General features: G+C 21.3%; 68 protein-coding genes and 1 tRNA gene. 32 read left to right on the top strand and 37 right to left on the bottom strand.

What is annotated here, in order from left to right; all coding sequences use genetic code 4:
• Positions 1–2603: 2603 nt before the first annotated feature.
• Positions 2604–2834: a recombinase RecT gene (locus ACE38S_RS06685; RefSeq protein WP_374697172.1), complete on the top strand. Its 231-nt coding sequence runs from the start codon at positions 2604–2606 to the stop codon at positions 2832–2834.
• Between the two features lie 331 nt (positions 2835–3165).
• A complete protein-coding gene (locus tag ACE38S_RS06680; RefSeq protein WP_374696928.1) occupies positions 3166–3321 on the top strand; it encodes a hypothetical protein in 156 nt (51 codons plus the stop codon).
• Between the two features lie 267 nt (positions 3322–3588).
• Here ACE38S_RS06680 and ACE38S_RS06675 read toward each other — a convergent pair whose 3' ends face one another.
• On the bottom strand, positions 3589–4539 hold the full coding sequence (locus tag ACE38S_RS06675; protein ID WP_374696566.1) for an IS30 family transposase: 951 nt from the start codon (positions 4537–4539) through the stop codon (positions 3589–3591).
• A 1361-nt stretch (positions 4540–5900) separates the two neighbouring features.
• Between ACE38S_RS06675 and ACE38S_RS06670 the strand changes: the two genes are divergently transcribed.
• The 18 genes from ACE38S_RS06670 (at position 5901) to ACE38S_RS06585 (ending at position 15994) form a co-directional block, all read left to right on the top strand.
• Positions 5901–6056: a hypothetical protein gene (locus ACE38S_RS06670; protein WP_374696909.1), complete on the top strand. Its 156-nt coding sequence runs from the start codon at positions 5901–5903 to the stop codon at positions 6054–6056.
• A 585-nt stretch (positions 6057–6641) separates the two neighbouring features.
• A complete protein-coding gene (locus ACE38S_RS06665) occupies positions 6642–6842 on the top strand; it encodes a hypothetical protein (protein WP_374696910.1) in 201 nt (66 codons plus the stop codon).
• A 15-nt stretch (positions 6843–6857) separates the two neighbouring features.
• A complete protein-coding gene (locus tag ACE38S_RS06660) occupies positions 6858–7055 on the top strand; it encodes a hypothetical protein (RefSeq protein ID WP_374696927.1) in 198 nt (65 codons plus the stop codon).
• A gap of 586 nt (positions 7056–7641) precedes the next feature.
• The gene (locus ACE38S_RS06655) at positions 7642–7872 is read left to right on the top strand and encodes a terminase large subunit domain-containing protein (protein WP_374697171.1); all 231 of its coding nucleotides are present in this window, start codon (positions 7642–7644) and stop codon (positions 7870–7872) included.
• A gap of 1054 nt (positions 7873–8926) precedes the next feature.
• On the top strand, positions 8927–9244 hold the full coding sequence (locus ACE38S_RS06650; RefSeq protein ID WP_374696926.1) for a phage portal protein: 318 nt from the start codon (positions 8927–8929) through the stop codon (positions 9242–9244).
• A gap of 612 nt (positions 9245–9856) precedes the next feature.
• Positions 9857–10003 (top strand): hypothetical protein, encoded by a 147-nt coding sequence (locus tag ACE38S_RS06645; RefSeq protein WP_374696913.1) that lies wholly within the window; start codon positions 9857–9859, stop codon positions 10001–10003.
• A gap of 187 nt (positions 10004–10190) precedes the next feature.
• Entirely contained in the window at positions 10191–10394 is a 204-nt protein-coding gene (locus ACE38S_RS06640) for a hypothetical protein (protein ID WP_374696925.1), read from the top strand.
• A 51-nt stretch (positions 10395–10445) separates the two neighbouring features.
• Positions 10446–10541 carry an HK97 family phage prohead protease gene (locus tag ACE38S_RS06635; RefSeq protein WP_374697170.1) on the top strand — a complete coding sequence of 32 codons (96 nt, stop codon included), beginning with the start codon at positions 10446–10448 and terminating at the stop codon, positions 10539–10541.
• Positions 10528–10671 carry a hypothetical protein gene (locus ACE38S_RS06630; protein WP_374696924.1) on the top strand — a complete coding sequence of 48 codons (144 nt, stop codon included), beginning with the start codon at positions 10528–10530 and terminating at the stop codon, positions 10669–10671. The genes ACE38S_RS06635 and ACE38S_RS06630 overlap by 14 nt, the downstream gene beginning before the upstream one ends.
• A gap of 600 nt (positions 10672–11271) precedes the next feature.
• Positions 11272–11397 (top strand): hypothetical protein, encoded by a 126-nt coding sequence (locus ACE38S_RS06625; protein ID WP_374696923.1) that lies wholly within the window; start codon positions 11272–11274, stop codon positions 11395–11397.
• Positions 11398–11726: 329 nt separating this feature from the next.
• Positions 11727–11882: a hypothetical protein gene (locus ACE38S_RS06620; protein ID WP_374696922.1), complete on the top strand. Its 156-nt coding sequence runs from the start codon at positions 11727–11729 to the stop codon at positions 11880–11882.
• Positions 11883–12893: 1011 nt separating this feature from the next.
• Positions 12894–13088, top strand: coding sequence for an IS3 family transposase (locus tag ACE38S_RS06615; RefSeq protein WP_374697169.1), 195 nt, complete (start codon positions 12894–12896; stop codon positions 13086–13088).
• Positions 13089–13723: 635 nt separating this feature from the next.
• Positions 13724–13870, top strand: a complete 147-nt coding sequence (locus tag ACE38S_RS06610; RefSeq protein WP_374695869.1) for a hypothetical protein — start codon at positions 13724–13726, stop codon at positions 13868–13870.
• The gene (locus ACE38S_RS06605) at positions 13852–14277 is read left to right on the top strand and encodes a hypothetical protein (protein WP_374696921.1); all 426 of its coding nucleotides are present in this window, start codon (positions 13852–13854) and stop codon (positions 14275–14277) included. The genes ACE38S_RS06610 and ACE38S_RS06605 overlap by 19 nt, the downstream gene beginning before the upstream one ends.
• Before the next feature lie 8 nt (positions 14278–14285).
• Positions 14286–14411 carry a hypothetical protein gene (locus ACE38S_RS06600; protein WP_374696920.1) on the top strand — a complete coding sequence of 42 codons (126 nt, stop codon included), beginning with the start codon at positions 14286–14288 and terminating at the stop codon, positions 14409–14411.
• Positions 14412–14462: 51 nt separating this feature from the next.
• Positions 14463–14720 (top strand): hypothetical protein, encoded by a 258-nt coding sequence (locus tag ACE38S_RS06595; RefSeq protein WP_374696919.1) that lies wholly within the window; start codon positions 14463–14465, stop codon positions 14718–14720.
• A gap of 120 nt (positions 14721–14840) precedes the next feature.
• On the top strand, positions 14841–14993 hold the full coding sequence (locus ACE38S_RS06590) for a hypothetical protein (RefSeq protein ID WP_374696918.1): 153 nt from the start codon (positions 14841–14843) through the stop codon (positions 14991–14993).
• 566 nt (positions 14994–15559) lie between these two features.
• Positions 15560–15994, top strand: coding sequence for a hypothetical protein (locus ACE38S_RS06585; RefSeq protein WP_374696917.1), 435 nt, complete (start codon positions 15560–15562; stop codon positions 15992–15994).
• Between the two features lie 109 nt (positions 15995–16103).
• Here the strand turns inward: ACE38S_RS06585 and ACE38S_RS06580 are convergent, their stop codons facing one another.
• From ACE38S_RS06580 to ACE38S_RS06535, 10 genes are all read right to left on the bottom strand, one after another.
• Positions 16104–16238, bottom strand: coding sequence for a hypothetical protein (locus ACE38S_RS06580; protein WP_374696916.1), 135 nt, complete (start codon positions 16236–16238; stop codon positions 16104–16106).
• Between the two features lie 140 nt (positions 16239–16378).
• Positions 16379–16534, bottom strand: coding sequence for a hypothetical protein (locus tag ACE38S_RS06575; protein ID WP_374696915.1), 156 nt, complete (start codon positions 16532–16534; stop codon positions 16379–16381).
• Positions 16491–16592: a hypothetical protein gene (locus ACE38S_RS06570; protein WP_374697168.1), complete on the bottom strand. Its 102-nt coding sequence runs from the start codon at positions 16590–16592 to the stop codon at positions 16491–16493. Before ACE38S_RS06570 ends, ACE38S_RS06575 begins: the two co-directional genes overlap by 44 nt.
• Before the next feature lie 75 nt (positions 16593–16667).
• Positions 16668–16871: a hypothetical protein gene (locus tag ACE38S_RS06565; RefSeq protein WP_374696914.1), complete on the bottom strand. Its 204-nt coding sequence runs from the start codon at positions 16869–16871 to the stop codon at positions 16668–16670.
• A gap of 187 nt (positions 16872–17058) precedes the next feature.
• Positions 17059–17205, bottom strand: a complete 147-nt coding sequence (locus ACE38S_RS06560; RefSeq protein ID WP_374696913.1) for a hypothetical protein — start codon at positions 17203–17205, stop codon at positions 17059–17061.
• Positions 17206–17817: 612 nt separating this feature from the next.
• Positions 17818–18135, bottom strand: a complete 318-nt coding sequence (locus tag ACE38S_RS06555; RefSeq protein WP_374696912.1) for a phage portal protein — start codon at positions 18133–18135, stop codon at positions 17818–17820.
• 1050 nt (positions 18136–19185) lie between these two features.
• Complete coding sequence (locus tag ACE38S_RS06550; RefSeq protein ID WP_374697153.1) at positions 19186–19407, bottom strand: terminase large subunit domain-containing protein; 222 nt, start codon at positions 19405–19407, stop codon at positions 19186–19188.
• Positions 19408–20002: 595 nt separating this feature from the next.
• Positions 20003–20152, bottom strand: a complete 150-nt coding sequence (locus tag ACE38S_RS06545; protein ID WP_374696911.1) for a hypothetical protein — start codon at positions 20150–20152, stop codon at positions 20003–20005.
• Positions 20153–20215: 63 nt separating this feature from the next.
• Positions 20216–20416, bottom strand: coding sequence for a hypothetical protein (locus ACE38S_RS06540; protein WP_374696910.1), 201 nt, complete (start codon positions 20414–20416; stop codon positions 20216–20218).
• A 585-nt stretch (positions 20417–21001) separates the two neighbouring features.
• Positions 21002–21157: a hypothetical protein gene (locus ACE38S_RS06535; RefSeq protein WP_374696909.1), complete on the bottom strand. Its 156-nt coding sequence runs from the start codon at positions 21155–21157 to the stop codon at positions 21002–21004.
• A gap of 1361 nt (positions 21158–22518) precedes the next feature.
• Here ACE38S_RS06535 and ACE38S_RS06530 point away from each other — a divergent pair.
• Complete coding sequence (locus ACE38S_RS06530; RefSeq protein WP_374695926.1) at positions 22519–23469, top strand: IS30 family transposase; 951 nt, start codon at positions 22519–22521, stop codon at positions 23467–23469.
• Between the two features lie 567 nt (positions 23470–24036).
• Here the strand turns inward: ACE38S_RS06530 and ACE38S_RS06525 are convergent.
• From ACE38S_RS06525 to ACE38S_RS06505, 5 genes are all read right to left on the bottom strand, one after another.
• Positions 24037–24192, bottom strand: a complete 156-nt coding sequence (locus tag ACE38S_RS06525) for a hypothetical protein (protein ID WP_374696908.1) — start codon at positions 24190–24192, stop codon at positions 24037–24039.
• A gap of 260 nt (positions 24193–24452) precedes the next feature.
• A complete protein-coding gene (yqeH, locus tag ACE38S_RS06520; RefSeq protein WP_374696907.1) occupies positions 24453–25553 on the bottom strand; it encodes a ribosome biogenesis GTPase YqeH in 1101 nt (366 codons plus the stop codon).
• Between the two features lie 158 nt (positions 25554–25711).
• A complete protein-coding gene (locus tag ACE38S_RS06515) occupies positions 25712–25885 on the bottom strand; it encodes a hypothetical protein (RefSeq protein WP_374696906.1) in 174 nt (57 codons plus the stop codon).
• Positions 25886–26221: 336 nt separating this feature from the next.
• Positions 26222–27010: an IS30 family transposase gene (locus ACE38S_RS06510; protein WP_374697167.1), complete on the bottom strand. Its 789-nt coding sequence runs from the start codon at positions 27008–27010 to the stop codon at positions 26222–26224.
• Positions 27010–27174: a helix-turn-helix domain-containing protein gene (locus ACE38S_RS06505; RefSeq protein ID WP_374696905.1), complete on the bottom strand. Its 165-nt coding sequence runs from the start codon at positions 27172–27174 to the stop codon at positions 27010–27012. Before ACE38S_RS06505 ends, ACE38S_RS06510 begins: the two co-directional genes overlap by 1 nt.
• A gap of 1357 nt (positions 27175–28531) precedes the next feature.
• On the opposite strand from ACE38S_RS06505, the gene ACE38S_RS06500 reads away from it, so the two are divergent.
• The 9 genes from ACE38S_RS06500 to ACE38S_RS06460 all read left to right on the top strand — a co-directional run bounded on the left by ACE38S_RS06500 (position 28532) and on the right by ACE38S_RS06460 (position 37833).
• Entirely contained in the window at positions 28532–28702 is a 171-nt protein-coding gene (locus tag ACE38S_RS06500) for a hypothetical protein (RefSeq protein ID WP_374696904.1), read from the top strand.
• A 78-nt stretch (positions 28703–28780) separates the two neighbouring features.
• Positions 28781–29017 (top strand): hypothetical protein, encoded by a 237-nt coding sequence (locus tag ACE38S_RS06495; RefSeq protein WP_374696903.1) that lies wholly within the window; start codon positions 28781–28783, stop codon positions 29015–29017.
• Positions 29018–29435: 418 nt separating this feature from the next.
• A complete protein-coding gene (locus ACE38S_RS06490) occupies positions 29436–29573 on the top strand; it encodes a hypothetical protein (RefSeq protein WP_374696902.1) in 138 nt (45 codons plus the stop codon).
• Positions 29574–30161: 588 nt separating this feature from the next.
• Positions 30162–30395 carry a hypothetical protein gene (locus ACE38S_RS06485; protein WP_374696901.1) on the top strand — a complete coding sequence of 78 codons (234 nt, stop codon included), beginning with the start codon at positions 30162–30164 and terminating at the stop codon, positions 30393–30395.
• 914 nt (positions 30396–31309) lie between these two features.
• Positions 31310–31621: a plasmid recombination protein gene (locus tag ACE38S_RS06480; protein WP_374696900.1), complete on the top strand. Its 312-nt coding sequence runs from the start codon at positions 31310–31312 to the stop codon at positions 31619–31621.
• Positions 31622–31815: 194 nt separating this feature from the next.
• The gene (locus ACE38S_RS06475; protein ID WP_374696899.1) at positions 31816–31977 is read left to right on the top strand and encodes a hypothetical protein; all 162 of its coding nucleotides are present in this window, start codon (positions 31816–31818) and stop codon (positions 31975–31977) included.
• A 1288-nt stretch (positions 31978–33265) separates the two neighbouring features.
• Positions 33266–33544 carry a type IV secretory system conjugative DNA transfer family protein gene (locus ACE38S_RS06470; RefSeq protein ID WP_374696898.1) on the top strand — a complete coding sequence of 93 codons (279 nt, stop codon included), beginning with the start codon at positions 33266–33268 and terminating at the stop codon, positions 33542–33544.
• Between the two features lie 105 nt (positions 33545–33649).
• Positions 33650–33784 carry a hypothetical protein gene (locus ACE38S_RS06465; protein ID WP_374696897.1) on the top strand — a complete coding sequence of 45 codons (135 nt, stop codon included), beginning with the start codon at positions 33650–33652 and terminating at the stop codon, positions 33782–33784.
• Positions 33785–37596: 3812 nt separating this feature from the next.
• Entirely contained in the window at positions 37597–37833 is a 237-nt protein-coding gene (locus ACE38S_RS06460) for a hypothetical protein (RefSeq protein ID WP_374696896.1), read from the top strand.
• 1096 nt (positions 37834–38929) lie between these two features.
• Here ACE38S_RS06460 and ACE38S_RS06455 read toward each other — a convergent pair.
• From ACE38S_RS06455 to ACE38S_RS06425, 7 genes are all read right to left on the bottom strand, one after another.
• Positions 38930–39283, bottom strand: a complete 354-nt coding sequence (locus ACE38S_RS06455; protein WP_374696895.1) for a hypothetical protein — start codon at positions 39281–39283, stop codon at positions 38930–38932.
• A 173-nt stretch (positions 39284–39456) separates the two neighbouring features.
• Positions 39457–39843: a hypothetical protein gene (locus ACE38S_RS06450; RefSeq protein ID WP_374696894.1), complete on the bottom strand. Its 387-nt coding sequence runs from the start codon at positions 39841–39843 to the stop codon at positions 39457–39459.
• Between the two features lie 676 nt (positions 39844–40519).
• Positions 40520–42838 (bottom strand): endopeptidase La, encoded by a 2319-nt coding sequence (lon, locus tag ACE38S_RS06445; protein WP_374696893.1) that lies wholly within the window; start codon positions 42836–42838, stop codon positions 40520–40522.
• 268 nt (positions 42839–43106) lie between these two features.
• Positions 43107–44426 (bottom strand): trigger factor, encoded by a 1320-nt coding sequence (gene tig / locus ACE38S_RS06440; protein ID WP_374696892.1) that lies wholly within the window; start codon positions 44424–44426, stop codon positions 43107–43109.
• A 118-nt stretch (positions 44427–44544) separates the two neighbouring features.
• Positions 44545–45303: a DUF3196 family protein gene (locus ACE38S_RS06435; protein WP_374696891.1), complete on the bottom strand. Its 759-nt coding sequence runs from the start codon at positions 45301–45303 to the stop codon at positions 44545–44547.
• Positions 45304–45431: 128 nt separating this feature from the next.
• Positions 45432–45508: transfer RNA gene (locus tag ACE38S_RS06430), tRNA-Arg, on the bottom strand.
• Between the two features lie 98 nt (positions 45509–45606).
• Positions 45607–46278, bottom strand: coding sequence for an ECF transporter S component (locus ACE38S_RS06425; protein ID WP_374696890.1), 672 nt, complete (start codon positions 46276–46278; stop codon positions 45607–45609).
• Positions 46279–46983: 705 nt separating this feature from the next.
• Here ACE38S_RS06425 and ACE38S_RS06420 point away from each other — a divergent pair.
• On the top strand, positions 46984–47151 hold the full coding sequence (locus tag ACE38S_RS06420; protein ID WP_374696889.1) for a hypothetical protein: 168 nt from the start codon (positions 46984–46986) through the stop codon (positions 47149–47151).
• A gap of 158 nt (positions 47152–47309) precedes the next feature.
• Positions 47310–47600, top strand: a complete 291-nt coding sequence (locus ACE38S_RS06415; RefSeq protein ID WP_374696888.1) for a hypothetical protein — start codon at positions 47310–47312, stop codon at positions 47598–47600.
• A 374-nt stretch (positions 47601–47974) separates the two neighbouring features.
• Here the strand turns inward: ACE38S_RS06415 and ACE38S_RS06410 are convergent, their stop codons facing one another.
• The 14 genes from ACE38S_RS06410 to ACE38S_RS06345 all read right to left on the bottom strand — a co-directional run bounded on the left by ACE38S_RS06410 (position 47975) and on the right by ACE38S_RS06345 (position 56719).
• Positions 47975–48856 (bottom strand): hypothetical protein, encoded by an 882-nt coding sequence (locus tag ACE38S_RS06410; RefSeq protein ID WP_374696887.1) that lies wholly within the window; start codon positions 48854–48856, stop codon positions 47975–47977.
• Positions 48857–49676: 820 nt separating this feature from the next.
• Positions 49677–49871: a hypothetical protein gene (locus ACE38S_RS06405; protein ID WP_374696886.1), complete on the bottom strand. Its 195-nt coding sequence runs from the start codon at positions 49869–49871 to the stop codon at positions 49677–49679.
• A gap of 90 nt (positions 49872–49961) precedes the next feature.
• Complete coding sequence (locus tag ACE38S_RS06400; RefSeq protein WP_374696703.1) at positions 49962–50156, bottom strand: hypothetical protein; 195 nt, start codon at positions 50154–50156, stop codon at positions 49962–49964.
• Between the two features lie 1231 nt (positions 50157–51387).
• Positions 51388–51612, bottom strand: coding sequence for a hypothetical protein (locus tag ACE38S_RS06395; RefSeq protein WP_374696885.1), 225 nt, complete (start codon positions 51610–51612; stop codon positions 51388–51390).
• Between the two features lie 42 nt (positions 51613–51654).
• A complete protein-coding gene (locus ACE38S_RS06390; protein ID WP_374696884.1) occupies positions 51655–51906 on the bottom strand; it encodes a hypothetical protein in 252 nt (83 codons plus the stop codon).
• Between the two features lie 844 nt (positions 51907–52750).
• The gene (locus tag ACE38S_RS06385; RefSeq protein ID WP_374696883.1) at positions 52751–53020 is read right to left on the bottom strand and encodes a hypothetical protein; all 270 of its coding nucleotides are present in this window, start codon (positions 53018–53020) and stop codon (positions 52751–52753) included.
• Between the two features lie 15 nt (positions 53021–53035).
• Positions 53036–53815: a hypothetical protein gene (locus ACE38S_RS06380; RefSeq protein WP_374696882.1), complete on the bottom strand. Its 780-nt coding sequence runs from the start codon at positions 53813–53815 to the stop codon at positions 53036–53038.
• Positions 53816–53826: 11 nt separating this feature from the next.
• Positions 53827–53970 (bottom strand): hypothetical protein, encoded by a 144-nt coding sequence (locus ACE38S_RS06375; RefSeq protein ID WP_374696881.1) that lies wholly within the window; start codon positions 53968–53970, stop codon positions 53827–53829.
• Positions 53971–54009: 39 nt separating this feature from the next.
• Positions 54010–54204 (bottom strand): hypothetical protein, encoded by a 195-nt coding sequence (locus tag ACE38S_RS06370; protein ID WP_374696880.1) that lies wholly within the window; start codon positions 54202–54204, stop codon positions 54010–54012.
• Positions 54205–55014: 810 nt separating this feature from the next.
• Complete coding sequence (locus tag ACE38S_RS06365) at positions 55015–55158, bottom strand: hypothetical protein (RefSeq protein WP_374696879.1); 144 nt, start codon at positions 55156–55158, stop codon at positions 55015–55017.
• 599 nt (positions 55159–55757) lie between these two features.
• Positions 55758–55967 (bottom strand): hypothetical protein, encoded by a 210-nt coding sequence (locus tag ACE38S_RS06360; protein WP_374696878.1) that lies wholly within the window; start codon positions 55965–55967, stop codon positions 55758–55760.
• Positions 55968–56004: 37 nt separating this feature from the next.
• Entirely contained in the window at positions 56005–56349 is a 345-nt protein-coding gene (locus tag ACE38S_RS06355; RefSeq protein WP_374696877.1) for a hypothetical protein, read from the bottom strand.
• Positions 56310–56468, bottom strand: coding sequence for a hypothetical protein (locus ACE38S_RS06350; RefSeq protein WP_374696876.1), 159 nt, complete (start codon positions 56466–56468; stop codon positions 56310–56312). Before ACE38S_RS06350 ends, ACE38S_RS06355 begins: the two co-directional genes overlap by 40 nt.
• A gap of 53 nt (positions 56469–56521) precedes the next feature.
• A complete protein-coding gene (locus tag ACE38S_RS06345) occupies positions 56522–56719 on the bottom strand; it encodes a hypothetical protein (RefSeq protein WP_374696875.1) in 198 nt (65 codons plus the stop codon).
• Positions 56720–57671 lie beyond the last annotated feature (952 nt).

Raw genomic sequence — 57671 nt, 5'->3', positions numbered from 1 at the left:
TTTATCACACTCTCTCATAAATAATTAGTTAATAACAAATTTAATATATTTGTTAATAAATAAATTAGAGTAAAAGTAAGTAAAAAAGTATTAATAATATATTTATTTCAATCTCTATCATAAACAAACAATATAAATATATTAAATTAAATATTTTTGATAAACATATCTTAAAATTATATAAAAAATAATGCTAAAAAATATTTAAAAATTTTTAATTAATAAAATAAAAAAAATAGGATGATAATTTAATTAAAGAATTTAAGATTAATTTAGGTAAGTTAATAAATACTGATGCTTTATATTTTGTCAAAACATTAGAAAATGATAGCGTTGATTTAATATTAATTGACCCACCTTATTTATATGATTTACCAATATATGATTTACCAACAATGAAAAAATAACAAATAAATTCCAGTGAAATATCAAAAAGTATAAATAAATATATTAATGCTATTTATGATAATAATTTACATAATTCATTTGATATAAATACGTATTTAGATGAAATTTATCGAATTTCAAAAAATAAATTTATGTTAATTTGAATGAATATAAGACAAATTAAAGGTTACTTGGATTAAGTTTATAAAAATAATATTAATTTTGATTTTTATTTTTGAGAAAAAACAAACTTAATGCCAACTAATAATTTTATTTTGTAAGATAAAGAATATTGTATGATTATTTATTATAAAAAAGATCCAACACCAAACTATATAAAAACCTATGAAAACAAAAAAACAATATTTAAAAACCCAATAGATTCATAATATAAAAACATAACATCAAACAGAAAAACCATTAAATATATTTGGCAATTTTATTAAAAACATAGCAAATAAAATGATTTAATTTTAGATCCTTTTATAGTAAGTGGTACAACCACATATGTTTGTGAATAATTAAACCGAAAACGACTAGGTTGTGAATAAATAATAATTACTTTGCAATTATAGAAAAAAGAGTAAATAAAATACAAATTAAATTAAATTTTTAAAAAATTAATAACTTTCAATTGATTAAAAAAAATAAATTATGTGGCAGTTTTAATTGTCATTATGGTTGTATTATCACAAGTGATGCGAATAAAAATTATTTAAATAACATCAATTTCGTTATTTTTAATTATTATTTTTATAAGTGGATTTATTTTAAATTGATATCGGTATTTGTTGATTGGATTTATGTTATATTATATATTTGATTTATTATTATGAGGTTTTACTGTGGGATTATTATGTTGAAATACTGGTACAAGTTTATTAGCTATTTTAATTAAACTAATTAATTGAATAAAAATAAATCATATTATTAAAATTATTCTAATTTTATTAACAAACATAATTATTTATCTTCTGATTGATTTTATTTTTTTTTGATTAAATCTTGCGATTTTAAATCTATAACAAATAATTATCAGAATATTAATTACAAATAAAATATGTTTACCAATTTTATATTTTATAAAATTAAAAATAATCAAACTATTTAATAGTAAATAACAAAAGGAATAAATAAAAAATATGTAATTAACAACTATAAAAGAATTAATAACTAAAAATGATATTAAAGATGAAAAAACAAAACCAAGGAATTAACTTAATGATTATTTAAATTATTTGAAATATTTTATATCAAAAATAACTGATAAAAATCAGATTGATTATTTTAATTCTTTACAGAATAAAATCATTAATTACACAATTAAAAATAAAAAAATGCAGATAGTGGTAGTGAATTAAAGTCTATTTTAAAAATGGAAGAAAAAAATAATCAACGTCTTTATGATATGTTTATCTATTTTCTTATTTTTATTTTGATAGAGATTTAATTTTTTAAATCAAGTAAGAAGGATTTTTATTATTTTTTAAAAAAGAAATTAGCAATAAATTTAAAGATTTAATAGATGAAATTTTACAAAAACAAGTTTATTGACATGAAAAACAGCAACAATTAATTTTATAAAATAAATAATTAACTAATAATGTTGAAGTTATTGATCAATTAATTAGTGAAAACTAATTAAAAATTAGAGGATTAAAGCAAAAAAACAAAAAATAAAAAAAGAATATGATATTAAAATAATTGACATTGATAAAGTTCCTAATTAGTTTATAAAAAAATAATTCGATACAGACTATGTTTTAAATTGAATAAAAAATCAGCAAATTGAAAATCCTAAAATAGATGGATTATAAATTAATTATAAAACAAAATTTCATTATTAAATTATTTATGAAATTTATTGATAAAAATATTAATTTAAAGTATGAAGCTGAATTTTTAAAAGATAAACATAGATATAAATTTAATAATAAATTTTTGCCAAGTGTTAAATCCATAGTTAGTAAATATTTTAATAAAAATTATTATGATATTAAATGTTTTGTATATTTTAATAAAGCAATAATTAGGGGTAATATTATTCATTAATTTTCATCAAGAATATTATACGATTGTGTTAAAAATTAACACTAAAAAACAATATTAATCAAATATTAAATTTATTAAATGTTGAATTTAATGAAATTAAATAATTATTTCCATTAATAAAAAAGTTTAATGATTTTATTTAAAAAAATGAAAAAGAAAAAGATATTTTTGTTAAAAATGTTCTTTCAATTTGAAATAAAAATAAATTATTTAGTAAATATGAATTAAATAGTATTTTATCAGCGTGTTATCAAAGTATGTTATTAAATTTACCAATAAATCAAAATTTAGATTTTATTTATGTTTTACCTTACTACAATGAAAAAGAAAATAAGTATTTGGCACAACTTCAAATAGGATATAAAGGGATATATATATCCAACTCGCTATTATAACTGGACAATATTTAACTATTAATGCTTATTGAAGATAAAAATGGTTAATTTAAAAATTTTAATTTTTTAAAGGAAGAATATAATTATAATTGAATAGAAGATAAAAACCAAATAATTAAAAAAGAAACTATTGGATATGTTGCATATTTTAAATCATTTAATGGTTTTGAAAACTTTATTTTTAACAAAAGAATAATGCGAAAGTCATTTTAGTAAATATTAACAAACTTATAAAAAATATGGAAAGTTTATGGTTAGTTGTTTTGGTGATATGACTATTAAAACTATTTAATCTACTTTATTAAAAAAATGAGGAATTATAAATATTGAAATGCAAGAAACATATAAATATGATCAAACAGTTATTAATGATGATAACAATATAAATTATATTGATAATCAACAACTTATTAACATTAAATCAAACAACAATATTAATAATGAAAATTATAATGAAAAAATAACAATTTTAATGAAAATATTTTAATTAATGATGATTAAATATTATAATAATAATTTATTAATGAATAATAAATATAAAATTCGTCCAATTAATAATAAATTTTATCATACTACTGAATAGAAAAAGTGAGAGATTATTACTTCACTTTAAAAATGAGTATGTGTTAAAGATGTAAAAAAATAATAATTCTAAAAAATATAAAAAAATTTAAATTAATTGATGGAGGTTATATTAAAAAGTTAAATAAAAAAAACAATTAATAAATATGCCTAATTGTAAAGTTAAGTGCAACTAAATTATTTTTCTAACCAAATATTCGATTGGTGAAAGATAATTTAGTATTTTTCTTGGTTTATGGTTTAAAGACAATATAAATTTATGAACTGCATTTTTCGTGGTATTTGAAAAATTAAATTTTTTAGGAAATTTTTCTCTAATTAACCCGTTAGTATTTTCATTAGTACCTCTTTGTCAGGGTGAATATGCATTAGCAAAATAAATTTTCACATTTAAATTTTTTTCAAGTTGTTGTCAATTAGCAAATTCTTTACCTCTATCAAATGTTATAGTTTTAACAAGATTATTTGGAATAATTGATAAATAATGGCTAATGTTTTCGTTAATAACTTTAGTAGTTCTATTTTCAACTAACATTGCTAAAGTAAATCTTGATGTTCTTTCAACTAAAGTTATTAAACATGATTTACTTTTACCTCGCGATGATACTATAGTATCACCCTCTCAATGGCCAACAGTTATGCGATTATTAACATTAACATTTCGTTCTTTAATTGATTTACCATTAAATTTACCGCGATTTTCTTGAGATTTTCGTTTCTTACCTTTTCTTCTTAAATTTTTATTAGTAACCTTTTCAAGTAATCCAGAATAAATTCAATTGTAAATTGTTTTAAAACTAATAATTAATTCTTTATGAAAATTTTTAATTCTTCCATAAATTTGTTCAGGCGATCAACCTAATAATAATTTTTGTTGTACATATTTTACTAATTCTCTATTTTTAAACTTATGAAAATAAACATGTGATTGTTTTCTATTTTCTGCTTTATTTTGTGCAATTAATGAAAAATAATGATTATTATCTTTATTTCTATTAACTTCTCGAATAATAGTACTAATACTTCGATTAAGATTTTTAGCTATTTCACTAATTTTTAATTTAAATTTCAATTGATTCTCAATATAAATTCTTTCATCTATGCCAAGATGTTTATATCCCATATAAAAAACTCCTTGCTTTAATTTTTCTAAAATAAACTTAGCATCATGAAATTTTTATATGAAATTTTTTGCAATTTTATTTACTTGCACTTACAAGTATAATTTAGCAATTAAATAAATTAATGCTTATAATTTATCCAGTGTAACTTGATGATATTACTTATTAAAATTGAGCAACTATAAAAATAATTATGAGGAAATATAATATGTTATACTGTATTAGTGATTATTAAATGAAAAATAAATTAATAATAAAGCATTAAAAATTAGTAATAAAGATATTATCTATACACAAATTGATAATGATTATGATATGAGTTGAGAATTTAAATTTATATCTTAAATTTGGTAATTAATAACAACGTGTGATAATATTTAATTGCCAACAAATTTTAACTTAAATTTAAAATGATATGAAATTGATGAGGTTAAATGTTTAATAATTAACTATTTAGAATATGAATAAACAGATTATAGGATGATAAATTATTAACAATATATGAAAAGACAAAAATGGTTATGTTTATACATAAGATGATTTATTTAATACAAGCACTTGAAGAATGTCATTTTAAAAAATTGCATATGAATATATTTATACTTTAATTAATGAAATTTAATTAGATGAGATTTAATTATGGCAGATTTAAAGTTAAATAATCAAATTAAAAGCAAATAAAAAAATATAAAAAAAGAGATTAATATGATGAAAATAATATTATTGAATATTTATTTATAAAATATGAAATAAAACATATTAATTTATTTTTTGATAATTGATTTTCAGAAAATTATAAAAATAAAAAAATAATTCCTACTATGTTTGATTTAATTTCAAATTAAAGTACATGTGAATATATTGCCACAATGTTAAAAATTAATATATTATATGAAGGTGATTCAAAATTATTTAAAACATATTATATTTCTCAAAAAATGTCATAATATGAAATTCAAATAAGTAATAGTGAAATTTATTTTGTTGTTGAGTGAAAAGAAAATAATGTAAATTATTCTAATGATAAAATTAATGAAAATAAAAGATTATTAAAAATAATATATAGACAATATAAAAAAGAAGTTGATTCATACAACAATAATTTAAAATCTTATATTAAAAATATTTTTAATAACAAAAAAGAAAAATTAAAAACAATAACAACTTATTTAAAAAATTTAATTGTTCATTAATAAAAATAGAAAATAAGGATAATAATACATTTTCAGTATATCCAATAAATAATAAAGAAAAAATATCAATTAAATTACCATAAATTAAAAATGACTTTAATTTAGATCCAATAATTTTTGAAGATCTTTATTTACAAATATTAGGTGTAATTTATGAATTTGGAAAAAGAATGGAGGAGTATCCAAATATTTATCGTAATAAAAACGAAGAAACAATTAGATATTATTTTTTATTAATACTTTCTTTAAATTTTAAAGTACCTGTAACGGCTGAAGAATTTAATATAAATGGAAAAACAGATATATTGCTAAAATATAATAATTAAAATATATTTATATCTGAATGTAAAATTTAACATAAAAAAACAATTGTTTTATGCAATTAATCAATTGCAAAGTTATTTAACATGAATATATACAAAATCAGAATTGATTATTTTTGTAAAAGATAAAAATATATCATCAATTATAGAAAAAATTAATTATACAATAATTGAACATCCACAATTTATAAAAAAATATAAACTATTAAATAATTATGATACTATTTATGAATTTTAATTTTAGCAAAATAATAAAAAGAACTTTCAATTAGCGGTTTTATTCTATAATTTAGTATATTAAAAAAATATATAATTTTTAATTATTTAATTTGACAAACAATTTAATTGACGGTATTATATCAGTGATTTTTAAATATATAATTATATTTTTATTTAACCCCATATTGTGCCTTTATTTTAAAGGTATCTTGGGCTACCAATGGCCAGGGCACGTGCACAACAAAAGGTAAAAATTTTATGGTGTGATGAAATAAATTATGTAAAATAATAAAAAACATTTTTTAATAAGGGATTTTATTAATTGAAAGTAAAGAAAACAATAAAAAATTGATAAAAAATAACCCAAAAATGAATAAAAATAAAGCTATTTTAAACGAAAATGAACTAAATTTAAAAGGCGAAAAAGAAATAAATAATCTTTTTAAAGACTATAAAAAAATATTAATTAATAATAATGTTAAATTAGATAAATCAAAAATTAATTTTCTTAAAATATTTTGTAAAATTGAATGATTAATTGATGATATGAACAAAAAAATTGTCAATTAGATAATTATTATATTGATGTTAAAAATATTCGTGGTAATAAAAGAAAAGACAAAAAATCCAATTTTGCCAGAATATAATGCAATGTTAAAAAATTATAAAAGTCATTATATAATTATTGAAAAATGAATAAAAGAAAGCAATGAAAAAAATAAATTATCGCTTATATTACAAATAAATAATAATTTATTAGATGAAGTTATACAATTAGAATAAAAATAATTTACGATGAAAAAAACGATAAATAATAAAACTAATTTATAATTATATAATAAGTGAATTTAAAAAAAGAAGATATTGTTTGTTTGAAAATTAAAAGATAGTATCTAATTTAGTTAATTAATTAAAAAATAGTAAAAGGTTTTATTTTAATAAAAAACAAGCAAGCGGTGCAATAATTTTTATAGAAATATTTTGTCATCTTTTAATTGGCAAATATGCGGGACAAAATTTTAAATTAGAATTATTACAAAAAACATTTACAGAAGCATTATTTTGTTTTTATGAAAAAGAAACTAATATTTGTAGATTTAAAAAAGTATTATTAGTTGTTGGTGGGGAATAAAAATCAACCTTAGTATCTGCTATTTTTTTAAAATGTTTGTTATCTAATAACAAAAAAAGAGCAAGTATATATACGGTTGCAACAAAAAAAGAGCAATTAAAAATTATTTTTGATGAAATTAAAAGCATGGTTAAATAAGAAGAATGATTAAATAGTAAATTAAAAATAACAAGGGAAAAAATATAATTTTTAAGAGATTGATCACATTTTCAACCATTAGCATCATAAGATAAAACATTAGATGGTTTAAATCCATATGTAGTAATTTTAGATGAATTGGCAGTTATGAAAAGAGACTTATATGATGTTATTAAATCAGTAATATCAAAAAGAAAAAATACATTAATTCTTTTAATTATAACAAGTAGAAGTACTCGTGAAAATATTTATGATGAGAGATATAAATATGCTGAAAAAGTATTAAATAATATTTATCAAAACGATAATTTTTTACCTTGAATATATTAATTAGATAATTTTAATTAATGAAAAAAATTTAAAAATCTACATAAAGCAAATCCAAATCTTAGTATTTATAAAAATATTGAAAAATTAAAATAAAAATGACAAAAAGCAATTAATCAGCCATTACAACAACCAAGTTTTTTAACTATCCATTGTAATATTGTCTAACTGCAAGAAGCTTCATTATTTAATTTTGGCTTTTTACAAGAAAAAAATAATAAAAATGTTAATTTAGAAGATTATTTAAAAAATAAATATTGTAATATTGGTATTGATTTATCACAAACAATGGACTTAACTGCTGTTGTAATTTTAATACCCGAAAAAAACTAATGATTTTTTATTTTTCCACATTTTTTTATTTCCCGAGAAAGAACCTATGAAAATAAAAAAGAAGACAAAGTTTTATATTATGTTTGAGAAAAACAAGGATACATAACTTTTACGCTTTGATTTGTTGTGAATAGAGATTAAATAATTGATTATATTATTGAAACTATTAAAAATATAATTTAATTTGTGTAAAAATTTGATATAAAAGATATTACGCATATTATATAAAATAAAAATTAGAACAAAATGACTTTTATAATATAACAGAAATTGTAACAAATGGTATGTATACAATATTACCATTAATAAAATCGATTACTCCATTATTTTATGATGATAAAATCATTTATAATAATCACCCTATTTTTAAATGAAATTTAGATAACACAAAAATTATAACAGATAGCAAAGAAAATATTGTGCTAATTAAAAAAGTTCACACAAAAGGATTGATGGTTTTATGGTATTATTATTTGTTTATAAAATTTATACAAATACATGAACAACATTTTAAAATTTATCAAACAAATATAGGAAAAATTTTAATTATTAACTCATTTTAAATTACATTTTTATAAAGACTTGTATTTTTTAAAATAATGATGGTATCATCGTGATGACTTAAATTATTTGGTTTAAGTAAGGGAGGGTAATAAAATTATTTTGTGATTTAAGAAAAAACAAAAAACAATAAATAATAATTTATTAAAAAAAACAAAATTTTATGTATATTAATTGTGACTTTAAAACTTTTTTATCAAATTTTACTAATAATTATGAAATTGATGTTGTTAAAAGCACAATTAATCGAATAGCTAATGATATTGCACAATTAAAAATTGTGCCACAATGTATCGAAAAAGAAAATATTAAAACTACAAATAAATATAATTTAAAATATTTATTATATGTTAGACCAAATTCAGTAATGAGTGCTTATGATTTTTATAATAAATTAACAACAAATTTGTTTTTACAAGGAAATACTTTTATTTATATTCAATGAGAAAATGGTAAAATTAATTCTTTAATTCCTATTTAGGATGATTTTTAGAAATTTTATTCGATAAAAATAATCAATATTTTATAAAATTTTATTAAAATAACACAAATTTATTATTATCATATAACGATTTAATACATTTACGAAAATTTTATAATAAAGGATTATTCGGTGAAATTACAAATAAATCGTATAGAATATTTAACAAAATTACTAGAATAAATGATTAATTCATTAATTAATAATTTAAAACAATCAGGTAATTTAAAAAGTATATTAAAAATTAATAATATAGTTGCACCATAACAATTACAAGAAAAATTAAAATAATTTGTAGATAATAATTTACAAAATAAATATTGCGGTTTTGCCATTTTAAATAATGGTATAGATTTTCAAGAAGTAGATTGTAATATTTTTAACTTAAATAAAGAACAAATAGAACAATATCGAAATAATATTTATAAATTTTATAATGTTTCTTATGAAACTGTTAATGGAAAATATAGTTCAGAGCAATATCAAGGTTATATTAGTTCTATTATTAAACCATTATTAATAAAACGAGAACAATAATTTATCTTTAAAATTTTCAGCAAAAAATAATTATAATTAGGAAATTATATATCATTTTCAGCAAAACAAGTACTATTGGAAAATTTACAAGATAAAAAAGCATATTACGTAAAAATGTTAGAACATAGTGTTTTATCTTCGAATGAAGTTAGAAATCAAGAATGATATGAAAGTGTTGAGGGATTAGATATTTATATAATGACAAAAAATTCTGATTGATAAGAAAGAGAACAACTTAAAAATAAAAATATAGGAGATAAAAGTTAACAAAACAATTAATAACGAGATTAATAAAAAAATTAATTTTAAAGTAAAAAATATTTCACAAACAAATGACGATGGCATTTAAGAAATAATCGGAATTGCCAATAAATATAATATTATTGATTATCACATGGTGACATTACTGATGAAAATAGCTTTATTGAAACTATTAAAAACACACCAGCAGTCCCATTATTATGAGGTCATGAACATAAAAATCCCAATTGGAATTGCTTACTTAAAAAGTAAAAAAGATGGTGGATTTTTAGCTAAAATGCAAATTAATACAAATATTACAATTAGAAATAAGCATATGAAATTTCAAAACAAATGCAAAAAAAGTAATTAACCAATGCAATTAAGCGTATGGTATACAACAATATAAAAAGAAGATAAAGAAATTAAAGGAAATATTGTTAGATACTTAAAAAAAGTTGAAGTAAACGAAGTTTCATTAGTTCCATTGGGTGCAAATCCAAAAAGTGAAGTACAATAAATTAAAAGTAAAAATACTAATAATTTTTAATATTTTACAAAAAGAAATGTTAAATCTAGAAATAGAAGAAATTTTACAAAGAGATAAAAGTAACAAAATGATAAAAAATTTAAATGATAAATTAAAATAATTTAGAAATTAAAAAATAACAAAAAAAGAAAAATTAAACCTTTTAAAAAAGGTATTGAAACAAAAGCGAATGTATCTGATGAAGATGTAAAAAAAAGTTAAAGAACTTGTTAAAGAAATTAATGAAATTACATCATAATTTAATTGTTTAGAAATGATTAAAAACGAAATTGAACAAGAAGTTATCGAAGATAATCAAACACAGAACAACCAGAAAAGTTTCGTATTACTGAAAACTTTTATAATTACAATAATTATGAAAATAAAGGTATTTTACAAAATACTGATGATATTTTAAAATAAAAATAATATAAAAATGCTTGATTAAAAAAATTGAAACACAAAAAATTAATAAATCAATAAATTAAGTTTTTACAAATTGGCACAAATTCAAGTTGAAATCAAGATACCTCACTATTAGTACCATAACAATATGAGAAAATATTATTGCAAAATTACAAGATACATCTGATTTAATTAAAAATGTATTAGTTTCAAATATTGATTGTTTTTAAAAATTTGCTATTAAAAAAGATGAAAATATCGGTGAAAAATGAGCATTTTTTAATGTAGTAATAGAATAAAAAGAAGATAAATTATTATGATAGTAGAAACAACAGCAGAATTTTTAAATTATATTAAATTACTGTTGAGATTAAAAGAAAATGATAATAATTTTGGTAAAAAACTTAAAACATTAATTTATCAGCAAAAGAAATTTTATTAACTGATGACATTCCTATAATTGTTATTAATTTTGATAAAGATAAACAAATAAAAGATATCATAGGTATTTATTGTAAATATAATTTTGGTCAAAAAATTAATGAATTGCTATATTTATTTTATTATCATATTATACAATTGAAATTTAAAAATTGAGCAAAGTTAATAAATTAAAATTTAATGACAAAATAATATTAATTTTTAAACAAACTATTAAATATGAAGTTAATCTTTCAATTTTAAAAGAAAAAATACCGATAAAATATTTTTTGAGAAATATTATATAAACACATTAATGATTATTTTAATGTTTGTTGGTTAACATTAAAAATGGAACATAAAATTATTATTTATAAACACAATTTTAATAACGAAAATTATGTTGAAATAAATTTATTTGAAACTAATAAAGAATTTTTTATTAAAAGAATATATGATCCTAAAAATGATTACTTAAAATTATTTTTAACAGATAATATTGGATAATAAAAAAATGAAGAAAAAATTTAATTCTTTAAAAGATATAACATCAGAAATAGTTTCATCTATTCAACAATATACATTTGATATTAAAAATAAGATAAAAAATTAAGTTATTAATAACCAGAAATAAAATTTTAGCAGAAATAAAGAAAAAGTTCCGATTAGCAAAAACAATAAAAATCATTTATGAAATTATTTTATTTTATAAATTAAAGAAAATGATAATGAAATAATTGCTTACATAAGAGCAAAGAAAAAATATCAAATAGTACATTTAATTGAATTTGGCGTAAGAGACATTATTGGTCTGGTACACAAATTATAACACGACCGTTTATGTGGATCGCATATAACAACAATATTAATGATTTTATAGAAAATAAAAAAATATTATTAAAAATTAGATTTAAAATTAAATGAGTTATTAAATAAAAAAATTTAAAATTAATAAACAGGTTAATTTCTAAAAATTATTTTAAAATATCTATTTTTTATAATTTTGGTAAAATAGATGATAATAATTTATCAAATTACATTACATATTATGATATTACTGATCAAAGTATTTTATACACAAATAATATTTCATATGTCAAAAAACAAGTAATTCAAATATCAATTTTTACACAATAAATAATTTTTATTAGAAGAATAATTATAACAAAAATAATTGAGGAAATTAAACAAAAAAGTTGTTAAATATCAGCAAAACAATGTAATATAAATGCAAATACAGTAAAATTCTGATGAGAAAATCATAAAAAAAGGAAATTAAACAATTTTAAAAGACCTAAAATTTCTTTTGGCAAAATTGTTTTATAATATTATAAAACAAGGTATTAATTATTAAAAAGCTCCATGACTTTTACAATTAAGCAAACCAATAATCATCTCTTTTATTAAACAAAATTGTCGTTAATATTCAATAAAATTATTACTAGAAATAACAGGGTTAAAACGTAGTTGTTGAGATAGATATAAAAATTATGACAGTAGCAAAAAAGATAAAAAACAATAAATAATATTGTAAAAGTCTATGAAGAAAATTTAAAACAATTTGGATACCGAAGAATTACTAAATATTTAAATGAAGATTATGATATAAAATATAATTTAAAAAAATTTTTAAGGATTATGTGTAATAATCAAATACAACCTGAATATGTAAGAAAAATGAGAAGAAAAATGAAGTATAAACATAATAAATAAATAAAAAATTTTATTGCAATATCCTGATTTAATTAATTGTAAATTCAATGATATAAAAACAAGGTTTTTAGTATTATATACTGATGTAGCATATTTAATTTAAAAAGGAGAAAGATATTATCAATCAACAATTATTGATGAATATACTAAAGAAATAGTTGATGTAAAGTGATCTAAATATAATGACAATAAATTAGTAATGGATAATTTAAATGATGCAATTAATAAAATAAAATTGATAAAAAAGATCTGAATGACATAATAATTCATCTCAGATCACGGATATCAATATAAATTCGCTATTTATCACGATAAATGTTTATCTAACGGTATTATTATTTCAATAGGGAAAATTACCACTATGAAGATAATATTGTTATAAAAAGTTTTCATTAATTACTTAAAAAAGCTACAATAAATAAGAAAATATATAATCCACACAAATAATATATAAAAAATGTTATAGAATTAAATATATAGTATTTAAATCATAAATAAAAAGATATAATTAAAAAAATAGTAAATACCTTTTATTATTATTTACTAAAATGGGTGAAGTCTTATATAATCCGGAAGAAATTAAAAAAGAACTGATTATACACTTAAAAACCTTAGATAAATAAGGAGTGAATATTATGGCAACAATTAATTTGCCACAAATACCTTTTGCGTTAGGGGGTAATACAACAGATCAAAAAGCGTATGTCGATATGGTTAATGCTTTATTTTGAGTGGACTTTTATATAACGAATATGCAAGTATTATGCAAAAATATGCAATAGCAACTGTTAAACGAGTTGTTTGATTACCTAACGCAGGACAAGCAATATATAAAAAATTTAACTCATCGTTGTGGTATGACAAGATGAGATTATGCATTACAAAACGGTGGGACAACTCACAAACTATAGGATTAACAAGAATTCCGGTTCTGATTGATAAAAAATTTAATTTAAAATTAATTAATGAGGCTTTTGATTTAGCAATGATAGAACAAAATATTAAAAATAGTGTTATTGCTGATGCTATTTCTATTGTTGTACAGAATAAATTTGTTAATTTAGAATGTGAATTAATTCAAGCTATTTATGATTATTGTTTAGCATATGGTCAATATGAAGTAATTCCATTTCGTATAGTTATACAGCCGATAATGCCGGTGATGCAAATAAAGCACTCTTTACATTAAATGAAACTTTGATTGAGTTAACAAATCAAATTAGTAATTTATATTTTGGTTTGCCAATCGATAAAATGTTTATGGTTTTAGGTCGAAGAGCCTATTTGGGGTTAACACCTGCTTATTTAAAAGTAATTTGTTAACAATCCTGATTAAAAGCAAAGGTTAATGGTGAATTATATAAAAATACAGCAATGGGTATTCCTGTACCAAAAAGTTTTAATTTAGAAAAAACATATACAAAAAGACAAGTTAACCGAGATAAAGGTTATAATTTTACTAATATAAATGGTTTACTTATTAATAAACAAGTATGAACATATTCAATTAATATTAATGCTATTCAACAAGTTTTAAATAATGATATTGTTAACCCTAAATGAATTTTTGGTGAAGTGTGCAATTTGCAACACCAACTATTTTATATCCAAAAATATGTAAAACTGTTTTAGAAAAAGCAACAACACAAAATGAAATTAATCAAGCAATTAATAACTTAAATAAAAATTATCATGTATCTATTGGATTATATTAAAACAATAATTACATAACCTAATTTAGGAAAAATTACAATGTCAGGAGATACTTCTGATGTTTCCGAATTAGAAACAGCAGTTAAATCAAAAAATCATAGTTATCAAAATGGAGATTTTATATTAGAAAATATAAAATCTCCTATTGTGTTGGTAATTGCTAATCCAAATAAATATAGTGGAAAAGTTTAATTAAGTTATTAAAAATAATTAATTATTAATTTATTAATATTTACGAGTTTTAACTTTATTAGTATATAATTTATAAAATAAACCATCAATAATTAAATTTGTAAATTTAATTAATAGGGTTAATCAATTTAAAAATAAAGTATTAAAGCCAATTAATTATATTACTGATAAATATAATAAAATTACAAATAAAATTGAAGATATTTATCAATGATTAAATCCAATTTACTTATTTAGATTTAATTAAAAAAGTTCATAAAAAGAAATACAATAAATATTAAATAAATTAGAAAAAGATAATAATATTAAAAATAAACAACAATTTAAAAATGAAAATTATCTAAATACAAATTGGCAACCTTTAAATAGTAATTGACTTTATAGCGGCCATATTTAATATAACAAATAAATTAAATTTAACAGGTAATTTAACTATTTTAATATATCCTGAATTGTAAATATATTTGGATTAAATCAAATGATATTTTACGAATTATTTAATTTATCACAAATATTTTTAAAAATAAGTTATAATATAAATAATGTTATGGTTAAGGAGGTAAACAATGGCAAAAATAAAATATGTAACAATTAAAATTACTGTAACATTCCAAAAAGTAATGCTTTGAATTTCTGGGTTTTGATTATTTATCTTGGCAATTTTAAATTATTTTCCAAGCATTAATGTTAACACAAAACTTTTTTATTTTCATAATACTAGTGGCGATAATGGCGCAATTATTTTAATTACAGCTTTCTTATTTATTTTTATTTCAACCTTTATTCGACATAAAATCGGTAAACTAGTTGCAGGAATTATTTTTATTACTATTGCGGTTGTTGGAATGATCGGAGCAATTATTACTTCAACAAAAGAAGTTTCAACATGAGTAATTGTTGTTGGTGAATTAATCGCTATAATTGGTGCATTAATTTGATTATTAGAAGGAATTGGGGCAATTCGTGCCAATAAAACTGGTTCCTCAACAAAAGTGCAATAATCACAAACAAACAGTAAGTAATTACAATCAATAAAAAATGTTTAACCAATTTTGGTTAAACATTTTTTATTGATGTATATTATTCAAAATAAAACTCTCCCTATTATTCCTAAATCACTGTCCCATAAAACTTTCATAATGATTGATTTTTATTATTAAGGTCTTCTTGTTTTACTTTAATTTTTCGTGGTTGTTCTGTTTGATTATCTTCGATAACTTCTTGTTCAATTTCATTTTTAATCATTTAGAAATGATTAAATTCTGATGTAACTTCATTAATTTATTTAACAAGTTCTTTAACTTTTTTACATCTTCATCAGATACATTCGCTTTTGTTTCAATACCTTTTTTAAAAGGTTTAATTTTTCTTTTTTTTGTTATTTTTTAATTTCTAAATTCTTTTAATTTATCATTTAAATTTTTTATCATTTTGTTACTTTTATCTCTTTGTAAAATTTCTTCTATTTCTATATTTAACATTTCTTTTTGTAAAATATTAAAAATTATTAGTATTTTTACTTTTAATTTCTTGCACTTCACTTTTTGGATTTGCACCCAATGGAACTAATGAAACTTCGTTTACTTCAACTTTTTTTAAGTATCTAACAATATTTCCTTTAATTTCTTTATCTTCTTTTTATATTGTTGTATACCATACGCTTAATTGCATTGGTTAATTACTTTTTTTGCATTTGTTTTGAAATTTCATATGCTTATTTCTAGTTGTAATATTTGTATTAATTTGCATTTTAGCTAAAAATCCACCATCTTTTTTACTTTTTAAGTAAGCAATTCCAATTGGGATTTTTATGTTCATTACCTCATAATAATGGGACTGCTGGTGTGTTTTTAATAGTTTCAATAAAGCTATTTTCATCAGTAATGTCACCATGTGATAATCAATAATATTATATTTATTGGCAATTCCGATTATTTCTTAAATGCCATCGTCATTTGTTTGTGAAATATTTTTTACTTTAAAATTAATTTTTTTATTAATCTCGTTATTAATTGTTTTGTTAACTTTTATCTCCTATATTTTTATTTTTAAGTTGTTCTCTTTCTTATCAATCAGAATTTTTTGTCATTATATAAATATCTAATCCCTCAACACTTTCATATCATTCTTGATTTCTAACTTCATTCGAAGATAAAACACTATGTTCTAACATTTTTACGTAATATGCTTTTTTATCTTGTAAATTTTCCAATAGTACTTGTTTTGCTGAAAATGATATATAATTTCCTAATTATAATTATTTTTTGCTGAAAATTTTAAAGATAAATTATTGTTCTCGTTTTATTAATAATGGTTTAATAATAGAACTAATATAACCTTGATATTGCTCTGAACTATATTTTCCATTAACAGTTTCATAAGAAACATTATAAAATTTATAAATATTATTTCGATATTGTTCTATTTGTTCTTTATTTAAGTTAAAAATATTACAATCTACTTCTTGAAAATCTATACCATTATTTAAAATGGCAAAACCGCAATATTTATTTTGTAAATTATTATCTACAAATTATTTTAATTTTTCTTGTAATTGTTATGGTGCAACTATATTATTAACTTTTAATATACCTTTAAAATTACCTGATTGTTTTAAATTATTAATTAATGAATTAATCATTTATTATAGTAATTTTGTTAAATATTCTATATGATTTATTTGTAATTTCACCGAATAATCCTTTATTATAAAATTTTCGTAAATGTATTAAATTGTCATATGGTAATAATAAATTTGTGTTATTTTAATAAAATTTAATAAAATATTGATTATTTTTATCGAATAAAATTTCTAAAAATCATTCTAAATAGGAATTAAATAATTAATTTTGCCATTTTCTCATTGAATATAAATAAAAGTATTTCCTTGTAAAAACAAATTTGTTGTTATTTTATAATAAAAATTATAAGCACTCATTACTAAATTTGGTCTAACATTTAATAAATATTTTAAATTATATTTATTTGTAGTTTTAATATTTTCTTTTTCGATACATTGTGGTATTGCTTTTAACTGTGCAATATCATTAGCTATTCGATTAATTGTGCTTTTAACAACATCAATTTCATAATTATTAGTAAAATTTGATAAAAAAGTTTTAAAGTCACAATTAATATACATAAAATTTTGTTTTTTTTAATAAATTATTATTTATTGTTTTTTGTTTTTTCTTAAATCACAAAATAATTTTATTACCCCCTTAAACCAAATAATTTAAGTCATCACAATGATACCATCATTATTTTAAAAAATACAAGTCTTTATAAAAACTTGTACTTTAAAATTAATTAATCATTAAAATTTTTTCTTATATCTGTTTGATAAATTTTAAAATGTTGTTCATGTATTTATATAAATTTTATAAACAAATAATAATACCATAAAACCATCAATCCTTTTGTGTGAACTTTTTTAATTAGCACAATATTTTCTTTGCTATCTGTTATAATTTTTGTGTTATCTAAATTTCATTTAAAAATAGGGTGATTATTATAAATGATTTTATCATCATAAAATAATGGAGTAATCGATTTTATTAATGGTAATATTGTATACATACCATTTGTTACAATTTCTGTTATATTATAAAAGTCATTTTGTTCTAATTTTTATTTTATATAATATGCGTAATATCTTTTATATCAAATTTTTACACAAATTAAATTATATTTTTAATAGTTTCAATAATATAATCAATTATTTAATCTCTATTCACAACAAATCAAAGCGTAAAAGTTATGTATCCTTGTTTTTCTCAAACATAATATAAAACTTTGTCTTCTTTTTTATTTTCATAGGTTCTTTCTCGGGAAATAAAAAAATGTGGAAAAATAAAAAATCATTAGTTTTTTTCGGGTATTAAAATTACAACAGCAGTTAAGTCCATTGTTTGTGATAAATCAATACCAATATTACAATATTTATTTTTTAAATAATCTTCTAAATTAACATTTTTATTATTTTTTCTTGTAAAAAGCCAAAATTAAATAATGAAGCTTCTTGCAGTTAGACAACATTACAATGGATAGTTAAAAAACTTGGTTGTTGTAATGGCTGATTAATTGCTTTTTGTCATTTTTATTTTAATTTTTCAATATTTTTATAAATACTAAGATTTGGATTTGCTTTATGTAGATTTTTAAATTTTTTTCATTAATTAAAATTATCTAATTAATATATTCAAGGTAAAAAATTATCGTTTTGATAAATATTATTTAATACTTTTTCAGCATATTTATATCTCTCATCATAAATATTTTCACGAGTACTTCTACTTGTTATAATTAAAAGAATTAATGTATTTTTTCTTTTTGATATTACTGATTTAATAACATCATATAAGTCTCTTTTCATAACTGCCAATTCATCTAAAATTACTACATATGGATTTAAACCATCTAATGTTTTATCTTACGATGCTAATGGTTGAAAATGTGATCAATCTCTTAAAAATTATATTTTTTCCCTTGTTATTTTTAATTTACTATTTAATCATTCTTCTTATTTAACCATGCTTTTAATTTCATCAAAAATAATTTTTAATTGCTCTTTTTTTGTTGCAACCGTATATATACTTGCTCTTTTTTTGTTATTAGATAACAAACATTTTAAAAAAATAGCAGATACTAAGGTTGATTTTTATTCCCCACCAACAACTAATAATACTTTTTTAAATCTACAAATATTAGTTTCTTTTTCATAAAAACAAAATAATGCTTCTGTAAATGTTTTTTGTAATAATTCTAATTTAAAATTTTGTCCCGCATATTCGCCAATTAAAAGATGACAAAATATTTCTATAAAAATTATTGCACCGCTTGCTTGTTTTTTATTAAAATAAAACCTTTTACTATTTTTTAATTAATTAACTAAATTATATACTATCTTTTAATTTTCAAACAAACAATATCTTCTTTTTTTAAATTCACTTATTATATAATTATAAATTAGTTTTATTATTTATCGTTTTTTTCATCGTAAATTATTTTTATTCTAATTGTATAACTTCATCTAATAAATTATTATTTATTTGTAATATAAGCGATAATTTATTTTTTTCATTGCTTTCTTTTATTCATTTTTCAATAATTATATAATGACTTTTATAATTTTTTAACATTGCATTATATTCTGGCAAAATTAGATTTTTTGTCTTTTCTTTTATTACCACGAATATTTTTAACATCAATATAATAATTATCTAATTGACAATTTTTTTGTTCATATCATCAATTAATCATTCAATTTTACAAAATATTTTAAGAAAATTAATTTTTGATTTATCTAATTTAACATTATTATTAATTAATATTTTTTTATAGTCTTTAAAAAGATTATTTATTTCTTTTTCGCCTTTTAAATTTAGTTCATTTTCGTTTAAAATAGCTTTATTTTTATTCATTTTTGGGTTATTTTTTATCAATTTTTTATTGTTTTCTTTACTTTCAATTAATAAAATCCCTTATTAAAAAATGTTTTTTATTATTTTACATAATTTATTTCATCACACCATAAAATTTTTACCTTTTGTTGTGCACGTGCCCTGGCCATTGGTAGCCCAAGATACCTTTAAAATAAAGGCACAATATGGGGTTAAATAAAAATATAATTATATATTTAAAAATCACTGATATAATACCGTCAATTAAATTGTTTGTCAAATTAAATAATTAAAAATTATATATTTTTTTAATATACTAAATTATAGAATAAAACCGCTAATTGAAAGTTCTTTTTATTATTTTGCTAAAATTAAAATTCATAAATAGTATCATAATTATTTAATAGTTTATATTTTTTTATAAATTGTGGATGTTCAATTATTGTATAATTAATTTTTTCTATAATTGATGATATATTTTTATCTTTTACAAAAATAATCAATTCTGATTTTGTATATATTCATGTTAAATAACTTTGCAATTGATTAATTGCATAAAACAATTGTTTTTTTATGTTAAATTTTACATTCAGATATAAATATATTTTAATTATTATATTTTAGCAATATATCTGTTTTTCCATTTATATTAAATTCTTCAGCCGTTACAGGTACTTTAAAATTTAAAGAAAGTATTAATAAAAAATAATATCTAATTGTTTCTTCGTTTTTATTACGATAAATATTTGGATACTCCTCCATTCTTTTTCCAAATTCATAAATTACACCTAATATTTGTAAATAAAGATCTTCAAAAATTATTGGATCTAAATTAAAGTCATTTTTAATTTATGGTAATTTAATTGATATTTTTTCTTTATTATTTATTGGATATACTGAAAATGTATTATTATCCTTATTTTCTATTTTTATTAATGAACAATTAAATTTTTTAAATAAGTTGTTATTGTTTTTAATTTTTCTTTTTTGTTATTAAAAATATTTTTAATATAAGATTTTAAATTATTGTTGTATGAATCAACTTCTTTTTTATATTGTCTATATATTATTTTTAATAATCTTTTATTTTCATTAATTTTATCATTAGAATAATTTACATTATTTTCTTTTCACTCAACAACAAAATAAATTTCACTATTACTTATTTGAATTTCATATTATGACATTTTTTGAGAAATATAATATGTTTTAAATAATTTTGAATCACCTTCATATAATATATTAATTTTTAACATTGTGGCAATATATTCACATGTACTTTAATTTGAAATTAAATCAAACATAGTAGGAATTATTTTTTTATTTTTATAATTTTCTGAAAATCAATTATCAAAAAATAAATTAATATGTTTTATTTCATATTTTATAAATAAATATTCAATAATATTATTTTCATCATATTAATCTCTTTTTTTATATTTTTTTATTTGCTTTTAATTTGATTATTTAACTTTAAATCTGCCATAATTAAATCTCATCTAATTAAATTTCATTAATTAAAGTATAAATATATTCATATGCAATTTTTTAAAATGACATTCTTCAAGTGCTTGTATTAAATAAATCATCTTATGTATAAACATAACCATTTTTGTCTTTTCATATATTGTTAATAATTTATTATCCTATAATCTGTTTATTCATATTCTAAATAGTTAATTATTAAACATTTAACCTCATCAATTTCATATCATTTTAAATTTAAGTTAAAATTTGTTGGCAATTAAATATTATCACACGTTGTTATTAATTACCAAATTTAAGATATAAATTTAAATTCTCAACTCATATCATAATCATTATCAATTTGTGTATAGATAATATCTTTATTACTAATTTTTAATGCTTTATTATTAATTTATTTTTCATTTAATAATCACTAATACAGTATAACATATTATATTTCCTCATAATTATTTTTATAGTTGCTCAATTTTAATAAGTAATATCATCAAGTTACACTGGATAAATTATAAGCATTAATTTATTTAATTGCTAAATTATACTTGTAAGTGCAAGTAAATAAAATTGCAAAAAATTTCATATAAAAATTTCATGATGCTAAGTTTATTTTAGAAAAATTAAAGCAAGGAGTTTTTTATATGGGATATAAACATCTTGGCATAGATGAAAGAATTTATATTGAGAATCAATTGAAATTTAAATTAAAAATTAGTGAAATAGCTAAAAATCTTAATCGAAGTATTAGTACTATTATTCGAGAAGTTAATAGAAATAAAGATAATAATCATTATTTTTCATTAATTGCACAAAATAAAGCAGAAAATAGAAAACAATCACATGTTTATTTTCATAAGTTTAAAAATAGAGAATTAGTAAAATATGTACAACAAAAATTATTATTAGGTTGATCGCCTGAACAAATTTATGGAAGAATTAAAAATTTTCATAAAGAATGAATTATTAGTTTTAAAACAATTTACAATTGAATTTATTCTGGATTACTTGAAAAGGTTACTAATAAAAATTTAAGAAGAAAAGGTAAGAAACGAAAATCTCAAGAAAATCGCGGTAAATTTAATGGTAAATCAATTAAAGAACGAAATGTTAATGTTAATAATCGCATAACTGTTGGCCATTGAGAGGGTGATACTATAGTATCATCACGAGGTAAAAGTAAATCATGTTTAATAACTTTAGTTGAAAGAACATCAAGATTTACTTTAGCAATGTTAGTTGAAAATAGAACTACTAAAGTTATTAACGAAAACATTAGCCATTATTTATCAATTCTTCCAAATAATCTTGTTAAAACTATAACATTTGATAGAGGTAAAGAATTTGCTAATTGACAACAACTTGAAAAAAATTTAAATGTGAAAATTTATTTTGCTAATGCATATTCACCCTGACAAAGAGGTACTAATGAAAATACTAATGGGTTAATTAGAGAAAAATTTCCTAAAAAATTTAATTTTTCAAATACCACGAAAAATGCAGTTCATAAATTTATATTGTCTTTAAACCATAGACCAAGAAAAATACTAAATTATCTTTCACCAATCGAATATTTGGTTAGAAAAATAATTTAGTTGCACTTAACTTTACAATTAGGCATTTAAAAATATTTTTGATTTGTGGTAGATATTCCGTTAACTGTTCTTTGATTAATACTTCGTTGAAAAGATGTTCCTGCAGACCCCGTTGTCAACAACGGTTGATGGGGTCATGGTATTAAAAATTTTTTTAATTAAATTATAGGACACCATTCTCTATTGTCACCATATAACCAGCTATTTCACTGGTTTAACATCGTTATAATTATCACCATAAAAAAGGGGAATTAATGCAATTCATAACCTTTTAAGGAACATAACTTTCAAAAACATAGCCCCCTCTTACCTTCTTATTAATGTTTATAACTTAAATATCAAATAAATATTTTTGGGAAAAAACAGCATCGATTTGTTCTTTCGATTAGTCAGTAATCGCTCGTGACTCGTTAATTCAATTGATGAATTAAAAGGAAACAAGATCTTTAACACAGCAATTTCATTATTTTTTAATAATGCTAAATAATTGGTTTCCATATAAATTTTAATACGATAACTTTTATTCTATAATTAAGCATTATATTTTAGCATAAACTTGATTAGTTTTTACTCAGGATGATCATAAATAATCGTTGCCGTATAAACAATATGATCAACATTATCTGCTATTGTTTTTATAATTATGGCAAATACTATTTCTTGCACCAACAATTGCTGATATAAAATTTCATTTGTTAAACTATCACGAATTAAAAGCGCCATCACAAGAAATAATCGATGTTTTTATTTTTAACTTAACAAAGTATTATTTTTTCACCCCATTAAATCTAATTGTTCCGATGCTAAAAACAACTTATAATTGCTAACCAATTGATATGTTTGTAATGCTTAATATGTTTCGATTTTAATTTAATAACCTTTACCAACAATTGTTCCATATAAATCAGTAATTATATACGGATATTTTTAAACAAGATTCATGATAATCAATTTACTTTCCATATATTTCCTCTTAATTATAACTAAATAAATTGCTTTCGTAGCTTTATTTTAATCTTTTGATTAATTCCCACTAACATTTTTTGACCACTCTCGCCTTTAAAACTAATTCACCCTAGTCCGGCAATAAATAATGAATAATTCCCTGGTTCTTTAATTTCAATTTCTCGCTCTATTCAGTCCCAATAATTTTTTAATCGAATTGATAAGGTACTTAAATTTTGCCTAAAATAATAATCTTTATTCATCAACTTGGTACGATGTAATTTTAAATTATTATTTTTATAAAAATGAAAACTTGTTTTACCACCTTGTAAATAAGAAAATATCGCTAACCCTTCATAAAAAATTGCTTGTTCGGCATTTAATTGAAACGTAATTGGTTTTAATAATTGTTTGGTAATCATTCTTTTATCATTATTGGCAAGATAAGTAACAATACTATGTTCATTAACAATCCCTGGGGTGTCATAAATCCTATATCTTGTTCCTAAGTTAACAACAATCTTGTCTAAGGTTGTTGCAATATTATTTGAAACAGTAATCTTTTGTTGTTGCTTGGTTAACTTAATTAAACTATTTAATAAGGTACTTTTTCCTGTATTAGAGCTACCAACAAAGACAACATTATTTGTCTGACATTTAAGGTAACGTCATAATTTATCTAACCCATAATTATTAAAACCACTAACTAAAATAATATCCTCAATCTTGCTAAAGATAATTGAACTAGTAAATAGTTCACTAATATAACTAATAATTTTCTGCTTATTAATTAATTTATCCACTAAATCAATTTTATTAATAATTAAGGTAATTTTATTGTTTTGGATCAGTTGTTCTAATTCAAAGTTTCGCGACCCATCTAAATCATAAATATCTAAAACATAAAAATAATGTCAATTTAAGTGATAATCTCGTTGTAACTTTGCCAAAAAATCAACTTTAGTAATATTATAATGAATTAATTCATTATAATGGGTTAACCGAAAACAACGATAACAATAATCTTTGGTTAATGTTTCAACATAACCAAGTTGGTTATGTTTGATATTTTGTAAGACAATCCCACACCCACTACATTTTTTATAAGATACCATAATATAATCCACACTCCCTTTCATCAAAAAACCTTTTATATAAAAGGTTTTTGCACTAACCGTTTATAAAGTAAATTTTCTAATAAACCCATTAACCACTTTTATTCATTAACTCCTGTTACTGGGACTATCAAAATAATTTCCATACGATCACGGTTAAAAAATAAAATATCTGTAATTAATTAATTACCAACCATAATTATTTCACAGAGGTTAACATTAAATTGACGGGAAATAATTAAGAAATACTTTAATAAGGGTTTTTTATCATTTAAATAATAATATTGAATCCCGGCTTTTTCAACAAAACGTTCGACTCGTTTACAGGCATTATTGAAAACTAAAACAAAGATCACCTTTAATTTTCTCTTTTTAACCTTTTGAATTAAATTTAAATTATCGACATTTGAAATTCCTTGATAAAAAGAAGTTAAGTGTTATCTAAATCATAAATAAAAAATTTAATACAATGTTTTTAAAATGATTAAAGATTAATTTTATTAATATTTTTAACATAAATTGATGGTTTAAAATAATTTGTAAATTGTAAATTCAAATGCCATAATTTATTTAATTTTAATTTTATTATAACACAAAAAATAAGTATTCAATATAATTTTATTTTTAAAATTATTGTATTTTTATCTTAAATTTATTAATTTTGACATGCCTAATTGTAAAGTTAAGTGCAACTAAATTATTTTTCTAACCAAATATTCGATTGGTGAAAGATAATTTAGTATTTTTCTTGGTCTATGGTTTAAAGACAATATAAATTTATGAACTGCATTTTTCGTGGTATTTGAAAAATTAAATTTTTTAGGAAATTTTTCTCTAATTAACCCATTAGTATTTTCATTAGTACCTCTTTGTCAGGGTGAATATGCATTAGCAAAATAAATTTTCACATTTAAATTTTTTTCAAGTTGTTGTCAATTAGCAAATTCTTTACCTCTATCAAATGTTATAGTTTTAACAAGATTATTTGGAAGAATTGATAAATAATGGCTAATGTTTTCGTTAATAACTTTAGTAGTTCTATTTTCAACTAACATTGCTAAAGTAAATCTTGATGTTCTTTCAACTAAAGTTATTAAACATGATTTACTTTTACCTCGCGATGATACTATAGTATCACCCTCTCAATGGCCAACAGTTATGCGATTATTAACATTAACATTTCGTTCTTTAATTGATTTACCATTAAATTTACCGCGATTTTCTTGAGATTTTCGTTTCTTACCTTTTCTTCTTAAATTTTTATTAGTAACCTTTTCAAGTAATCCAGAATAAATTCAATTGTAAATTGTTTTAAAACTAATAATTCATTCTTTATGAAAATTTTTAATTCTTCCATAAATTTGTTCAGGCGATCAACCTAATAATAATTTTTGTTGTACATATTTTACTAATTCTCTATTTTTAAACTTATGAAAATAAACATGTGATTGTTTTCTATTTTCTGCTTTATTTTGTGCAATTAATGAAAAAAATAATGATTATTATCTTTATTTCTATTAACTTCTCGAATAATAGTACTAATACTTCGATTAAGATTTTTAGCTATTTCACTAATTTTTAATTTAAATTTCAATTGATTCTCAATATAAATTCTTTCATCTATGCCAAGATGTTTATATCCCATATAAAAAACTCCTTGCTTTAATTTTTCTAAAATAAACTTAGCATCATGAAATTTTTATATGAAATTTTTTGCAATTTTATTTACTTGCACTTACAAGTATAATTTAGCACATAATAAAAATAATTTAATATTGGCGCTGTGTAGATACAAACGGCCAAATTTATATATTGATTAGATTAATAATAAAATATTTTTAATAAATTGCAACCATTTTTTCAAAAAAATATTTTTTTGATTATTTTATTTCATTTTAAGTACGTTTAAGTATACTAAAAATAATTTATTAGTTTTTAAAATTTATTAATTTTAATTAATATTTCCTTAATTGTAAATATATTTTAGACACTTTATTAAATATTTTGTATTAAATCCAATTAATTTTTATAATTTAATGATTTTATTGGAGCGCGTAAAATATTAGGTTGGTGGGAATTTTCCAAAAACTAAGAAAAAGACAGAAATAAAATTATGTCTTTTTTAATTATGTTAAAATTGTCGTTAACCTTGCCTAGTTTAAGAAAACAACAGCAAAATCAACTAAATAAAGCTCTCCTGTTTAGGAGATATTGTTTAACCAAGCAAGTGAGGATAAATAATATAGGGGTGGCCGTACCTCTACGACACAATGTTGCAATTCTTTTAGACAATATAAAGAATTATCGTGTTTTTTTTGGGGGGGATAAACCTTTAATCTGCAATGGTTAAGGGGTAAGTGTCCCACAATAAAAAAATTTAGAAATCTTAATATTTATAAGGAGGTTTTGCGAGTGTCTTTAAAAGAACTCTGTTGAAAAGAGTTAAAAATTAAAGTACAAAATAAATCAACACTAATTAACAAATGTCAGTGTTATATCAATGAGTACTTTTTAAAATTAACCAAAAACAGAAAGGGTGGTTGATATTATAAAAAATATTTTCGGCATTGTTTAACGAGGTTATAATTTATTAATAAACAAAAAATAAATGCTAAACTTTGATTTTTAAATTTGCAATGCCAAAATAATCATCAAATTATTAAAAAATTAATTTTTAAGAAAAATAAATGATGAATTATTAATATCAAAAATTAGGAAAAATAAGTATATATAGATGTAAAAAATTTCACAAAGTGGTCAAGTTGGAACACTAAAAAATAAACGAAGTGGGGAGGAATATCTGATAAGGTTAATCAACTAATTAAATTGGTACTACACGGGCATAATAGTAATCGCGAGTGATTAACCAAACCAATACCTAAGGGAAATTCTGCCTAAATGAGAAAAAGCAATAAAGTTATTTAACAAATAACTAGTGAAAAATAAAAAAAGGAGAGTAAGTAATTGTCTTAACTCTCTCTTTTTCTATAACAAAAAAATAAATGAGGAAAAAATATATATGCTCGAAAATAATATTAAAAATACAATTAGCGATTTTAATTAACGAAATTAAAACAACAACAGATAACAATTTAAGCAATTTAGAACAAATTACGGAAGCTTTAATTGATAAAGTTAACAAAATTGAAAATATTTTAAATCAAATACGATAAAAGATAAATTAAACCAACTTTTTATTAAAATTAGTTGGTTTTTTATTTTGCAACAATAAAAAAGAAAGGAGATAAAACATGTATTTAGTTATAAAAGATTCGGATAATATAAAAGATCATTATAAAATAACGGATTTAATTTCAAAAAATAATTATCACGAAGAAAAAGAAAACTTTTGATATAAATTTGGTTTAGAACAATATTGAACAGGATATTGATGAACAAATAATGTGATAGATTACGTAAAAGATATTAGTAAATATTTAGAAAAAAGTTTAAAGAATTACAAGAAAAATCATGAAGTGAAATTATAGAAAATTATGTTGAAGATAAATTTGATTATAAATTGGTAAATCATTTATCTAATATTAATTGACAAAAATAGTCAGACAAAAATATAGAACCAGTTCGTTAAAAATTGGTTTTTTAGTTTAGTTAATTATTTATTTTTAAACTACCATTGGATAGTGATAATTTTAGGAAAATAAAATTAAAAGCAAAAAATAAAGCAAGGTGTTAAATATGGTAAAAATAATTTATTTAAACCAAAATTTAATTTCACAATAAATAAATAATAAAACTCATATTTTAATAAACAAACAAAAAGATTGCGTTGTTTGAGATAAAAATGGTTTAGGTTTATCAAGTTATCAAAATTATTTTAGTTTAGAAATTAATGAAAATAAAAATTATGTAGTCCATAGTATCATTAATAATAAAAGTAATAATATTATGGGAAAAAATTTAATTTTATCTTTTGAAAAATTAAAAAAAGAAAACAAAAAGCAGTTTAATTTGAAAAATAAAAATGATGATAATAATGATTTACTAAATGAATATAATAATTATTATTATAACAAAATAACATAACGAAAATTAACAGCAACAGAACTAAAACAATTACTAGAAGATTTAGAAAATATTGATAATCCTAATTATTGAGATAATGGTTTTTATTTAGGATACAAAAAATGTGATAAAAAATAAAAAAATTTAATAATTAATATAATTGTTAAAAATATAGGAGAAAAAATAAAATGAAAAAAATAAATAAAGAAATGTCAGATAAAATAATGGGGTATATAATTAATTCTTATTTTGATAATTTAAAAAATATAATATGTAAATTACATATAAAAGGCAATTTTATAAGGAAACTGAGCAAATGTTATATAATATAATTAATAAATTTGAGGTGAAAAACTAAAATGATACCATTTAAAAATATAGTTTTACATGGATCTTTTTAATAATTAATATTAAAATATTAAAGATGAAATTAATAATTACGAAGATAATTATATTTTAAATGTTGATGAAAATAATATTATTGAATATTTATTTATAAAATATGAAATAAAACATATTAATTTATTTTTTGATAATTGATTTTAATAAGATTATAAAAAGAAAAAATAACTCCTACTATGTTTGATATAATTTCAAATTAAAGCACAAATGGATAGCAAAATCAGAAAAGCACTAAATGATAATAATGATAACCAAGGATGAATTGAATTTTTCAATCTAACCTATCAGTTAGAAAAAAGCAATAATGGTTATTTTATAAAAACAATAATTAACATCAATAATTATCAAAGTGGCAATTATGAAATGTGAGAATTTAAAATGCCACTAACTTTTTATAGTGATTATAATATTGCTAATGCTAAAAATAGAATTGAAAACTAATTAAAACAAACAATTATTTATCAAAGTGATACAATCAACCAATATTTTAGATAAAAGTAATTGAAAAGCAATTAAAAATATCTTAGATAATAAAATATTTAATGTTTTAAGCAAAAACGGAAACATAATAGAATGAAAAAACTTATTAAACCTAATTATGCTTTAATAACAGAAAATAATAATTATTATCTTAAAACAAGTTTTAATATTTTTAATCATTTAACAGAACAATGAGAAAATTGAGTTTTTAAAAGAAAACTCAATTTTCTCATTAAGTGCAAAATATTGAAAAAGTAAATTACAAGAACGAATTTTAATAACACCAGGAAAAATTAGTGATGAAAATGGGGTTGCAATGATTAATGATATCGAAGAAGTTATTAATAACACGGTGAGGAAAAGGAAAATAAATACAATAAAGGAATAATAAAATATTATACAACAACATTTTTCAATACATCGAACCAAAGGAAAATAATAATGATTCTAATTATGATTTTGTTAAAATAAATTGGGTTAATTTAAACGCTGTTAATGGTTTATACACATATACTTTTTTAAAAATAAAGAAAAAATTAGTAATGATAAAGGTTTTGAGTTAGAAAATAATAAAATATTTGAATTATTAAAAAACATAGAAGAAGCTTGAAATAAGCAACAACAAAAATATAGCAAGGCTCAAAAATCAACTTTTAAAGAATTTTGTGATAAACATAATACTTACATAGAAATTGTTTTGCCAGCAACAAGACAAGAATGATTTGAAAAAAATGGGAATATGTCAATTTACAGATATTTCAAGTATGAGACAAAAAACATATACTCGTAAATGGGGGCAGTTAATCTCTGAAAGCATAAATTATCATAAATTAAATGAATAAACTAACATTAAAATAAATTTTATGAAACAGTGAATGAAAAATAATCTTAAAACAGATATCGGGTATTTGTATTCAGCAGTTCATATCGATGAAACAACACCCCATATTCATTTTGGTTTTATCCCAATTAGTAAAGTTTTTTCAAAAAAACTTAATGAAGAAAGATACATTATTAATAATAATCAGATTTTTGGAGGTAAAAAACAACTACAAAAATTAAATAATTATCATGATAATTATTTAACAAAAGCAGATTATGAAATAGAACATGGTAAAAGTGGGGTAAAGGTAGTTATAATACTATTAATTTTCGGCAAGTTAAAGAATTTGAACGAAATAAGTTAGAAAATTAAATTAATAATATATTTTATTAATATAAGTTTACCAAAAATAATGCCAAAGAATTTAGCAAATTAAAAAGTATTAGTGATGATTACGACGGTTTAATTTCATAAATTAAACAATATTTAAGATATGAAAATAATTTTACAGATTATGAAATAAACCAATTAACTAAATATTTAAATTTATCAGAAAAAATGAAATATTACAAAATTATAACTACTGTTGCTAACCCAAAAACAGCAGATTTTAAAAATATGAGTTTAATTGAACAAGAATTTAATGAAATAGTTTTTAAAATCAATCCAATTATGCAAAAAGGTTATGATTTGATCAATAGTTTAGAAAGAGAACGATAAAAATATGTGAAATAAAATAAAAAATAAAAAAACAATTTTATTGATTGGATTATTTTTTATACCAATCATTTTTATTTTTTATTTAAAATTATTTGGAATAGGTTATTCAATTTATTTTCATTGGAAAGAAATGACCAAATTTATTACTGAACTTAAACAATTTAAAATATTATTATGATGAAATTATGCAATTAAAATAAATATGGATTATTAATAACAATTGGATTAATTTTGGGTTTTTATTGCAGTTTCTTTATTTTATGTTAAAAAAACAAAAAATAAAGAAACTGCAATAAAAACAACCAATAAAATATATTTTGGAAATAGTAAATGATTAAGTATAAAAGAAATTGATGATATTAGTGATAAAATTAATATTAAAGATAATTATAAAAATACCGGTTTTGTTTTTAATTGTAATAAAAATAAAAAAGATTTATTTTTTAACTTAAAAAACAATATTCATAGTGTTATTATTGGTTTAACAGCAAACGGAAAAACACAAGGAATAGTATTACCAACAATTTATTTAAATGGAAAATCAACAACTAAACCAACTATGATTATAACTGATATCATCCTAAGGGGGAATTATATAATTTAACTAGTGGGTTTTTAGCAGAAAGTGGTTATAAAATAAAGGTTATTAATTTTCGTAATTTAGAGAAAGAAAATACTTGAAATCCATTAAAAATAATTTATGATGACTTTATTAAAATGCTAATGACAAATAATGAAAAAGAAAAAATTTTAAACCAAGAATTATTTTTCAAAAAATTTAATATAGCTTCCGTTGCTGCCGTTGCTAGTTTTAAAAAGATTTAGTTGAATGACTTAATAATCGAAAAAATACCAGCATTGCCAAAATAACGGCAAGCCAAATTTTAGCTGATAGTAAAGAAAATCGAACACTAGATGCTATTTTAATGACTGTTGAAAAAAATTTATAAGTGTTTAACAATGATTTTATTCGTAATTTAACATCCTAAAATGATATTAATTACAATGATTTTATCGAATATCCAACAGTTTTATACATCATATTCAGTGACGAAAATGATAATTACTATAAATTAATAGCAATATTAATTAGTCGAATTTATCAATTTTTAACAAATAAGATAAGTAAAACAATCGAACAAAAAATAGAAAATCAAATATATTTTATATTAGATAAATTTGCCAATTTAACAAAAATAAATAACATTGAAAAATGAGTTAGTATTTCGCGAAGTAGAAACATCTTTTCAATTTATTTTACAAGATATTAACCAATTAAAATTAAATTATGGTGATTACAATAGCAAAAATTATTTTAAATAACTGTGGGATGCATATTTTCTTACATACTAATGATTTAGAAACAATTAAATATTATAGAGAATTATTTGGAACAAAAACAATTGAACAAATTAGTATTAATGAAAATAAAAACAATATTATTGTTTCAAAAATTTTAAAAAGCCATCCTTTAATGTTAACTAGTGAGTTAGCAAATTTAAAACAAAGGCGGGGAATTGTTAAAATATCACGCTATAATCCGATGAAAATAACTTTAAAATTATAAAAAGATTTAAAGTTATCAGAAAAAACAAAACCATATAAATTAAAAGAAATTGATATAATCAATTTCAATAAAGACTATTTTTATGATATTAACAATAACAAAAAAATGAAAGAAAATATTGCTAATGAATTTACCAATTTAACAACAAAAGAAATTACAACAAATATTAATAATTTAAAAATACAATTAGCACATTACAAAAAACAAATTATAAATCTGTTCAAAATAAAACAATGATAAATTTATTTTTACAAAAAATCAAAAAATTTGAAATAGAATTAAACAAAAAACAAGAAACCAATAATTATTCCTTTTCAGAATAATTATTTTTTATAAAAAGTAAGATTTCACAAAGTGGTCAAGTTGGAACACTAAAAAATAAACGAAGTGGGGAGGAATATCTGATAAGGTTAATCAACTAATTAAATTGGTACTACACGGGCATAATAGTAATCGCGAGTGATTAACCAAACCAATACCTAAGGGAAACTATACCTAAATGAGAAAAAGCAATAAAGTTATTTAACAAATAACTAATAATAAACAAAAAGAAAATAATATAAGAAGATTACTTATTTCTCTATCCTTCTCTAATAATTTTAATATAATAAATATAATAAAAATAAATAATTAAGTATTATTTTTTTAATTTTGTATAAAAATAATTGATTTACTAAAAATTAAAATATTATTACTTTAAATTTGCTACATAATTAGTTTTATGAAAAAATTTGTATATTATAAAATCAAATTATACAACTGAAAATTAGATTAACATCATATAGAAAAATTGAAAATGATAAATATAAATAATTCATAATTAAATTTTGGTTAAAAATGTACGCATAAAGTTTTGCTAGATGGGTAAAGGTTTAAATAATTTTGAAAGAAAAGCAACTAAAAATTGATTGCCTTTTTATTTGAAAAATAAGTAATAAAATAAAATATTTAATATTAACATTAACCAAACATAATCTTAATAAAAGGTTGTAAAAACTAATTAAAATGCTTATAAAAACAACATTAAAATAATTTTTTACAACAAAAATCATACATAAAAAATATATACTTAATTTGTATGTTGAAATAATTTATAGTAAATGATTATTTTTTCTTTTTTAAAAATACCTAAGAAAACTAAACGCGACCGTTAAAAATTAACTAGTTGTAAAATACACAAAATTTGCTAACATATATTTATTATTCAATATATAAGTTTTAATCCATTACTTTATTTTAAAGGTAAACGGAATAGGTTTTAATATTAAAAGGAGGCATTAAAATGACCGACAAAACAAGATCACAAACATTTTCAATAAATATATACACAACAAGATATAAAAGATATTTTTAATCAACAAAATATTACTTTAAAGGAAAGACACGGCGGATTAACAGTAAAATTCAATAATAATGTTGATAATATTAATAAATTAGTAAACAAAAGAATTAATGATGAATTAAAAAAAATCAAATACAGATGAAATATTACAAACCAAAAGTAAAGAAGTGGCGACACAGAATTAAATTAACATAGAAAAAATAATTAATAATTTCAAAAAATATACATATAACTCTATAACAATTTTTGAAGATAAAAAAATTAAAAAATTAAGAAAAGAAATTTTTAATTTAAAAAAACAATTAAAAATTAACAAAGAAAAAGATAAAAATTTAAATGAAGAGTTGAGTATTATTAGAAATAATCTTTTTTAATTAGAATTAATTGAGTTTAAATTACTACGCGATGATTTTAATCGACTTCAAACCAAAAGAAATGAACAAAAAATAAATGATGATGAATTAAAAAAACTAAATTTTCTTAAAGAAAAAATAGAAGAAAAAGAAGAAGAAATTTCTAAAATAAAACTATTTAAAAAAATTACTAAAAGAAATTAATAATAATTGTAATAAAATTAACAAATTAGATTATAATAAAAATAAAGAAAATAAATAAATAAATATACAAAAAAATTAAATATACCATCATAAAAACCATTAACTTGATTTGATAAAAGTGATAATTTACTAGAATTAGAAAAGAAATTTCAAAAAGCAACTTCAATAAAAAACAAAGAAAAAATGCTAAGAAAAATGTCCACACTAAATAAACAAATGAAAAAATATTAAATGATAAAAAAGTTGAAAAAATTATGAAGAAATTTTACCAATTAATAATTAAGTTTATTTTATAACAATTATTGTACATGCTGATCATTCAATAACTGAAAAGATATTAACTTTTCATTATTTTAAAAATGGTGATATACAGCAACTTGTTCAACAAATAAAGAACTATAAAAATATCAATGAATATAAAAATGATATTACATTAATTGAGGTATCTTCAATTAATAAAAATAATAGTAAATATAAATTTACAACAATTAAAGATTTTCTAAAACAACATAATGATTTAAAACTAAAACAAACTAAAAATGAAAAACAAATATGATGAACTATAACTATAATTTCTTTATCTCTTATAATTTTAACTCCCATTCTTACTTTTGCTGTACCTGTAATTTTACCTGCAGCAGCAGGATTAATATTAGTTGAAAAAATTGCAATTGCTGTTTCTGATGCTGGACTTGGTACAATATTTAAAAAATTTACATCAATATTTTCAACTGCAAATAAAAAAGTCGAATCATTATGATATAATAAAATATGTAAAAATAATAAAAAAAATGAAAAAGAAAAAAACGTTAATCAATTATTAAAAATCTTACAAGTGATAAGTTAGAAATTAAATTACAAACACAATTTAATATTTTAAAACAAAAATTAGATAATAGAAAAAATAAAGGAATTAATAAATTATTAAGTAATGAAAATAATAATAACTCAAATAGTATTATAAAAAGTTCAAATATTTAACCATTAAATATTAATAATTTTAATTTATCTATACGGAAATACAATAAATAACCAAAACCAACCTTCAACAAGTGCGGGGGTATACCACTCTAATTTAATATCATAGTTTATTTTAAATAACTATTTTTAAAAAATAGTTATTTTTTATTATTTTTTACACATTTTTTGTTTTAAACATGTATACTTTTTTATTGGATATTTTAAGTGTAGAAAAAAGTATTAAAAAATAATAAAAAGAGAATATTAATATGTGAAGATCGTGTGATGAATGAACCAAAGAACAAAAAAAATAATAAAAAAAAGAGCTGAAGAAACAAATAAAGCTTGGGGATAAAAAATGAACGAGAAAGACGAAAAAAGTTGCAAACGCTCTTGTATTTAAAAAAGATAAGTCAAAAATAAATAATACAGCTTCAACAAGCAGTAATCAAAGTTCTACTAGTAAATCACAAAAAATGTAAATATTAAATATTTTAAACTGCTCAATTATCAGTTTTAGTTTTTTGTTTTTAAAAACCATATAAATTTTACCTAATTAAAAAATTTAAGTTAAATAAATTTAAAAATATCGTTTAGTTTTTAATGTATTAATAAAAATAAATATATAAAAAATAAAATTTTAGTTGAAAATAATAAACTTAAAAAATTATTATAAAAATTAGAAAGACAAAAATAATATTACTTAAATAATATGTTTATTAAATTTATAGTTTATATCTAATTTACAAACAAATAAGGATTTTTACATAATTTAACAAAATAATGTAACGTAAACAAGTACTTTTTAACAGAAACCATCTTTAATTTTGTAGAAAACTATTAATATTTTAACAAAACCTTGATTTTATTGAATTTTTAGTAAGATGTATTTTTTGAAAATGTTTATATTTGATAAGAGTTTTTAATACCACTAATTATTTTCTACAAAATTTAAGGAAACGATTGCTTACATATATTTTAAATCATTATATAATTTCATTAATTAATTTATTAACACTTAAAATGAGTAAATTTATATGATTTTAAATAGTTTTATAAAAAACATAAACTTTGGTTGAAGAAGTAAATATTGATGTTAATTTCATAGAAAAGCAAAAATTAAAAGAAAAATATGAAAACCTTGATCAATAATTAAAGGAACAAAATCGTAATGGTAAAAATGGTTTTATTTTATGAGGCAAAAAAGAAAAAACCATAAAAACTCCTTTGACAATATTATAATTAAAGTTTCTAGATTTAGTTATTATGATGATAAAGAAAAGAAATTTAAAACAACAACATTATTAAATAAATCAATTGGTTTAAAAAATAATCAAACAATTATTTTAATTGTTAAAATATCAATATGAAAAAATTGGATAGTGCTAAAAGCACAAATAGATATTAAGGATATGTTTTTTGAAAGTTAAATATATCTAATATGTCAATTACAAATATTAATAAAGAGGTTAATTTTATAAGTTATTTAAAGAGCATTTAAAAACAAAGACAGAAAAAGTAAATGTTCAAACACCATATTTGTATACTGGAGTTGATGATTCTTTTAGTAATTTAACACAAAATATAAAAAAATAGAAAAAACATGTTTAGAGTAGCATATTTTCACACTTGATATGATGAAATAAAAAGTACTAAAAATAAAAATGTTTTAAGAGATAAAAATATTTTTATCATAATGAAATCAGTGAAAAACAAATATTATTGTATTAAAAAATATAAAAAAATTTTTACATTTTTTATATCAAAATTATAATATTGAAAATTGTAAACTAACTCTTGCAGGTGACGGAGTAACATGAATTAAAAAGTTCGCTAATGAAATTGGTGCAATTTATATTTTAGATGAATTTCATTTAATGAAAGAATTGAAAACAATATTTCCTTATCGAAGAAGAAAACTTACTAAAAATTTAACGGATAATGAAAAAAATAATAAAAGAAATTTATTGAGATATGAATAAATTATTAAAAAATGGTGACCATGATAGATCGATAAAATATTTAAAAAAATTAATTACAAAAAATAGTTTTAAAAAAAGCCCTTTTTAGAAGGAAAAAGGAAAGAAATTAACAAATTTATAAATTATATTAAAAAAAGAAAAGATGGAATTAAAGTTTATAAAGAAGAATAATATATGGGTTCTTGCACTGAACCACAAATTTCTCATAATGTAAAATGGTTAAAGGGCTATGGCTCTAAATCATATAGTGAAAAAAATTTTAAAAATATGATTACAATGAAAATGGCAAAAGAGAATTATGTTGATTTAATTGGATTATATCTTAATAAGTTAAATAAAAAACTACAAAAAAACATAACTTTTATTTTAATAAAAATTACCAATTTTTAAAAAATCAAAATAATTCAATAAATATTTATTGAATTATTTTATAAATTATTATTTTTGGTTTGTAATTTTTTAATTTTATGATATAATTTAATTAATTAGAAAAGATAAATTTGTCTTTTTATTGGTTAGTTTTATTTTAATAGATAAATATTTATTAGAATAAGATATCACCAACCGAATAATTTATGCATTCCATTTTATTTAAGTAATATTGAGAAAATATTGATAAATATATTCCTTTTGGTAAACTTTGTCTCAAAATTTCATTATTATTTTCGTTTAATTCTTTTTGGATAGAACAACCAACATTAGCAAAATAAACTTTTATTTTATAAATATTTTCAAGTTTTTTTCACTTATTAAATTCTTTATCACGATCAAATGTAATTGTTTTTATTGTGCCAGATGGTTTGTTTAAAATAAATTTTATTATACTTTCTATGACATCTTTGCTTTTGATACTATTAGTTACTAGTGGGATTGATGTTTTAAATCATATATCAACCAAAGTTATAATTGCTATTTTATGGTTTTTACCAACTATAGTATCTCCTTATAGATGACAAAAGACATTTATTGCTTTGATATTTGAAAATTCAATATTACATTCAATAATTGTTCGACAATTATTAACTTTTCTATGGTTTTCTGTTTTATTATGTGGTTTATATTTACCTTTTCTTAATAAATTTTTTTATTAAAATTATAACGATAAAAGTTAAACATATTATATATAAGGTATTTGAACAGATAAAATCTTTGTCAATATTTCTTTATATTTGTAATAGTATCTAGTGAATATTGTTCATAATTAACTAAATAATTAATAATTTCGAGGTAAATTTTATTTAATGTTTTTTTGTTTGCAACCGGCTTTTTTGTTTTTATTACTATTTTTAACTCGCTGGCACTTTCACTTGTAAGTGAGTGCCAGCGAGAATTAGTTATATAATATTTATTATTATCGCCACCGCCCACCCCTAGTGAAGCGGATGGCGATATATTATTTAATAATCGACAGTTGTTTTTATAAGGTAAAGTCAGAGAATTATCTCTATTATTCCACATCATTTCAGGTCAAAACGTTCAGTTTTTAAAATAAATTTACTTGCACCTTGAAGAGATTGGTGCTATTTTTGTGGTTTTTAAAACCGCTACCACTTTTAAAAAGTAATATCTATCGCCAAATTTATTTATAAAGTGACCATCTCAATATTTATTGTGGTTCGATGTTGACCTTGCACTTATCACGACTACCGCTTAGTTCTAATAAACTAGCATCGATTTACATATTTCCTCATATACTATTTCAGTACTTGCCTCGGCTGGCTGTGGTAATGAGTTTAAACTCATGCTATGATAAAATCACTTAATTATTTAAAATAACCGTTCCACACTGCATTAAGTTGTTTTTTAAAATCAAAATTTTAAAAAACCAGTTTCTCAATCAAAGATAATTTTTGAATTTTCTAGTTTCTGATAAAATAGCTTTTGTTTTTTATCTTTTGTACGATTTAATAAATATTTATGTTTTTCACAAGTTAATAAAACTTTATTTGATAAAAATTCTTCAATAATGAATGATGTTGCTTTAAAAATATTGATTTATAGTGATTATCAATATCACAAATTTTTTGTTTTTTAATTATCATTACCTCATTTTAGTGATTGCTTTATTCAAATAAAAAAACCAATAATAGTTGTTTTTTTGGAGCTTAATCATAAACGATGAACATTTTAAAAATTAGTTTATGCCAAAAACATTTTTGAAAACTTCATCATATGTTCCAACCGGAATAATATTTAAAGTTTCTTGCACTTCTTTTGGAATATCTTCAATATCCTTGATATTCTTATGTGGAATTAAAATTGTTTTTAAACCACTACGGTTTGCGGAAATTGATTTTTCCCGTAACCCTCCAATGGGTAAGACTTGTCCTCGCAAGGTAATTTCTCCTGTCATCCCAATATCTTTCGAAACTGGACGATTACTTAACGCACTAATAATTGCGGTTGTTAAAGTAATTCCCGCTGATGGTCCATCTTTGGGTACTGCTCCTTCAGGAACATGAATATGAATATCGTGGGTTTCAAAGAATTTTGGATCAATGTTAAACTTATCAGAATTTGCTTTAACATAGTCTAAAGCAATTGAGGCTGATTCTTTCATTACGTCTCCTAATTTCCCGGTTAAAATTAATGAACCTTTTCCTAAGAAACTATTAACTTCAATTGGCAAAATATCGCCCCCAAATTGGGTATATGCTAACCCTGTTACAACCCCAACTTGTGATTCTTTTTCTTTTTCAGTATGTTCAAAACGACGTTTACCTAATAGATCATTAACTGTGCTTGGTTGCACAACTAAGTTTACCATTTCTTTATTTAAAAATTTAACAATAAATTTCCGTACAATAGCATTTAGGTCCCGCTCTAACTGACGAACTCCTGCTTCACGAGTATAATATTTAATTACTTCATTAACTGCATCATCGGTAATTATTAATTGACCATCAGCTAAACCATTATTACTTAATACTTTTGGTACTAAATAATCTTTGGCAATATGGAATTTTTCCAATTCTGTATATGATGATAATTGAATAATTTCCATTCGGTCAATTAATGCTTCGGGAATATTATCATAATAGTTTGCTGTTGCAATAAACATAACATCACTTAAATCATATGTTTCTTCTAAGTAATGGTCAGAAAATGCTGAATTTTGTTCTGGGTCTAATACTTCTAACATTGCACTAGCTGGGTCACCACGGTAATCTGATGCCATTTTATCAATTTCATCTAATAAGAACAATGGATTGATTGATCCAGCGCGTTTCATTGATTGAATAATGCGTCCTGGCATTGCCCCAATATATGTTTTACGATGACCACGAATTTCTGATTCATCTTTTACTCCTCCCAATGCCATTTTAACAAAATTACGTCCTGTTGCTTCGGCAATTGATTTTGCTAAACTTGTTTTTCCAACCCCTGGTGGCCCAAATAAACATATAATTTGTCCTTTTAAAGATTTTGTCATTGTTTTAACCGCTAAGTATTCAATAATACGTTCTTTAACTTTGTCTAAGCCAAAATGGTATTTATCTAGCACTTCTTTCGCAAACTTTAAATCATTTTTTTCATCGGTTTTTTGTCATCACGGAATTTGCATCATTCAATCAATGTAAGTTCTAATAATATTTGATTCACTTGATGCTTGTGGCAAGGCTTCATAACGAGTGATTTCTTGTTCAATTCTTTCTTTAATATTTTTTGGAAATAATTCTTTTGCTAAGCGTTCTTTATATATTTTCATTTCATCCGCTGCGCCATCAAATTCATCTAGTTCATCTTTAATTGCTTTTAATTTTTCCCGTAAATAATATTCCCGTTGTTGTTCATCAACGCGTTCTTTAATTTTTTTACTAATTTTATTGTCAATATCATTAGCTTGTTGTTTATTAACTAAATGATCAAAAATTATTTGAAGTCTTTTTTCAACATCTAATTCTTCAATAATTTCTTGTTTTTTTGCCACTGGAATAAATGGTAAAAACTGGGCAATGGTATCAACAACTTCATTCCCGTCAACTGAATCACCAATTTGATCTAGTAAATCTTCTGGTAAAATATCTTGCAATTCCATTAATTCTTTAATATTAGCAATTAATTTTTCAACAATTTTATCTTCTGATTGAACAAATGATTTTAAAATATCAATATCAGCCGCATAAAATTCACCTTCTTGTAATTCTAAAAGTTTTACTCGATCAACGGCTTTAAAATTAACTGTTAAACTACTATCTTCCCATACTTTGCGAATTTTTAATTCTGCTAAAATACCAATCCGATAAATTTCCGATAATTTCGGATTATCTTCTAACGGTTTTTTCTGGCTAACTAAAACAATATGATTATCAAAACCATTACTAGCTGTATTTACTGCTAAAATTGATTTATCGCGTCCTACCTCCAATACTTGTTCAAAGCCTGGAAAAATATAACTACCTCGCGTTACTAAAACTGGTACATTTTTTAATTGTGTTGTTTTTGAATCCATCTTCAAAACACCCCTTGTTTCTTTTCTTCACTTATATTAAAAATATCTTGTTATATTTTCCAAAATATCGCAATAATATCGCAATATAAATTAAATTACAAAAAAAATCACCACACATATGCTTTATTATATCTTATATTCTAAAATAAGGAATGATGGTTTTAATACTTAATAATATCAACATTATACCACAAAAAACAGGAAATTCAGCACCTTTACAATCTAATCTCCTACCGATATAAAAATAAACATTTTTTGTTAGTTTTTATTATCCGTTATTTTCATATAAAAAAGAAAACACCTTATTATGAATAACTTGTTCTTTTACTTGTTGATCAGACACTAATTTCGTTTCTTTTAATGTTTTCCCGTCAATCACAAATTGTTTTCCTAATTTCTCATATTGTTCATTAATTTCTGCTTCAGTTGCAGTAATTTTTTCTTTTTGAACAACAGCATCAATAATAATATTATTTTCTAATCGATTTTTAGCATCTTTAAATAACTCATCAAAAATATCTTTTTCAGACATTCCTGTTCGTTTCTTATAAGTTTTGATATTCATTTGTTGTCCTCGCAATTTTTGCTCAAATTCATGTTTTAATTGATTTGTTTCTTTTCGAACAATTGACTCTGGTAAAGTAATCTTTGAATCCTCAGCAATTAAAAGGAATAAATGGCCAATAAAATGATCATATTCTTGTTTGATTGATTGTTCATAAATATTATTTTTAACATACGTTTTTAACTTGGTTAATGTATCAATTCCTTTTATATTAACGTCTTTTGCTAAATCATCATTTAATAGTGGTAATACTTTTTCTTTAACCTCTTTAATATTTAATTTAAAAACAGCAGCAACTGAACGCAATTCTTCAACATGATAATCCGCAGGGAAAGTAACATTAATTGATGTTTTTTCCCCAGCTTTTAAACCAATCATGGTGTTTTCAAAACCTGGAATAAATTGATTGCTACCAATTTCCAAGGTAAAATCTGTTGCTTTGCCACCTTTAAATTGTTTTCCATTAACAAAACCTTCAAAGTCAAAAATTACGGTATCACCTTTAGCAATTTTCCCTGTTACTTCTGATTCTCCTTTTTTTTCTGTTTTTGCTTTAAAAACAGCAAAACGATTACGAATTTGATTAATATTATCTTCAATATCTTTTTCTTTTATTTCAATTTTTTCTTTTTTTAAGTGCTCATCAGCAAAACCAGTATATTTACTAATTTCAACTTTTGGTTTTAAATCAAATTCTAATTGTAGAATATATACTGCTATACTAATTTTTTTAACACTTGAAACAGGAGAAGAAAATGGATCAATATCTGATTTTTGATCAAACGCAAATTTATAGGCCTCATTAACAACTAAATGATGCGCTGCATCTAAAATTTTTTCTTCCGTTAAATGTTTCTTTAATAAATTAGCTGGTACTTTCCCTTTACGAAAACCAGGAACTTGTAATTGTTCTCCTGCTTTATTTTGGGCCTTTTTAATACAATTGGATCATTCTGTACCATCAATGGTTACATACCATCTTCCAATTCCTTTACTCTCGATTATTTCAGCTCTAAATTTCATACTATACTCCTTAATTAATTATTGCATATAATTAATTATAGCAAAAAGAATGGTTTTAAATAACCTTTTTGCTAATTTTTATTTTGTCCCCTAAGGCTTTTTTTCAATCATAAATATTTTAAGGGTGTTTTTGATCAAAATAAATAACATATTTTTTCACTATTTCATTTTGCACTTTAAATTGATCAGCCAACACTTGTAATGTTATGTTTTCTCCATACATCCGATGCCCTTGATATATAATAGAAATCGCTAATTCTCTTGTTTCATTATGTTCTAAAAAATAAGGATATAAATTATAATAATATGTTTCTAATAAATACAAGCAAGTATGGTATAAACCAGGATTATCGTTATAAACTAATTGATCTAATAATTTCATAACAACTTTAACCTGGTCACTATCTTTATATAGAATAATTTTGGTTGGATCTAAATTAAAAACACCATTTATTTTTTTAACTTGAAATACCTCAGTAATTTCTTGTTTTTTTAAAAGATATAATAAATAAATTTTAGCAAAATTAGAAACATTTTTATTAAGGAAATATTTACGAATAACTGGCAGAATTTGACGTAAATTTTGATCTTTTAAATATTGAAAAGCTAATAATTGTGTTTCTTCATCAAGTGGATTTGCTAAAATAGCACTAATTTTTGCTAATGTTCAAACAGTCGTTTCGCTAGGTTTTTGTTCACGGATTTTCGCATTAACTTCTTGTAACAAGATTTTTAATTTTTTTTCAATATGTTGTGGAACATACGGCATCATTAATTCATCATTAATTTTTATAAAGGCTCCATCATAATCATTATTATTAATTAATTCCTTAATTTCATCAATTAACTCATCATAATAATTTAATGGTGTTTCCATTTAATAAGTCCTCCTGCCATGAATTTATCATTTATATTTATTATAACAATTTTAAAAAATAAAACCTTATTTAAAAACTTAAATAAGGTTTTAAATAAGGTTTTTTAACTTAATTACAATTTAAAAAATGGCGCCCACGGAGAGATTCGAACTCCCGACCCTACACTTAGAAGGCGCATGCTCTCTCCTACTGAGCTACGTGGGCATACCATAAGAATAATAACACAAATTAAAGTTTATTTTCAATAAAATAATTTTGATTTTTTAAAAATAAATTTCATCAATAATATTGTAATCATGTAATTATTCTTTTGTTTTTTTTTTTTTTGTTGATCTTGTAATAACAAATTGTTTTTTGAGATGGATTACTGCCCTATAAATTACAATAAAAATAGCACTATTAAAACTAAATTTCAATAAATTAAAAGGAATAACTACTGGAATTAAAATACTTTTAAATCATTGCACTGTCTCACTTGGAAAATGTAAGAAATTAGCATACATATCACAAATAAATAATAAATTAAATAAAGTCATTAAAAATGACACCGCAATTGTTGCGATAGTAACATTAATTATTGTAATTAAATAATCAATTTTCTTTGAAGCACAATCTTTAATCAAACAATTAATAATCCTGTTAACAAAAATATCTCCTAATAAAAAAATAAATAAAAAGATTAAATCTGCTAACATTAGAGCAAATGCATCAATTGGACTATCCCCTAAATAAAGAATTCGTAATCAACTCACACTAATTGTTAAAAAAGAAGCATAAATAATACCAAACAAACAAACAGTTAATAATATTAAAAAATCAGTTAATTCAATTTTTAAAAATGGCATAACTGGAAAAACTGCTAAATTTAATATTTTACTTATTCATGACAATAACACATATAAAGCAACAACAATCGCCACTGCTACGACTCTTTTTGTATCTAAGTACAATAAATTTTTTAATTTTGTTTGCATATTATCACCTTGCTTAATTATAAATTATTTTTAAAATATAGCAAAGTAAAAAACTATGTTCCAATATTATTGTTAATCTGATACCTAAAATAATATTCGGTCAGTAAATAAAAAAAATTATATATTATCCTTTCAAATAGCAATAATAACAAATATAAATTTTTCAAAATAATTACGGATTTAATTGTTAAAAATAACTCCATATAAACTTATAATTACCTGAATTGTAAAATTAAATTAATGTATAAGTTCCAATAAGTTGAATTATATTTATGTGGACTTTCAAAAAAAATATAATTATGAAGAAAGTAAGAATATAAAAATAGGGAAGAAATTCATCGATATATGAATTTAAAAAACAAATTGTTTTACTTTATCAAAATGGCAAAACAATTCTTGAAATTTTTAAATAATATAAGGTGTCAAAATCAACTATATATCAGTTAATTGAAAAATTTCATAATTCTGGATTTTTTAAAGCAAAAGATAATCGCACTGTTGAAGAAAATTAACTGATTGCCTTGCGAAAATAATTAATATAATTATAAATGAAAAACAACCTTTTAAAGCAAGCGGCGCTGATAATTGGCAAAAAATAGAAATTATTAACAATAATAAAGAAAAATATTCTGTGCGAAAAATTGGTCAAAGAGGATTAAAATTAAAGATAGTAAAATCAACATATTACTATAAAAATTAATAAATGTGGCTATGGTTGATGTTAATAATTATGAACAAGAAATTATCAATGCATTTATTATAATGATAATCGCCAAAATTTATGGATCTTGTAAAATTAAAGATTTTTTAATCAGAAAGATATTATCTTATCGCGAAGAAAAATTCATCAAATTATGATTAAAAATTAGTTAGTATCTAAATATACCAAATTAAAATATTGTAATCATAAGTTGGTGGTTAATAACGACGAAATTAGCAACGTTTTAAACTGTGAATTTAATAATTAATAATAAAACACAACCCAATGAAGTTGTTGTTAGTGATTTAACATATGTTCAAGGTGGTGTTAAATGACATTTGACATTATCCTTTGTTTGTTGATTGACTTGTTTAATCGTGAAATAATTGGCTATAGTGTCGAGACAAATAAAACAATACAACTAGTGCAAGAAACCTTTTATTCAATTACAATACCATTAAAACAAATTACGTTATTTCATAATAACTGGAGTAATGAATTTAAAAATAAAATCATTGATAATACCTTAAATATTTTTAACACCAAACAATCATTAAGCAATAAAAGCTATCTTTATGATAATGCTGGGGCTGAAACAATTTACAAAAGTTTTAAAAAATAATTTGTTAAGAGGCAAAAATTTATAAATTTAACCCAATTAAAATACAAATTATTTGACTTTGTGCATTGATATAACAATATTTGAATTCATGGTAGTTTAAATTATTTAATACCCTGTTGAATTTAGAAAACAACAGTCCATATAAAAAGTGTCTTAAAATTTGTTGTTAATCCAGGGACAGTTAAAAAAATAAAGAAAAACCTTTATAATTATATTTTTAATAAAAAAATGTTTTAATGATAATAAAGTTGTTGGTAATTTTAATAATTGTAAATTGTAATTTGTTATAATTTTATTAACTTTTTATTATTTAGTTTTACAGTATACACATTAAAAAACCAACTCATTTCTAAGTTGATTTGTTGCACATCATATTATAGTTTACATTTTGTGCTATTGATAATATTTGTTGATTTTAGAATGTTCATTAATAAATCATGTAAACATTTAATAATTTGAACTAATGGGACAACTTTATTTCGATATTCGGTTATCTTAACGGTAATTTCAATGCGTTTTTTTGGTGTTAATCCAATGACAAAATCATAACAAGCTTGTACCTCTTCAATAATTTTTTCTTTATTAAATTCTTGTAACTTGATTTTTCCTTCATTATAATTTTTTTCAATTTGATTAATATTTTCTAATTGTGCTTTTAATTTTTCATCTTCTTTTTCAACCGAAAAATCAGTTAAAATAATATCTCTTTGTAAAAAGAAACCTAGTTGATTTACTAAATTTCAAATTTCTAAGGCATCATTAGTATTATTAATATCTGTGATACATTTATCAATAGCTTCATCAAGACCTTTAATTTCATCATCATAAATTTTTGTCAATTCCCCAACTTCAACTTTCATCATATTGACAAAAAGTTTATTTAAATCAATGGGACTATCTTCTTTTGCACTAGTAATAAAATCATTTAAAAACCGTGGTAATGGAATAATCGCATTAAATAACTTACTTACTTCAATTAAAGTAGTAACTTTTTTCTGATCAATTTCCTCGGGTTTTTTATCTTGCAAATATTCTGTTCTAATATCGTCAAATAATGATTTTATTTCGGTTTTAACAAAATTAAATAAATCCTCAAAATTAATTTTAAACTTTGCTCCCGCTAAAAAAGCTTCTATTTTTGGATTTTTTTCGGCCGTATCTTTTCCGTAGTCTTTTTCAAAAAGATTAATATATTTTATCAAATAATTAATCATCCCTTTTTCAACATCTGCTCAAAAATTATTTTGTTGTGTCATATTTGATCCCCTATTCTTCTAATAATAATTCGATGATGTATTTCAATTTTACCGTAAAATAATAATTTATGTAAATTTAATTTATCTTTTCACGATTTTCTTTAATTCGTTGTCGATTAACCGATAAATTATTTAAATTAACAACTATTATTACTAATAAAGAAATAATTATGTTAGCACAATTTACATCTTGACAAAGTTTTTAACTTATTCACAAACAGACATATATGGTCTTTTGCATTTATTACGCGATCATCATGTATTTACATGAATATCTTTTTTTTATTAAGTTATTAACTCCCTTTGTTGTTATAATTTATAATCTGCTGAACTATTATATTTAACCATTTATATTAATTCAAAATGTAAAGTATAAAAATCACTATCAAATATATCACCATATAAGTTTAGCATTTTTCTTCTCTGGCATTTGGTTTATCTTCTCATTTAATTAATTAATATTGTGTTTTACTTGCATAACATTTTTATCATAATAATTTTAATTGGTTTGTATTTATTAACATTGTAAATACTTCAATACGGTTTCTTATTTTAAATTTCTGTTTTTGTGCTGGTTTAAATGTCATATATTGCCCAAAAGAGTAATTATATTTCTTTTGATTTAAACTTTGTAATGTTGAATAAGCACTATCATCAACATTTATTGATATTCCTTGTTGTATTAATTTAAAGTATTGATTTAATTGATTGTTATAAAATTCTAAAATATCTTTTACTTGTTATAATTCATTTTTAAATTGTTGAGTAGCATTTGAATGCGTATATTCTGATACTTTATAAGCTTTTTTTATCAAATTCATTAAATAATCAAAAAACTAGCTGCTGTTGTATGTCGTTTTGGACTAGCAGCATTAGCAATATTAACACCACCCAATAATTTCGTTGGTTGAATAATATCGGTTACTTGCATAATATAAATATGCCTTGCAAAGATTGATCAACTAGTGTTGTCAGGAAATCATCAACTCCACACTTTTGTTCTTTCAATATCCAATTGTTACAATCTTAATCGATCATTAACTTTATCTTATGGTAATTAATAATTAAGTTTTCAACTAGAATAATGAATAATAATTTTCATATTTTATTTTTTAATATATTTAATTTTTTCATATTTACTATGAATTATTTCTTCATTAAAAGATAATAATTCATTACAATAACCAACAATATATCGTTTTAAACTTTCAGGATTACATGTATTAATTGTTATTTTATTTTTATAACCACTAATAACAAAATCTAAATCACTTAAATCTTTTTTTGAAATTGGTCACATTCTTTTCTTCAATCAATAACTAATTTATATTTATTCAAATCAACAAATGCTTTTAATTTTTATTTTCGACTTGGTGAATGCAAATTTTTACAATATATTTTGCTATCATTTGATAAAGTAAAAATAAATTTTGATAAATTAATAGTATAAGGTATATTATTTTCATCCAACGTATTTCATATATTTTGAAATATACTACCTTTTAAAGGTTTACTCCGATACACACTAGCGATTATACAAATTGGTTCTTTAATTAATAAATTAATTTTTAATAATTCAACCAAACATTTTAATATTTGATATAGTCTAACCACTACGTTGTGTACCGATTTGATTAATTTAATTAACTAATTCATATTTCTTGGTAAATGCGGATATTTATTGCCAATACTACTATTTTGTAATAACCAATAAAGAGTTTCTAACAAATAAGTAAAATTATTAAGCATTATTATCACTTTCTTTTTTAATATCTCTGATATTCGTTTGTAAATTAATAATTATTGGCTATTGATTATTTAAGTTTAATTCTTGTTCCGATTGTTTTTCTTGCAGTGAATACTTATGATTAAATGCGACGCTATTAATATAACCTAGTATCTTCTGAAGTTTAACCATCCGTTTAATAAGTTAACTTTCTATTTTATCAACTTGTTTTTCAAATAAAGAAATTATATTATCACTCGCGTAACTATCATATCTTAACTTGCGAGAAAGGTTGAATTTATTGGTTAAATCATTCAAAGTATATAAATAAAAAATATTATATAAGTAATTTATCACGTCAAAACTGCTCTATTTTACGCTCAAATGTTCGTAAACTTGCTGTTTTTGGATTAAATTATTTAATTTTTACTCCTTTTTATACTAAATTGTAATCATAAAAATTATATGGTTAAATATAAGTAGAAAAATGTACGAAAGAACTTGGTAAAGTTATTTTTTTATTATCTATATTTTACATCAAAATAAAAAAATAACTTTACTTTTTTAGTTAAATTAATTTGCTAATAATTAATACTTAAATTGTAACATAATAAATAAAAAATTAGGTCGCATAAATTATTTTGGGGTTTTAAATTAATACCTTATAAATTGTGAAATAATATACCACTTACTTAATTATAATGTATTACTTTTAATTTTATTGTCAATATATTTTTTATATTTTTTAAATTTTTCCATAACAATAATACATTTTTATTAAAATTATTTAATTTCTTATATAAAACTAATAAAAATATAAACTTGGTTGTAAATTATTATTTACAAAATTATTAACTGAATAATTAAATTTATTTTCTTCTAATAGTTGTTCACTAATATTAAATAAATCAATTTTATTTTTTAATCCCATCATACTAGCATTTAATTTATTTATAATAGTTTTTTTTTTGCTATAAATTGTTTTTTTAATAATAGTGCCTTTTAAATAATGAAAAATATCATCCTCCATATGACAACCAACATTATTTCATAGTGTTTGATTTATGGCTCCTTATTTATTATTTTTAATTAATTTAATAGTTTTATTAAAAAAATCTAATTTATAATCACTTATAAAGTGTTTACTATATTGTAAACATTGTAATAATTCTTCATATTTATCATTATAAAAATAATCAACGGCTTTATGATATGCTTCTATATTTTCCTTATTTTTATTTTGATAGGGATATAATTTTTTAAATCTACTTGTAATATTAAAATGGCGTCCCCGTACGGTGAACCATCAAAAACAATCTCACAATAATTGTTTTTTAATATAAATTTATTTGTATTATTTATCGGATGGTATCTCTAAATTTAGAACTTTTATCATAAAAACAGATTTTTTACTGTTTTATTCCCTACACAAAATAAATAATTTTTTTATAAATCATTTCAATAAAAGTGTTATCTAGTTAATAATTCAACAAGATTTAAATTTGTCGTTTGTGTATACACAAACGACAAATTTAAAAATAAATAATAATGAAACAAAATATACTAAGGGTGTTACGTGTGATTTACCAAGTAAAGATTATTCAAATTTATATTAAACAAATAAATCACAAGGATCAAATATATAATTTACTTTTTTATTGCAAATAACAAAATTATCTAATAATGGTAATGGCAAACTTACATAAACATATTTACAAGCATATTATACTAATGATGTAAAATTAAAATTAGATTTGAAAAAGTAATATTCAATCAATTAAAAGGTGCTTTAAAAACTCTTTGGGACCTTTAGGACAATTATAAAAATATAACAATAGATGTTTTTTCTAACCAAAACGTTTTAGGAATTATAAATAAAAGTAAAAACCTTATTAAAATTACAATTAAGACAAAATAAAAAAAATAGACATTAAATCTATTTTTTTATAAAACTTTAACTTTTACATTGCTGTTTTCATCTAAAATTAAATTGGTTTCTTGTTTATATAAATTTCAACGATATATTGATTTAAAATGAGTTCCATAAACTGCGCCCAAAAAATAAGTAAAATAAAAAAATTTTGCTAAATTTTTATAGGGGTGCAGTTTATCATATTCTTTTTAAAATTTCTTTTTTGTTGGTAACAACATCTGTTTATAACAATTCTTTATTTTGTTTCTTCTTTTTTAATAACATCTTCAATGCTGTCTTGTTTTTGTTCTTTTTTATGTGTTTTGATAAATCTAATTGTTTCAATAATTAAAACAATTACCCCAAAACTATTAAGCATTGCACCAATAATTACATATGTAGGTCAAGCAATCCCTAATTTAGTAGGGCCCAAAAAACAAATAATAATTCCGGCAATAAAAAACAAGGATGAAACTCCAAAGATTTTCAAAAACATAATTACATCTTTAATAGTTGCTTTTGACATAAAATCATCTCCCTTCTAAATTACTTTTTTTCTTTGAATATATAATGATTGAATTTTAGCGGGTGTTCCGCGTTTATCTTTATATGATATAATTCTCCCTTGAAAAAATGATACAAAAAAATATAATCCATCATTTGTTTCAATTGGAACTTTAACAGAAAACGAAAATTTAGGATGTGTTGTAACCATACCGCCATATCCGCCAGTTGGATTATTTTCATTATTTTGAACAAAAACTTGGTAAATATAATTATCTTTATCATAATTTTTAATATCATAAGAATGATCACTGTTTGGTACAAAATCGTTGGTGTCAACAACTTCTCATTTTGAAACAACTGGAATTAAATCAGTAATTAAATTTTTCAATTCATTTAAGATTTCTTCTTTTATTTTTGCAAGTTTTTCATCTTTAATCTTTTCTATAACAATCTTATCTAGTAATGTATCAACTTCTAACTGGGTATAATATGCTTCTAAATCAATCATTGTTAAATTAATACCTTCTTCTTGAAAAGAACGAAACATTTTCTTTAAAGTTGTTAGATTAGCCAATGATTTTGCGTAAGTAGGTAATAAACCTTGTCATGTTGCCATTGGATCATTTTGTGAAGAATAGCTAATAGCACCAACACTCATATTTGCTGAAGTAAAGAATTCAATTGGAATCCGGTTAAATGTTCAATGTTCAACCGTAATAAATACCATATTAATACAAATTTTCTTTAATAATTGGTCTTTAAATGTTTCAAACTTTAACTTTGTAAAGGGATAGTTTAAATATGAATTAATCATATTTTCAGCTCTTAAAGCAAAAGTTTTAAATCATAATTCGACATCACCTTTAAATAATTTATTATAACGAACGGAATTTGGATAATTTTTCCTGTTATTGGATTAAAATTATTATAATTTTCCAAAGTAACATTTTCTCATAATTCATTTAACATTTAATCATCTCCTTATCATTGCTTTCTTTTGTTTTGATTTTATTTAAGATAAACTTTTTTACTACTTGACATTGTCTTTGTTTTAATTATTTTGCTTAAATCTTGATTTGTTATTAGTTGTTTGTATGTTTGAAATGGTATTTCATTATCTAATAAATTAGTAAATACGCTATCTTCTAGTGTTTGTACTAGTTTATCTTTATTAGTAAAGTTATTTTTAAATTGTTCTTGCAATTTTAATATCTTAGCAATTGTTCGATATATTTTAAAATTATATTTTATTACTTGTTGATAAGCAAGTAGTGCAAAAGAAACTTAAATTAAACAAACTTGTTTTTGTAAAACCTCAACCAATAAATCACTAACTATGCATATAATATACAAATGGTTCTTTTGTTAAAATAAACTGTTCTGCTTTTATTAAAGTCGTCATAACAACAATTGGAGTATATTTATGGTTTTTATAATATATTGTTAAAGCAACTTCATTCGAAAATAGATAAAGGAACAATTTTAATTGCTAAAAAAACATCATAACCATAAGCGAAAGGTAATAATTGTCCCCCTTTTTTTAATAGCATTATTTTCAAATTTATATAATATTTTTTTAGTTTTCTTTGTAATTTTATTAATTACTTTTTTTAATCGTAATTATTTGTTTTTCAATTGGGGCTAATAATTTTTTAGTTACTTTTTGAAGATAAAAATTTGGGTTTAAATGATTTAAATTTTATTTAATTTAATTTGTGTTTGATGCAAAATATTTAATTCATATTCAGATAGTCATTTATTAGCATTTTTTCATTTACGTTGGGTGTTTTTGAACTAATGTCGGACTTATTTTTTGAAAATTTTTTCAATTTTTAATAAACTATTAATTGTGTTTAGTTTAGAAACTTTAAAACCTTTATAAAAATCATTACGGCTAATTTACCAATTGTATATAATAAAGTTTTATTATTAACCTGTTTTGTAAAATCAAATATTAATTTATCAGATAAAATCTTTTTACCAGTAACTTGTTTGACAATGTCCTCTAAGTTATTAGCAGTTATTACACCTAATTTTTCAAGTAGTTTGGTTTTCTTTTGCTAATTTTAAAATTATAGTTGTTCGAGCCGCGCGTGTTAATTTACCAACACCACTAATTGCTGGTAATAAATTTAAGGCAGTACTTTTTGCTGTCACTTCTGAGGTTAATTTATCATATATTTTATTTACGACAAAATCGGTTGCTTTTTCTATTCCAAATGAGATAAATGCTGAAGCAAAATTATCTAATTTTGCTTCTAATCCAACAGCCGAAGCAATTTCACCAATTAAAACCGATAAATCAAGGACTAAAACTTGTATTCCTAAAAATTATAATAATTGTAAACCAAAACTTTTTTCTTGTTGTTTAGCAGATAATATTGTTGGTAACTGTTTTTAACAGCATAAATAGGGATTCTTTTAGATGTTCCGATCAAGTGGCATATCTTATCCGAAACGAAAAAGTACTATTTTTAAATACTAATTAATAATTTTTAATTTTAACATAAATCGGATTTGTTTGATCAGTATCTTTATTTTTACCATCAATTTGAACTTTAATAATTTTATCGTTTATAAATATCAATTGGTTAATCTTTGCTTTTGGTTTTAATATAGCAATAAAAATCATTTTCAGTTAAATAATTATTTATGGCTTTTCCTGCTTTTAAGCAATATCTTTAAATTGCGATTTTAATTGTTCGGATATTGTTTTTGTTTGGTATGAGATATGAACGGTTGGTTTATCTGATTTATTAATTCCAACAACTAATATCAATTTTGACAACAATATGTTTAATAATTCCTTTTGCTTCAACTACCGCGCCACCTAAATATAAAACTCTTTCCATAATTAAAGTATTACCATCCCAGTTCCTAATGCCGCCGCCCCAACCCTTAACGGAGTGTGGTCTTTTTTGCGTATAATATAAGCGGGTCATATTTTTTGCTAAATTTAAAGGCAATTATATTAACACCATTTGATAATAATTCAATCGTTTTTTATGAACCATCTTTATTAATAATTGGTAATTTTTTAGGAACCACATAGTATGTTGTTCCTTCAACAGTTTTCATTGCCCCACTTTTTGTTATTATGCTATTTATTTGGTTGTTTGCTCCAAGTTGTAACTGTAATTTATTACGAATTCCACGAATAAAATCAGCGGAACCTAAGACAACTGTTTCTGATGGAGTAAAGCCATTTTCATATATTTTATCAATCATTTCATCATGAATTTGTAAAGCACTTGTATCATCTGCTTTTTGTCCTTGGATAGTGGTAACTGTTCCTTTGTTAATAATATCTAAAATTTTATTGCGTTTGTAAGCAACTTCAGTGTCCATTGCTTGCTCAATATCAGCAGCCCAAAGATTAGGGGATTAAAATCACTTTCTACGGGGTCTAATTTACGAGCAAAAGTTAAAATGGTATCTAATTCAACAATTCCATCTTCAAATTCCACTGTTGAATATTTTAATAAATTATCATCGGTATTAAATATTTGTCCGTTCGCCCCTAAACCTTCGTTATATTTAATATTTTTCTTTTTTTATATGTTAAACCAAATTTGTTGGCTTCTTTTCATGCAAATAAAGCTTCTCAACTAAATTTTTGTTGATAAGTTTGTAAATATCATTGGTCAAATGCTTCACACTCTTTTTGTGTTGCTTTGTTAGCGATATCACCAAATATTCTTTGTGGATTTTGTGCCATATTTTATTTTAAAATCAACATAAATATGACCCAACTTATTGAAACCTATCCAACGGGGTATTTAAATCGTAAAGAAAAAAATATAATTAAAAAAATAGTAAGTAATTTTTATTAGTAGTTACTAAAATGATTGTAGTCTTTTCCTTTCTGTTTATTTATCTTTTTAAATAAACAGAAAATCCTTTTGTTGGTTAATATTTTGATATTTAGTAAGAATATTTATATTTTTATTTAATTAGTTAAATCGCCACCCACCACCCACATCACTTCATAGGTGGGTGGTGGGTGGCGATACTAAAACTTTATCTAAATATAAAGTTTATCCCGTACGGAAACAAACAACAGTTTACCCAATTATTAATTATAACTTCATACATTCCTAGACAAATTTATATAAAGAAAATAATTTTTTGGAGTTACAATCATCTTGTTTTTTAGTGTCATGTATTGTTTTTTTTTGGTTTAACAACACTCTTTTTATGAAAACAAGCCCAAAAACACATGCTATAATATTTCGCAAGTGATTAATCTTGCCGAAAATTAAAGAAATAAACAGGAAGTAAACCCAATCGCTTTCACACTTTCTTTAAAGCTTTGCACCATAGATGAGTTATCAATCTTTCATCATCAAAATATTAAGTTTTAAAGATTTGATCCAATAAATATAATTATTTTTTACAAAATAAAAAGCACTTTATCGAAAAAGAATAAAGTGCTATATTTGCATTTACAATTTACAATTAAAAAAACATCTTATGAAATAAATCAAAGTAAAAAACTGTCCATATAATTTATAAAATGTTGATTATTGGTTTAAACCCAATTGAAATTTATTAAAATAGTAATAAAAACAAAAAAGATAGTCGCAAAAAAAACATTAAATAAAATTTACCTTTAAATTATTAATTATTTAGTTAATTATTAACACTACTTCATCAGATATTATTACAAA

The sequence above is a fragment of the Spiroplasma endosymbiont of Polydrusus formosus genome (assembly GCF_964263245.1).
Classification (GTDB): domain Bacteria; phylum Bacillota_I; class Bacilli_A; order Mycoplasmatales; family Mycoplasmataceae; genus Spiroplasma.
The sequence above is the reverse complement of the archived record's forward strand: the minus strand, read 5'-3'. Positions and strand labels throughout refer to the sequence as shown.